Genomic DNA, 49,939 nt, shown 5'->3' on the forward strand with positions numbered 1-49,939 from the left:
TTTTCGAACGCCTTTTTTGAGCACGGCGGAGGTGCCGCCGTTGTAGTGGGCGTCCTCCGTGCCGGTGCCCGGTCCGGTGTGCACGCGCAGCCGCTCGCCCGGGGCCAGCTCGTAGCCCTCGCCCACGGTGAGGACGTTGTTCGCGGCGTCGCGCAGCACGTACCCGCTGACGTCCACGGCGGTCCGGCCCGTGTTGGTGAGCACCACGTGCTCGCCGGTCCCGGGCTGGAGGTCGTCGCCGGGGACGTCGTTGACGGAGTCCTCGATCCGGATCCCGTTGTTCGCGGGGAAGGGGTCGCGCCCGTCCAGGTGGCGGGCCGTGTGGAGGGGGAAGTCGCCGGTGATCATGTCGACGCCGAGGTCCACCACGTGCTGGACCGCTTCCGGGGAGTTGACGGTGTAGACGCCCAGGGCCAGGCCGGCGGCGTCGACGCGCGCGACGTCGCCGGCGTCGAGGGTGCGGTAGTTCGTGCCCACGGAGTCCACGACACCGGCCCACCGCTCGATCGTGGCGGCGTCCGGGACGCTGCCGGTGAGCTGCTGCAGGGGCACGTCGGGGGCCAGCCCGGCGAAGGTCCGGTTGGACGCCTCGTCGAAGCCGATGACGGTGACCTTGTCCGCCGCGAGCAGCTTCGCCCAGTCCCGGTCCTCGGCCAGGGCGTCGGCCACGACCTGCTCGATGCCGGGGGAGTTCTGCGGGGACTTGATCTCGATGTAGACGCCGGTGTTGACGGTGGCGATCCGCGCGGCGTCGTCGAGGTGGGGGATCCGCTCCCCGGCGAACTGCGCGTCGAAGGAGGAGCCGGCGTCGAGCTGCTGCAGCTCGTCCCACGTGAAGGACGTGATCGGGTCGTCCTCGCGGCCGGGGAAGACCTCCTCGACGTCCGTGGTGCGCGCGGGGGTGCTGTCGTGGAACAGGAACGGCACGCCGTCGGCGCTGAGCTGGACGTCGATCTCCAGGTAGTCGACGCCGGCGGCGCGGGCGTCCTTGAACGCGGGGACCGTGTTCTCGGGGGCGGTGCCGGCGGCGCCGCGGTGCCCGACGACGATCGGGTCCTCGGTGCCGGAGGGGGCGGCGGCGGCCGGCAGCGCCGAGCCGAGCACGGCCACGGCGGACAGGGCCGCGGCGGCGCCGCGCAGGGTGCGGGGGGAACGGGTGGTCATGACGGTGCTCCTCGTGCCTGGGGGGACAGTGCCCCTCCACCGAAGCGGAGCGCGGAGACGAACCGGTCAACGCGACGTGACGAGCAGGTGATCTCCTGGCGTCCCGGAGGCGGCCGGTACTGTGGTCGCCATGGACAACAGCACGATCGTGAACATCCTCCTGGTCCTGCTGTTCGTGGCCGTCGGGGGCGTCTTCGCGGGCACCGAGATGGCGATCGTGAGCCTGCGGGAGAGCCAGGTCAAGCGGATCGAGCGCTCGGGCCGCAAGGGCGCCCGGACCGCCGCCCTCGTCCGGGACCCCAACCTCTTCCTCTCGGCGGTGCAGATCGGCGTGACGGTGGCGGGGTTCTTCTCCTCGGCCTACGGCGCCTCGACGCTCGCCCCGGACGTGGCCCCCGTCTTCGAGCGGGCCGGTCTGTCCACCGCGGCCGCGGAGACCTCCGCGCTGATCGGCATGACCCTGGTGATCGCGTACCTCTCCCTCGTCCTCGGGGAGCTCGTGCCCAAGCGCCTGGCCATGCAGCGCTCCGTGGGCTTCACGAAGATCCTGGCCCCTCCGCTGAGCGTCTTCGCCACGCTCATGCGCCCCGTCATCTGGCTGCTGTCCGTGTCCACGAACCTCGTGGTCCGGCTGGTGGGCGGGGACCCGCACGCCGTCACCGAGGAGGTCTCGGCGGAGGAGATCCGGGAGATGGTCGTGGACACCCGGGGCATCGGGGCCGTCTCGCGCTCGATCCTCACGGACGTCTTCGAGGCGGGCGAGCGCCGCCTCGCCGAGGTCATGCGCCCGCGCCCCGACGTCCACTTCCTGGACGGCACCCTGCCCGTCACGGAGGCCTACCGCACGGCCCTGGCCCTGCCGCACTCCCGCTACCCCGTGCTCGGCACGAGCGTGGACGACGTCCTGGGCTTCGTGCACATCCGCGACCTCGTGGTCGCGGACCAGGACGGCGACGGGGTCATCGAGGCCCCTCCGCGGACCCTGCGGGACGTGGTGCGGCCCATCCCCTTCCTGCCGGAGACCAACCACGTGCTGCGCACCCTGCAGGCCATGCGCAAGGACGGGCACCACATCGCGCTGGTGGTCGACGAGTACGGCGGGACGGCGGGCATCGTGACCCTCGAGGACCTCGTGGAGGAGCTCGTGGGCGAGATCTACGACGAGTTCGACGCCGGGGTCCGGGAGCACGAGGACACGGTGCTGCGCGAGGGCGGGGCCGTGCTCGTGGACGGCGGGCTGATCATCCAGGAGGTCCCGGTGGAGGCGGGGCTCGTCATCCCCGAGGGCCACTACGAGACGGTCGGCGGGTTCGTGATGGACCGGCTGGGGCGGGTGGCGCGCCCGGCGGACGTCGTCGACGTGGACGGCTACCGGCTCGAGGTCCTGGCCGTGGACCGCAGCCGGGTGGAGCGGGTGCGGATCACCCGGCTGCGGCGGGACGCGGCGGAGGACGGCCGGTCCGGGGCCTGATCCGTCCCGGCGGGGCCCGTCCCGCCGGCGGTGACCTCGTGGCGCGGGAGCCGGGTCAGTGGCCCCGGAAGGCCTCGGCCAGCCACCACGCCCCGCCGTCGGAGGCGATCTTGGCGTCGATCACCAGGGGCCGGTCCCGGGGCCCGTCGAGCCAGGTGCGCACGGCGGCCAGGTCCTCGGCGGAGCGCACGACCACGCCGTCGGCGCCGAAGCCCCGGCCGATCGCGGCGATGTCGGCGTCCGGGAAGACCACCGTGTCCAGGGGCGCGTCCCCGTCACCGGCGAAGTGGTGCACCTCCGCGCCGTACGCGGCGTCGTCGTAGACCACGCACACCAGCGGCAGGCCCAGCCGGACGGCGGTCTCGAGCTCGGCGATCCCCATGAGGAAACCGCCGTCCCCCGTACCGAGCACCGGCAGCCGGTGCGGCTGCGCCAGCGCGGCGCCGATGGCCGTGGCCAGGCCCAGGCCCACGGACTGGAAGGCCTGGGTGAAGCAGAACCCGCGCTCGTCCGGCACGGAGAGGTACTGGCTGGGGTAGCCCATGAAGTTGCCGCTGTCGACGGCCACGACCCGCTCGGCCGGCAGCATCGCGTCCAGCTCGCGGGACAGCACCCGCGGGTCGATCCGCTCCGCCGTGGACAGGTCCTCGAACGCGACGTCCCGCCACCGGGCCTCCCGGGCGATCCGCGCGGCCAGCTCGGGCGTGCGCCAGGACGACGACGCCGGGGCGGCGGCTCCCGGCCCGGCCGCGCCCTCTCCTGCGGTGCCGCCCGTCCGCAGGACGTCGTGCTCCAGCGCGGCGAGGACGTCCCGGGCGGTGAGCGCGCAGTCGCCCACGACCCCGAGGTCCAGCGGCCGGTCCACCGGCCGGTGCGCGCCCAGGGCGGACTCCTCGAGGTCCACCTGCACCACCGCGGCCTCGGGGCCCAGGAGGCGCCCGTGCCGGGTGGTCCACATGGTCAGGGCGCAGCCCCACGCCACCACGAGGTCGGCCGCCCCGATCAGCTCCGCGGTCGCCGGGGAGGAGAAGCCCCCGGAGATGCCGAGGTCGAAGTCCTCGCCGGCGAACAGGCCCTTGGCCACCGCCGACGTCGCCAGCAGCGCCCCCGAGCGCTCGGCGAGGGTGGTCAGCTCGGCGCGGGCCCCCCGGGCGCCGCGTCCCGCCACGAACACCGGCCGGCGCGCGGCGGCCAGCATCCCCGCCAGGCGCTCGGCGGTGTCCTCGTCCGGGCGTACGCGCGGCGCGGGCGGGAGCGCGGGCACCACGGCGCCCTCGGGGGCGGGGGACGCCTGGACGTCGAGCGGGACGCTGAGCACCACGGTGCGGCGGTCGTTGCGGGCGCGCCGGACGGCCCGGGCGACGTCGGCCGCGGCGCTCGCGGGGGAGTGCACCCGCTCGGCCACCGCCCCCACCGCCCGGGCGAGGGCGTCCTGGTCGATCCGGAAGTTGGAGTGCACGGCCGCGGCCTGGGTGTCGGCGGTGAGCACGATCAGCGGGGTGCGGGACTTCGCGGCCTCGCCGATGCCGGTGGTCGCGTTGGTCAGCCCGCAGCCCTGGTGCGTGGTGACCACGGCGACGCGCCCGCTGGTGCGGGCCCAGGCGTCGGCCATGGTCGCGGCGCCGTTCTCGTGCCGGGCGGCCGTGAAGGGCACGCCCGCCGCGATGAGCGCGTTGGTGAGGTGGAAGTTCCCGCTGCCCACCACGCCGAACGCGTGCCCCACGCCCAGCTCCGCGAGCGCACGGCCCACGAGCTGGGCGACCGTGCCGGTCACGCCCCGGCCCGCTCGACGAGGGCGAGCACCCGGGCGGGGCTGCCCGTGCCGCCCACGACCGGCAGGGGCGCGACCACGAGCTGCGCCCCGAGGACCGGCAGCCGGTCGAGGCGGCGCAGGGAGGTCAGCCCGTACTTGTCGTGGCCCAGCAGGTGGTGGTGGGCGGGGAAGGGTGGGTCGAAGCCGCCGGCGATGCCCGCGTCGATGCCGACGGTCTCCACGCCGAAACCGCTCACGTGCGGGTGGGCGGCGAGCCACTCGGCGGCGGCCACCGACGGCCCCGGGGCGTGCAGGCCGTCCGCGTCGGCGTTGAGGAAGCGCTCGGGGTCGTCCGCGCGGGCGGACCAGCCGGTGCGCAGGAGCACCCAGCAGTTCTCGGGGAAGCGCCCGTGCTCGGCCTCCCACCGCTCGAGGTGCTCGGGCTCCAGCAGGGCGTCCGCGTCCGCCTCCGCCTCGGCGGTGAGGTCCAGGACGGCGGCCGGCCCGACGAGCCGCGCCGGTTCGATCCGGTCCACCGACCTCCCGTCCCGGCCGGTGATCCAGTGCACGGGCGCGTCCAGGTGCGTGCCGGCGTGCTCGCCCAGGGTCAGGTCGTTCCACGCCCAGCCGGGCCCGGCCTCGTCGTAGGCGCTCACCGGGGTCATGGACAGGCCCACCGTGTTGGCGAACGGTTCCGGCAGCCGCAGGATCGGGGTGTCCCGGTCCAGCGGGGTGGTCAGGTCCACGACCTCCACGGTCCCGGCGGCCAGCGCCGCCCCCAGTTCGCCCAGCACGCTCATGACGTCACCCTCCGCAGTTCGTGGGCCCCGTCGGCGGGGCCGTGGCACTTGCCTCGCCGCCCATTGTGCCCCGGCGCGGGCCCGGCGCCCCCGCGGTGGGAATCACTTCCACACTGTGGCATCCGTGTTCACACAGTGAGTGCAGAGCGGGTCCTGCACGTCCTCCCGGTGTACTGTGATGGGCGTCCCAACGGCTCGCGATGCCCTCCGCGCCACCGGCACCGGTGCTGCGCCGAGAGCGGTCTGCGCGGCCGCGTCCTGACCGCACCCCGCAAGGAGCCCACCATGAGCACCACCTCCGAGTCCTACCTCGTGGGCCTGATCGGCGACGGGATCACCCGCAGCCTCACCCCGCCGATGCACGAGACCGAGGCGCGGAACCACGGGCTGCACTACCTGTACCGTCCGGTGGACCTCGAGGTGATCGGCCGCCCGGGCGAGGACGTGGGGGAGCTGCTGCGGGCCGGGCGGGACCTCGGGTTCAACGCCTTCAACATCACGCACCCGTGCAAGCAGCTGGTCCTGGACCACCTCGACGAGGTCGCCCCGGAGGCGGCCGCGCTGAGGGCCGTCAACACGGTGGTGATCCGCGACGGCCGGTTCGTCGGCCACAACACCGACGTGTCCGGCTTCGCCGCGGGGTTCCGGGCCGTGCTCCCCGGCGCGGCCAAGGACCGCGTGGTCCAGGTCGGCACCGGCGGCGCCGGCTCCGCCGTGGCCTCCGCGCTGCTGAGCGCCGGCGTGCAGACCCTGCACCTGTTCGACGTGGACCCCGCCCGGGCGGGCGAGCGGGCCGCCGCCATGGCCGAGCTCTTCCCCGGGCAGCAGGTCGCGGCCGCCACCGCCGAGACGCTGCCGGAGCTGGTGCGCGCGGCCGACGGGCTGGTCAACGCCACCCCGGTGGGCATGCACCACCACCCCGGCACCCCCGTGGACCCCGGCCTGCTGGAGGCCCGGCAGTGGGTGGCCGACGTGGTCTACCTGCCGGTGGAGACCGAGCTCGTCGCCGCGGCCCGGGCCCGGGGGTGCCAGGTGCTCGACGGCGGCCACATGGCGGTCGGCCAGGCGGTGGACGCGTTCCGGCTCATCACCGGCGTGGAGCCCGACCGGGCCCGGATGCGCGCCCACTTCCTCGATCTCATCGCGGCCCAGCGGGGCTGAGCCCGGGCTCCCGTCCCGGCCGCCGCGGGCCGGCGCCCCCGGGCTCCGGCCCGGGTGACGGGCTCACTGCTGCTCGTGCCGCGGGACGGCGGCGAGGTGCTCGGGCCGCACGGCCACGGCGTGCTGCTGGTGGTCGGGGTGGCTGTGCAGCCACTTCTTGATGTAGGGGCACACCGGGACGACCGTCAGCCCGGCCCCGGCGGTGTCGTCCAGGGCTTCCCGGGCCAGTCTCGAGGCCAGGCCCTGCCCGCTGTAGGCGTCGTCCACGGTGGTGTGGTAGAAGATCCGCTGCGGCCCGCCGGGGCCCTCGAAGGGCACCCAGTGGGCCGAGCCGATGACGGTCTCCCCGTCGAGGAGCTCGTAGCGCTGCCGGCCGGGGTTGTTCCGCACCGTGACGGCGGAGGTGTCCATGGTGGTCTCCTGGGGGACGGGCTCAGCCGCGGGGCCGCAGCTGGACGGTGGGCAGCGGTGGGGCCGGCAGCGGGGCGGGCTGCTCCGCCGGGTAGGGGCCGAAGCGCGGGTACGGCGCCCCGTCCTCGTAGCTGCCGGAGGCCGGCGCGGGGGCCGGTTCGGCGTCGATCTCCGCCTGCCAGGCGGCGCGGTGGGCGACGACCTCCTCGTGGCTGCGGCCGACGAAGTTCCACCACATCACGATCTGCTCGCCCAGCGGCTCGCCGCCGATGAGCAGCAGCCGGACCGGGCTCAGGCCGGCCTCCAGCACCACGGGACCCTGCCCGACCGGGAGGCAGGCGAGGTGGTCCACCGGCACGGGGGCGCCGTTGAGCGCCAGGTCGCCGGTGTCGAGCAGCACGCCGTGCTCGAGGGCCGGGTCCAGCTCCAGCTCCAGCCGGGCGCCGGGCCGCAGGGTGGCCTCTGCGGCCAGCAGCGGCGGGGTGAAGGTGTCCACCGGGGAGGTGCTGCCGGCCAGGGAGCCGAGGAAGACGCGCAGCTCCGTGCCCTCCCCGACCACCGGCTCGGGGGCGTGGTGCTCGAAGGTGGGTGCCATGTGGCGGGTCGCCTCCGGCAGGGCGTACCAGAGCTGGACCCCGTGCAGCAGCGTGGTGCCGGGGGTGGAGAACTCCTGGTGGGAGATCCCCCGTCCGGCGACCATCAGGTTGACCTCGCCGGGCCGGACGATCGCGTCGTAGCCGGCCGAGTCCCGGTGGGCGATCCCGCCGGTGAACAGCAGGCTCACGGTGGCCAGGCCGGTGTGCGGGTGCCGTGCCACCCGCATGCCCCCGGACTCCGAGACCAGGTCGGGGCCGTAGTGGTCGACGAAGCACCACGCCCCGATGAGGCTGCGCTGCCGCTGGGGCAGGGTGCGGCGCACGGTCATCGCGCGGGGCCCGCCCAGGGGCACCTCGCGCGGGGCCAGCAGCTGCGCGCCGGCCCCGACGGCCTCGGAGCACAGCAGCTCCTGCGGGTCCACGTCCAGGTTGGTCACGCCGTGCCCCCCGCGACGGTCGACGGGGTGCGCGGGGCGTCCGGTGCCGGCTCGTCCGCGGCCCGTTCTCCCGGGGGATGTCCCTCCGGCGCGGCCGCACGGGGGCGGACCCGGTGGCGGGAGAGGACGGAGACCCGGTTGAAGGCGTTGATCGCCACCGCCGTCCACTGCAGCGCCGAGTACTGCTCGTCGGTCAGCTCCGCCCGGGCCACCGCCAGCTCCGCCAGCCGGGTCTCCTCGTCGGGCAGCAGGGCCACGGACTCCCCGATGGCCAGCGCGGCCCGCTCCAGGTCGTCGAAGAGCTCCGTCTCGCGCCAGGCGGGGAGCACCGCCAGCTTCTGCGCGCTCACCCCGGCCTCCACGGCGTAGCCGGTGTGCAGGTCGAGGCAGTAGGCACACCCGTTGAGCTGGGAGACCCTGATGTTGAGCAGCTCCACGAGCGCCCGGGACAGCCCGGCGTCCTCGGCCGCGGCGGCGACCTTGCGCGCCAGGCCGTTGAGCGCCCGCCAGCTGCCCGGATCCGCCTTGTCGAGGTAGAAGTGGTCGCCGGCGCTCATGGGGTCTCCTCGGGGTCGTCGCGGCGCCGCCGGGCGGCACCGCCGTGCGTCCAGCGAATACCCCCCGGCGGTGCCCCGTCAAGGGCGGCGCCGCGGGGCCCTGTCGGCCGGCCCGCGGACATTGGGGCACGAAAAAATGCGCTATCCATCGTCCCTCGTGAGGCGCATCCTGGAAGAGCTTGTTCAGGCCGGGGCAGCAGGCTCCGGCCCGGAGATCCTCCCGGAGGAGAAGTCATGGCCACCACCGAGTTCGTTCCCGTCTCCGACTGCACCGTGGGGCAGTGCTCGTTCAACCACGACCACGAGTGCACGGCCCACGCGATCACCGTGACCGGGTCCTCCGGCCACGCGCACTGCGGCACGTTCATCTCGCTGGGCCCCGACGGCGGCCTGCCCACCGTCCACGCCGAGGTCGGTGCCTGCCAGCGCGGCGAGTGCGTGCACAACGAGCACCTGATGTGCACGGCCCACGACGTGAAGATCGGCGCCGGCGCCGACGAGGCCGACTGCCTGACCTACCAGGCCGCCTGAGGACCGTCGGCAGCCCCGGCCCCGGGCACCTGACCGGGGCCGGGGTTTCTGTCTGTCCCGGGGGCGGACGTGCCAGCGCGCCCGGGCCGCGGGACAATGGAGGGGCCCGCGCAGCAGCACGGGGCGACGAGAGGACGGTGCGCCATGGACGAGGAGATCCGGCTCAGCGGGGCCGACCACCCGCACGTGCAGATCCCCCGGCTCGGGGAGCTCGACGCGGTCTGGGCCCGCCGGATCGTGCTGGCCGTCGTGGCGAGCCTGGTGGTCGGGCTGCTGGGCGGCATCGCGGCCGCGCTCCTCCTGGGCGAGAGGGGGCTGCTCAGCCCGGTGCAGTGGGGACTCGTGGTGGGCGGGGCGGCCCTGCTGGTCAGCGGCATCATCCTCTCGCTCACCCGGGCGGACGACGCGCCCCGCAACGACCTCATGGACGCCCGCGCCCGGGCGAGCAAGGGGCTGCGGACCTCGGTGCGCCGCGGCGCCGTCCCGCGGGACCCGGTCCTGCGGGAGATGCAGGACTACATGGCGGTGGAGATGGTGCAGTACGCCTGGCCGATCCTGCTGACCGTCCCGGGCATGGCGCTGGTGGTGTGGGCGCTCTTCGTGCCCGTCCCGGCCGTGCTGGTGGCGCTGCTGCTCGTGCTGGTGTGGGCCGCCGTCCGGGTCAACGGGACCGTGGTGGGCCGGCGCTACTACCAGCTGCGGGGCCTGCTCTGAGCGCTCGGCCCGGCGGCGCCGGTGCCGCGGGGCGTCAGCGCGGCGGGAGGCGGACGAGCTCCACGTCGGTGAGCCGCCCGCCGTCGGCGACCGCCGTCAGATAGGTGCAGTGCGGCTGGCGCCGCCGGTCCGTGGGGGAGCCGGGGTTGAGCAGCCGCAGGCCCGCCGGGGTGGTGCTGTCCCACGGGATGTGGCTGTGGCCGAAGACCAGGACGTCGAGGCCGGGGAACGCCCGGTCCATCCGGGCCTCCCGCCCGGCGGCGGCACCGGTCTCGTGGACCATCCCGAAGCGCACGCCCCCGAGCGTCTCGCGGGCCACCTCGGGCAGCCGTTCGCGCAGCTCCGGGCCGTCGTTGTTCCCCCAGACCCCCACGAGGCGGGCGGCCCGCTCCTCGAGCCGGTCGAGGGTCGCGAGGTCGATCCAGTCGCCCGCGTGCAGCACCACCTCGGCGTCGTCGACGGCCCGCCACACCGCGGCGGGCAGGTCGCGGGCGCGCTTGGGGACGTGCGTGTCGGCGAGCAGGAGGAGTCGGACCATGACGATCAGCCTCGCACAGGGACCGGTCGTCCGTCGCGGCGGATCCGGTCCAGGCCCTTCGAGCCCAGCCAGACGACGCCGAAGAACACGATCACGGCCATGCCGAGGAAGTTGAGGTCGATCGCCGCGACGAGCGCGCCGCCGGTCGGCTGCAGGAGCTCGGCGAGCACGGACAGCAGACTCGTCCCGCCGATCACGAAGGCGATGACGACGGAGACGGTGGTCACCGTGACGTTGTAGTTCAGCCGGCGGCGGGCGTCCACCGAGGCCCAGCCGTAGACCCGGTTCATCAGGATGCCGTCGGCGCTGTCGAACATCGTCATGCCCGCGGTGAAGAGCACGGGCAGCACGAGCACCGCGTACCAGGGCAGCTCGGGGGCTAGCCCGCCGGCCATGACGAACAGCCCGATGGAGGCCGCCGTGTCGAGGCCGAGGCCGAAGAGGAAGCCGACGGGGTACATCCTGGCCGGGCGGTCCACCATGCGGGTCACGGGGTGCAGCACGCGGTGCAGCACGCCCCGGTCGGCGAGGTGGGCGTCCAGCTCGGCGGCGTCCAGGGCGCCGGTGCGCGCCGTGCGGCGGGCCCGGCGAAGCCGGAGCAGCACGGCGAGGTTGAGCACCCCGGCGGTGACGAGGAACAGCCCGGAGACGGTGCCGCCCCAGATCCCCGCGGCCTGCCGCAGCCCGGAGCCCTCGTCCGCGAGGCCGCCGGCGAAGGCCTCCAGGCCGAGGGCCAGCAGCAGCACGGAGACGAGGACCACCGAGGAGTGGCCCAGGGCGAACCAGAAGCCGGTGGCCGCGGACGCCCGGCCCCGCGCCATCAGCGAGCGCGTCGCGTTGTCGATCGCGGCGATGTGGTCGGCGTCGAAGGCGTGCCGGACGCCCAGGGCGTAGGCGCTGAGGGCGAGTCCCACGAACAGTCCCGTTCCCCCCTGGGGGGTGTCGGTGCCCAGGGCGAGGGCGAGCAGCGCGCCCCAGCCCGCGACGTGCAGGAGGACGACCGCGGCGCCGATGACGGTGACGCTGCGCCGTCCGGCGACGGACGGGGGGACGGTGCGGGAGGTGCTCACGGCGGGCCTTTCGCTGGGCTGGGGCGGGCTTCGGGGAGGGGCCGCGGGGGCCGGGGGCGCGCACCGGCCCCGCGGCGGCGTCAGTTCTCGAGCGGCACGCCGGCCTCCTCGGCCTCGGCGAACAGGGCGTCGATGTGCACCGGGTCCTTGCCCGCGCGCTCGAGCAGTGACGCAGCCACGCCCGAGCGGTAGCCGGAGCCGCAGTGCACCCACAGCCGGCCCGCGGGCACCTCGTCCATTTGGGGCAGCAGCTCGTGCAGCGGGATGTTGACCGCGCCCGGGAGGTGCGACTGCTCGTACTCGTCCACCCGGCGGACGTCCAGGACGGTCTCGTCCTCGGGTCGCCCCTCGAGCATGCCCTTCCAGTCGACGCGCGGGTAGGAGGAGCGGGCCGCCCCGGGGGCGAGCTTCTCCGGGTCCTCGCCCAGCGCCGCGTCGGGGGAGTCGATGCCGATCCGCGACAGGTCCCGGATCGCGTTCTCGACGTCCGCACGCGACCCCACGAGGGTCAGCTGCCGGTCGTAGGGGAAGATCCAGCCCAGGAACGCGGTGAAGCTGGAGCCGTCGCCGTACTCGAAGCTGATCGTGCCCTTCAGGTGCTCGGCGGAGTAGGCCACCCGGTGGCGCAGGTCCACCACCCACTCCCCGGCCTCCAGGCGGGACCGCAGCTCCTCGGGGTCCAGGGAGTCGGGCACGGACAGGTCCGGCTCGGTGGGGCCGGCGGCGTTGGCCGGGCCCATGTGCACGTAGTAGTTCGGGTACGCCGTGAGGTTGCTGATGAGCTCGGCGACGAAGTGCTCCTCGTCCGGATCGGTGTAGACGTGGTTCGTCCTGATCTGCTCGCCGAGGGTGGACTCGTCCGCGCCGGTGGCGGGGCCGGAGGAGCAGAAGGAGCCGAACCCGTGGGTCGGGTACAGGGCGGCCTTCTCCTGCGCCTCGGCCGCGAGGCGGCGGGCGGAGGCGTACTGGTCGTGGGTCAGGCCCACCATGTGCTCGCGGCCCAGCAGGTCGGTGCGGCCCACGGAGCCGTAGAGGACGCTGCCGCCGGAGAACACGGCCTGCTCCTCGCCGTGCTCCACCACGAAGGACAGGTGGTGGTGGGTGTGGCCGGGGGTGGCCACGGCCTTGACGGTGAGCTCGCCGACCCGGACGGTCTCCCCGTCGGCGATCGGGGTGCGCTCGAAGGAGACGTCGTCGGCGGCGTTGACGAGGTAGGCCGCGCCGTGCTTCCGGGCGTAGAGGCAGCCGCCGGTCAGGTAGTCGTTGTGGATGTGCGTCTCGGCCACGTGGGTGACCTTCACCCCGGCCTGCTCCACGGCGGCCTCGAGGCGGTCGATGTCGCGCTGGGCGTCGATGACCAGCGCCACCTGCCCGTCGTGCACGAGGTAGCTGCGGTCCCCGAGCTGGGGGGTGTCGATGAGGGTGACGTCCATGGTGCGTTCCTCCTTGGTGGTGCCCCGCGGCGCGCCGTGGGGCGTGGTGACGGTATCGGCGGGTTGTTACGGGAGTGTTCCAGGGGCGGGGCCACGGCGGAAGCGACGTGCCGGGGACCCGCGCCGCGGCTCAGGCCTGCTGCCCGGCCTCCTGCCCGGCCCGCTGCCGGGCGAGCTCGGCGTGGACCTCGGCCATGTCGAGGCCCTTGACCGCGGTGATGACCTGCTCGAGCCCGGCGGCGGGCAGGGCGCCGGGCTGGGAGAACACGAGCACGCCCTCGCGGAAGGCCATCAGGGTGGGGATGGAGCTGATGCCGGCGGCGGCGGAGAGCCGCTGCTCGGCCTCGGTGTCGACCTTGGCGAAGACGACGTCCGGGTGCTTGGCGGAGGCGGCCTCGTAGGTCGGGGCGAACATGCGGCAGGGGCCGCACCAGCTCGCCCAGAAGTCCACGAGGACGATGTCGTTGGACTCGATGGTGGGGGCGAAGTCGGCTTCGGTGATGTCGATGGTGGCCATGGGGACCTCCTTGGTCGGGGTTCTCGGTCGGTGATCTCGGAATCGGTCGTAGCGGACGGTGTGCGGAAACGGTGGGAAGAAGAGGGCGAGGGTCAGGCCGTGAGGGGCGTGCGCAGCGGGCACCTCGGGACCACGAACCAGCAGACGGCGGCGGCCGCGCCCGCAGCCGCGGCAGTAATCCCGACGGCGAGGCCGGCCGCGTCGGGCAGCTCCTGGACCAGGACGAAGACGCCCATGACCAGGACGAAGATGCCGAAGCCCTTGCGCAGTGCGGCCTCGGGGATGCGCCCGGCCAGCCGCGCCCCGGCGAACGAGCCGGCGACCGCGGCGACGGTCACCGCACCCACCAGGGCCCAGTCCAGGGAGACCGTGGTGAGGTAGCCGGCGAGGCCGGCGAAGGACTTCATCGCGATGACCACCAGGGAGGTGCCCACGGCCACGGGCATGGACAGCCCGCCCAGCAGGGCCAGGGCCGGGACGACGAGGAACCCGCCGCCGGCCCCCACCAGGCCGGTGACGAGACCCACGACCAGGCCCTCGGCGACGACCTTGCCGACGGGCAGCTCGCCGTCGTGAGTTGTCGCGGTGCTGTTCCTGCGGCCGCGGATCATGGCCAGGGAGGTCGCGACCATCATCAGGGCGAAGGCGACCATCAGCACGGTGCCGGGGATGTAGCCGCCGGCCAGGCCGCCGAGGAAGGCCCCGGCCATGCCGGCCGCGCCGAAGACGAGTCCGGTGCGCCACTTCACGCGCCGGTTGCGGGCGTGGTTGACGGCGCTGACGGCGGAGGTCACCCCGACGACGAACAGGGAGGCCGCGATGGCCTCCTTGGGGTCCAGCCCGGCGACGTAGGTGAGGATCGGGACGGTGAGGATGGATCCGCCGCCGCCGAGCAGACCGAGCGAGAGCCCGATCAGCACCGACAGCAGGAGGGTCAGTACGAGGGTGACGGTCATGGTGCGTGTCCTTTGCTTCCCGCCGGCCGGGGCGGGTGGTCAGGCCGTGGAGGGGTGCCGGGTGCTCCGCCCGGCGTTCGTTCCGAGTATGGCAGATACCCCCCGGGGTATTCAACTACCCCCGGGGGTATCGAGGCCGGGCGCCGGTATCGCCCAGCGAGAACCCGGCCGTCCCGCACTTCCCTTTCCGCGCCCCGCGTGCCAACAGTGGAGTCCTGACCGCCAGATCCCCCGACCGAGGAGACACGTCATGACCACCGACATCACCGGCAAGAAGATCGCGTTCATCGCCACGAACGGCGTCGAGGAGCCCGAGCTCACCGAGCCGTGGAAGGCCGTCCAGGAGGCCGGCGGCACCCCCGTGCTCCTGTCCCCGGAGGAGGGCACCATCACGGCGATGCAGGGGGACTGGGACCGCGCCGGCAGCTACGACGTCGACGGCACCCTCGCCGCGGCGAAGGCCGAGGACTTCGACGCGCTGGTCCTGCCCGGGGGCACCCTCAACGCGGACACCGTGCGCACGGACCAGGACGCCCTGCGCCTGGTCAAGGAGTTCGACGCCGCGGGCAAGCCGATCGCGGCCATCTGCCACGCCCCGTGGATCCTCATCGAGGCCGGGCTCGCGCAGGGCAAGCGGCTCACGTCCTACACCTCCCTGGCCACGGACCTGAAGAACGCCGGGGCGGACTGGGTGGACGAGGAGGTCGTCGTCGACGGACGCCTCGTCACCTCCCGCAACCCCGGTGACCTCGAGGCCTTCAACCGGGAGGCTCTCACGCTCTTCGCCGGTTGATCAGCGCCGCCGGGCGACCGGTCCGCCGCGGAACCGCCCGGTTCCGCGGGTACCGCGGGGGCGCTCCCGGACGGCCGTCGGAGGCGACGGCCGTCCGGGAGCGCCCCCGCGTCGGTGCCGGCCCCGCGGCTCAGGCCACGAGGCCCCGGCGGCGGAACCCGGCGGCGGCCGCGGCCAGGAGGGCGAGCGCCAGTGCGGCGAGACCCAGCAGCGGAGCGGCCTCCCAGTCCTCGGAGGGCACGAGCGGCGTCAGCTGCACGGGGGAGAGGTTCATCGCCGCCTCCGGCAGGTCGAGCAGCAGGCCGAACCACGAGACGAAGACCACGTACGCGACCACGGCCCAGCTCAGCGCGGCGAACCGCGGGACGAGTCCCACCAGGGCGGCGGCGACCCCCGCCACCACGAGCACGGCCGGGGCGTAGGCCAGGGCCGCCAGGGCGAGCTCGCCGGTCCAGCGCAGGTCCCCGGTGGTGGCGGTGACCCCGGCGCCCAGCGCGGCCCCGGCCAGCAGCAGGGCCAGGAGGGCCTCCACCACGACCACGGCGAGCCAGCCGAGCACCCAGCGCACCCGGTCGAGGCCCGTCGAGAGGAGCAGGGCCGTGCGGCCGGACTCCTCCTCGGAGCGCAGGCGCAGCACGCCCGAGACGGCGAACGCGACCACCCCGAGCGCGAGGTAGGACAGCGTCGCGGCGGCGAAGGACTCGGTGAGGGCGTCGAGGTCCATCACGAGCCAGTCGGTGATCGACGGGATGTCCGCGATGCTGTCCTCCAGCGAGTCGGCCAGCGAGCCGAAGGCCAGGCCGAAGAGGACGAGCCCGGCGGTCCACCCCAGGAACGTGCCGCGCAGCAGCCGCCGCGCCAGCCCGGTCGCGGAGAGCAGGCCCGCCCCGGCCGCCGCGGGTCCGGGGCGTGCCTGCCGCAGCCCGGCGCCCAGGTCCCGCCGCTGGGCCAGCAGCACGGCCGCCACCAGCAGCGCCGCCGTGAGTGCCGCCGAGAGCGCCAGCGGCCACCAGCGCAGGTCCACGTAGAGCCGGGTCTGCTGGGCCCAGGCGATCGGCGAGAACCAGGACAGCCACGAGCCGGTGGGCTCGACGACGTCCCCGATCCCGCGCACCAGGAAGGCCGCGCCGAGCACGGCCATCGCCGTGCCGGAGGCGGCCCGTGCGTGCTCGGTGAGCTGGGCGGTCAGGGCCGCCACGGCTCCGAAGACCAGGCCGGTGAGCGCCGTGGCCACGCCCCACGCCACGGCGTCGACCCCGCCCAGGCCCGCCGCGAAGAGCCCGGCGGTGATCCCGGCGCCGACCGCCGCGTCCGCCACGGCGACCGCACCCAGGGCGGCCGCCGCCGGGGCGAAGCGGCCCACCGGCAGCGCACGGACGACCTCGAGCCGCCCGGACTCCTCCTCGGCCCGCACGTGCCGGCTCGCGAGCAGGATGCTCATGATCGCCGTCGCCACGAGCACCGACAGGCTCAGCTCGTTGACCGTCATGGCGCCCAGCGTGTAGTCGTCCGCGCCGAAGGCCGGGCCGGTCATCATCACGGCGGACGGGTTGTCCAGCAGGGCCGCCCGGGCCTGGCGGGCCTCGCCGTCCGGGAACGTCTCCTCGAGGGCGAGCACCGTCGCGGACACGGTGCCGGTGAGCGCGAGCACCCACACGAGGATCCGGACCCGGTCCAGGCGCAGGTTGAGCCGGAACAGCCGGCCGGTCGCGGCCCACGGCTCGGCGGTCCTCATCGGGGCGCCCGCACGTCCCGGCCGGCGCCGCGCCCGGTCCCGCCCGGGGCGGCGGGCTCGGCCGGGCGGTCGCCGTAGTGGCGCAGGAAGAGCTCCTCGAGCGAGGGCGGGGTGACGGTCAGGTTCTGCACGCCCAGGTCCGCGAGCGCCCGGAGCACCTCGGGGACCCGGGCGTCGTCGACGTCGAAGCCCAGCCTCCCGTCCTCGTGCACGAGGTGGTGCACGCCCGGCAGCCCACCCAGGCGGCCGGGTCCGGCGGAGGTCGTGGCCGTGACGGCGGAGCGGGTCAGGTGGCGCAGCTGGGCGAGGGTGCCGCTCTCCACGTCCCGTCCGGCGCGGATGATGGTCACGGTGTCGCACAGCTTCTCGACCTCCGCCAGGATGTGGCTCGAGAGCAGGACCGTGCTGCCCTGCCCGCTCAGCCGGCGCACCTCGTCCGTGAACACGGCCTCCATGAGGGGGTCCAGCCCGGAGGTCGGCTCGTCCAGGACGTACAGCTCCGCCTCGGCGCTCAGGGCGGCGACCAGGGCCACCTTCTGCCGGTTGCCCTTGGAGTAGCTGCGGGCCTTCTTCGTGGGGTCGAGCTCGAAGCGCTCGACGAGCTCGTCGCGGCGGCGGCGCCGCCGCCGTCCGCCGCGGATGCCGGTGAGCAGGTCCACGATCTCGCCCCCGGTCAGGTTGGGCCACAGGTTCGTGTCCCCGGGGACGTAGGCGGTGCGGCGGTGGATCTGCACGGCGTCCCGCCAGGCGTCCAGGCCGAGGACGGTGGCCGTGCCCGCGTCCGCCCGGAGCAGGCCCAGCAGCACCCGGATCGCCGTGGACTTCCCCGAGCCGTTGGGACCGAGGAAGCCCGCGACCTGCCCCGGCGCCACGGTGAGGTCGAAGCCGTCCAGGGCCGCGGTGGGGCCGAAGGTCTTGACGAGCCCGCGGGCCTCGATCACCGGGGTGTCCATGGGTGCTCCTGACGGGTCGGGGCCGGCGGCGTCGCGCCCGCCTGCTCCTCACGGTAGGCACCGCCCCGGTGCCGGACAAGGAGGCCCGGGGGTCCCGGGCGCGCCGGCCGGGCGGCGGGGGCGGGAGCCGGCGCGGTCACTCCGGACGGCGTCCCTCCACGGCCGCGGGCGAGGGGTTCTGCGCGCCGGCGGAGGGGACCCGCCGGTCGGGCCGGTCGCGGGGGTCGAGCCACGCCTTGGCCCGCAGGGCGGGCTTCTCGACAAGCGTCCACGACAGCAGCGCCAGGGGCAGCGTCAGCAGGACGACGAGCAGGGAGTTGACGGCGACGCCCCACGACGCCGTGCCGAGCAGCACGAGGAGCTGCTGCACCGGGTACGCGTAGATGTAGACGCCGTAGGAGAGGTCGGTGCGGGTGGTCCAGTTCCGGGACGGGGCGGCGCCGAGGCCGAGGAGCAGCACGGCGAGCGGCAGCTGCCCGTACAGGTCCGCCCAGCCCTGGTCCGTGAGCACGGCGTAGACGACGCCCGCCCCCGCGACGTGCACCCAGGTGGGCCGCCACGTCCCCGCCCAGGCCCAGACCGCCGCGCCCGCCAGGAAGTAGCCCACCAGCCGGGCGCCGTTGAGCCAGAGGTGGCTCGTGACCTCCAGCGGGCCCTCGACCAGGGGGCGCAGGACGAGCACGACGAGGAACAGCCCCGGCAGCACCCACCGGGCATGCCGCGCCGCGACGGCGAGGCTGAGGACGAGCCCGATCAGCAGGTAGGCGAGGGCCTCGTGGAACAGCGTCCAGAGCGAGCCGTTCCAGGAGTCCGGGGCCGGGACCCGGACCAGGGTCCCGTCGATGCCCCACTGCGAGATCCTCAGGTCGGCGTTGTTCAGCACGAAGCCGGCGGCGGAGGCCACGTCGAGCGACGTGCCCTCGAGCGCGGCCGCGAGCGGCGCGAAGACGGCGGCCACCACGAGCAGGCTCACCAGGAAGGCCGGGTAGATGCGCAGGAACCGCCGCCAGAGGTAGGGCACCAGTGTGGTCCGCACCCTGCTCTCCGCGATGAGGTAGCCGCTGAGCACGAAGAAGCCGTTGACGGCCACGTCGGACAGGACCTCGAGGCTCGGGCCGTCCGCGCCGGTCAGCGGCCAGGTGTGCCCGACGATCACCAGGGACGCCAGACCCAGGCGGAGGGCGTTGAGGCGGTTGTGACGGTCGCCGAGGCGGTCCCGGAGTGTCGTGGCCAAGAGAGGTGCCTTCCGCAGGAGGGGGCAGCGCGGCCGGTGCGGTCAGCTGCTGGGCGTGGGGGCGGTCCCCGGGGCGGGGAAGCGGTCGTGACGCCGGGCCCCCACCCGCCCTACTCCGAGTTTAGGTATGCAAACGCATGGTGGGGTGCGGTGCCGCAGAAGTGGGGACGGAGCGCCGGACGGGCGCGGCGCAGCGGCTGTCACAAAAAGCCCCGGTGCCCGGGGTGCTAACGCCCAGGTCAGGAGCCGTGCCAGGGTGGGAGCAGAGCCGCTCGAGGAGGGGGAGTCCCGTGCTGGAGATCCGCAGTGCCACCCAGGACCGGGCCGGGGGCGACGGGTGGCGCGCCGCCGCGCGCACCGTGCCGGAGCGGCGCCCGGTCACGGCGCCGGTCGTGCTGGTCGGCCTCGGCGCGGCGCTCGTCGTCGTCGCCCTGGTGGCCGGGCGGGCGTGGTCGGAGGTGCTCCTCGACGCCGGGGCCGTCCTGCTCACCGTGGGCGGTGTGGGGCTGCTCCTGGACGCCGGGCTGGCGCGCTGGCACGGCTCCGGGCCCGTCGAGGCGCAGCGTCCCCCGGTCCCCGCGCCGACGGCGGCCCGCGACGACCGGCTCGGCCTCGTGGGGGTCCGCGAGGAGCTCGACGCGGTCGACGTGCTCCGGGGCGTGCGCCCCGGCCAGGAGCTGTGGTGGATGGACACCTTCCCGCTGACCCTGGCCGGCGACCTGGACGCGATCCACAAGGCGCTCGACGCCGGGGTCCGCGTCCGGCTGCTGGTCCTCGACCCGAAGTCGCCCGCGCTCGCGTCCCGGCTCCGCGAGATCCGCCACCACTACGGTCTCTCGCCCATGGACCTGCGGCGCAGCTTCGACACGCTGGTCCACCAGCTCCGGGCCCTCGGCGAGCTCGACCCCGTGGTGGCCGAACGCCTGGAGGTGCGGGTCTACGACGGCCTGCCCGGAGCCCCGATCTTCCTGGTGCTCGGGGAGCCCGCCGCGGCGGAGGAGCCTGCGGCGGGCCCGGGCGCGCCGCAGGTGATCCGGGCGTTCAGCAGCTACTTCCTGCTCGACGCGAGCCAGGACATGCCCTACCTGGAGTGGCGGGACGGGCCGTTCGCGGACCGGCTGCACTCCTACGCGCGGCACAAGTGGGCGGAGGGGCACACGGTGTTCCCGACCGAGCCCGCCGACCGCTCCGCCTCGGCGTTCAACGTCCGGCCCGAGGCGGCGGCGCGCCCGGCCCGGGGGAGCTCCGAGGGCTCCTGAGCGCCCGCACCGGCGTCACTGTGGCGGTGAGCGCACAAGTCTGCTGAGATGACGGCATGGACGTTTCGGACTTCAAGACCCTGTTCGGCGACGACATCCGGGCCTGGCTCGACTGGGGTGCGGTGGACGACGAGAACTCCCGGATCGAGGACCTCGTGATCTCGTCCCGGGAGGAGCTCGCCGACCTCTACACGGTGTGGCACGTGGACCCCGAGGGCAACCCGGGCGAGTGGTCGCACCCGCAGCACCGGCCGCTGACCCTCGCCGAGGCGGCCGCGAAGCAGTGGCCGGAGGACCGGCAGGGCAAGATCGACCACATGCGCCAGGAGTTCGCGGAGGAGTCGGGGCCGGTCCAGCTCACCGTCCCGGCGTACCGGACCGAGGGCTTCCTCGTGGTCCTCGACTCCAACCACCGCCTGGTGGGCGCCTACCTCTCCGGGGCCGACCTGCGCGTGCTGCTGGTCGTGCTGGACGGGCCCTCGTCCTCCCAGGTGCTGCCCGCCACGGCGCAGATCGAGAACGACCAGGCGGAGCGGAACTGAGACGGTCCACGCCGGACCGGTCCGACCCCGGGACTAGCATGAGCCCATGAGCGACGACGCCCGCCCCGAGACCCGCTGCCCCGTCCCGCACGGCGACCGGCGCCGGACCGCCCCGCCCGGCGAGCGCAGCGTGCCGCGGGTGGAGGTGCTCGACGGCGTCTGGCACGTCCGCTCCCTGCCGATGGTCCGCCAGGTGCTGCGGGAGGCCGACGGCACGGTCCAGGCCGGCTTCAGCGCGGAGACCGCCCGGCAGGGCCTGACGGGCGACCACCCGCCCGTGCTCTACGCGGACGGTCCGGAGCACCGGCGCCAGCGCACCGCCACCGCGAGGTTCTTCACCCCGGCCGCGGTGAGCCGCCGCTACCGGGCCCTGATGGAGGAGCGCGCCGACGAGCTGGTCGAGCGGATCCGGCAGGACGGCGGGGCCGAGCTGTCCGCGATCACCCTGCGCTACTCCGTGGAGGTCGCCGCCCAGGTGGTGGGGCTGACGAACTCGGACATCGACGGGATGTCCCGGCGCCTGGAGCGCTTCTTCAGCGGCCCCGTGACCGGCTCCGCCGGTTCCCCGCGGCGCCGGCTCCCCGCTCGGCTGGGCGCCGTCGCCGGGGCCCTGCGGCCGATGTGGGCGATGACCGCCTTCCAGCTCCGGGACGTGCGCCCGGCCATCCGGGCCCGGCGCCGGGAGCCGCAGGAGGACGTCGTGTCCCACCTGCTCGCGGAGGACTACACGGACCGGGAGATCCTCGTGGAGTGCCTCACCTACGCGGCCGCCGGCATGGCCACCACCCGCGAGTTCATCGCGGTGGCCGCCTGGCACCTGCTGGAGGACGACCGGCTGCGGGAGGAGTACCTCGCGGCCGACGAGCCGGCCCGGCACGGGATCCTGCACGAGATCCTGCGCCTGGAACCGGTGGTGGGCCACCTCTACCGCCGGACCACGCGGGAGCTGGTCCTGGAGGACGGGGACGAGCGCCACGAGGTGCCCGCCGGGGCGCTGCTCGACCTCTACGTCCGCCAGGCGAACACCGACGAGCAGGCCCTGGGGGAGGGCGCCCGGCAGCTGTGCCCGGAACGGTCCCGGCCGCGCGGGATCCGGCCCGAGGCGATGTCCTTCGGGGACGGCGCCCACCGGTGCCCGGGCGGGTTCCTCGCGATCCAGGAGACCGACGTCTTCCTGCAGCGCCTGCTGCGGCTGCCCCTGGAGTTCGCGCACCCGCCGCGGGTCTCGTGGGTCGAGCTGATCGCCGCCTACGAGGTCCGCGACGTCGTCCTGCGGGTGGGCGCCGGTCAGGGGTGGCGCACGCCCTCCCCGGCGAGCACCGCCCGGTAGCCCTCCCGGTACGTGGGGTGGCGCAGCTCGACGCCGGACTCCCGCAGCCGCCGGTTGGACAGCCGCTTCGAGCCCCGGCGCGGCGCGTCCGCCTCCGGGACGTCCTCGGGCCGGGGGACGCCGAGCTCCTGCGCCAGGAACTCGAGGACCTCGAGCTCGGGCACGGGCTCGTCGTCCGTGCCCAGGTACAGCGTGAGCGGCTGCGCGTCCATGGTCAGCAGGTGCACGGCGGCCGCCGCCGCGTCGTCGCGGTGGATGCGGTTGGTCCAGGCGGCCCCGGCGGCACCGTCCCCGGAGCGCACCTTGTCGATCAGCCGCGTCCGGCCCGGCCCGTAGATCCCGGACAGCCGCAGGACCGTGCCGTGCGGGAACTGCTCGTGGAACAGCTCCTCGGCCTCCAGCAGGATCCGCGCGGTCGGGGTCGAGGGGTCCGGCGGGGTGTCCTCGGTGACCTCCCCGCCGTCGGCGTCCCCGCACACGGCGGTCGAGGAGACCAGCAGGGCGCGCCGGGGCAGGGCCCCGGCGGCGCGCAGCCCGTCGAACAGGTGGCGCAGGCCGTCGACGTAGGCCGCCCGGTAGGCCTCCGGCGTCCGCCCGTCCGCGGCGGTGGCCACGACCAGCAGCTCGACGTCGCCCGGCAGCTCGGGCACCTCGGTGCTCAGGTCCACCGCGATCCCGGTCAGGGGCGGCGGCAGCAGCTCCGCACGGCGGCGCAGGCCCAGCACCTCGTGCCCCTGCCCGGCCAGCCGCAGCCCGATCTCCGTGCCCAGGTCTCCGCATCCCGCGATCACCACGCTCATGGCCCCGATTCTCCCACGTCCCGGACCGGGCGCCGCAGCGCGGGCCGGTCCTGTTCCCCCGGCGGCGGCGGCACCGTAGGTTGGAGGTGGCGGCCGGGCTCCCCCGGGCGGCCGAGGAGCACGGAAGGGGCCGACGGTGGAGTGGTACCGCAAGGACGTGGAGGAGCTCGCCCCCGAGGACTGCTGGGACCGGCTGCGGGCGGACGGCGTCGCCCGGCTGGCCGTCGTGGTGGACGGGGCGCCGGAGATCTTCCCGATCAACTACGTGGTCGACCGCGGGACGATCGTGTTCCGCTCGGGCCTGGGCACGAAGGTGAGCGGCGCGCTCGGGGGCCTGGCGGTGGCCCTCGAGATCGACGGGCACGACCCGGCGACCGCCACGGCGTGGAGCGTGATCGTCAAGGGCGGCGCCGAGAGCGTCCGGCCGGGCCACGCCCTGATGGAGGCCCTGCAGCTGCCCCTGTTCCCGTGGCAGGAGGGGATGAAGGACCAGTTCGTCCGCATCGTCCCGACCGCCGTGACAGGCCGGCGCTTCACCATGGCCGACCACGAGGCGTGGAACTCCCGGGCGGCCGTCGGCCGCCGGACCCCGGGCGGGTCCGCCCGCTGGACCGAGGCCGGCTCCGGCGGGTCGTGACGGCCCGGGCCGGCTCCCGCGGAGCGGGCCGTGTCGGGACGGGGAGGCCTCCGTGCCCGGTCAGTAGGGTGGGGACATGACCGCGCACACCGTCTACACCGTGGGCCACTCCACCCGCTCCGCCGAGGAGTTCGTGGCGCTGCTGCGGGAGTCCGGGGTGCAGCAGCTCGTCGACATCCGCACGGTGCCGCGCTCGCGGAAGAACCCGCAGTTCGACCTCGACGCGCTGCCGGGCACGCTCGCGGAGGCCGGCATCGGGCACAGCTACTGCAAGGGCCTTGGCGGGCTGCGCCCCACCTCGAAGGACTCGGTCAACACCGCCTGGCGCAACGAGTCCTTCCGCGGCTACGCCGACCACATGCTGACCGACGAGTTCCGGGCCGCGCTGGCCGGGCTCGAGCGCCTGGCCGAGGACCGCGTGGTCGCGATCATGTGCGCGGAGGCCGTCTGGTGGCGCTGCCACCGCTCGCTCGTGGCCGAGGCCCTGCTGGTGCGCGGGCACGACGTGCAGCACATCATGGGCCCCGGCAAGCTGACCCCCGCGACGCTGCGGGACTTCGCCGTGGTCGACGGAGACCGGATCACCTACCCAGGAGGAGAACCATGCAGCACCTGAACGAGATCGCCCTGCAGCACCTGAACGAGGCACGCCACGCCCCGCACGGGCGCAGCGCCGAGCAGCTCCTGCACCAGAAGGTGCTGCGCCAGACCCTCCTGGCCCTCAAGGAGGGGGCGGTGCTCGCGGAGCACAACGCCCCCTACGCCGGGAGCCTGCAGGTGCTGCACGGGCGGATCCGGGTCTCCTCGAGCGAGGACCTGGTGCTCGGGGCCGGACACCTGCACGTGATCCCCGCGGAGCGGCACTCCGTGGTGGCCCTGGAGGACTCGGTGTTCATCCTCACCGCCGTGACCGGCATCGAGGACGCCGCCGAGTAGCCCCGCAGCGGCCCGGGGGAGGAGCGGGGGCGCTCAGCGCCGGCCCAGGTGCTTCTCCCGGCGGTAGGCGATGAACACGCCGGACACCGCGATCATCAGCATCATGGCGGCGATGAGCGCGAGCGTCCATGCGCCGTCGATCAGGGCGACGACCAGCAGGACGAGGGCGATCGCGGTCAGCAGGAGCTGGAAGATCAGCACGGGGCAGCCTCCGGTCGGGAACAGGGGTCCCGTCGAGGCTACCCGAGGCGTCCGCGGCGCCGGACGCCGGCGCCGGACGCCGGGGCCGGGCGCATTCCCGGTTTCGCCCTCCGCGTGAGCCGTGTACCTGCGGCCGGGAGGGGGCTAGCGTCGGGGGAGAACACCACGTCCCCTCACCACCCCAAGGAGCACATCCATGTCCCGCACAGCCATCATCGGCGGCCACGGCAAGGTCGCCCTCGTTCTCGCCCAGCTGCTCAAGACCGGCGGCAACGACGTCACGAGCATCTTCCGCAACCCCGACCACACGGACGACGTCGAGAACACCGGCGCGTCCCCCGTGGTGGCCGACGTGGAGCAGCTGTCGGTCGCCCAGCTCGCGGACCTGCTCGAGGGCCAGGACGCCGTCGTGTGGAGCGCCGGCGCCGGCGGCGGCAGCCCCGAGCGCACCTACGCCGTGGACCGGGACGCGGCGATCCGCGCGATGGACGCGGCCGTGATGGCCGGCGCCAAGCGCTTCGTCATGGTCTCCTACTTCGGCGCCGGCCAGGACCACGGCGTCCCCGAGGACGACCCCTTCCACGCCTACGCCCAGGCCAAGGCCGACGCCGACGACCACCTGCGCGCCTCCTCGCTCGACTGGACGATCGTGGGCCCCGGCGCCCTCACCGAGGACGAGGCGACCGGCAGGATCGACGTGTCCGCGGGCGAGCGGGACGGCGAGCACCGGACCTCGCGGGCCAACGTGGCGCTCGTGGTCGCGGCCGTGCTGGACGACCCCTCGACCATCGGGAAGACCATCGAGTTCTCCGACGGCCACACGCTCATCACCGAGGCGCTCGAGGTGCAGCCGTGACCGCCTGAGCGCACCGCACGAGGGGCGGCCGCCGCGCACCGGGACCCCGGGCGCGGCGGCCGCCCCTCGCCGCAGGGCCCCTGACCAGGAACGGCGCAGGGTTCCTAGGCCAGGAAGTCGGCCGTCCCCAGGACGCGTGCGGTCGCGCCGGGCGCGGTCGTGCCGGGTCCGGGCGCGTCCAGGGCGGCGATGCGGCGCTCGGCGATCCGCCAGCCGTCCGGGGTGCGCACGAACAGGTCCAGCTGGTCCCCGCCCAGCGCGGTCCCGTCGGCGCACACCACCAGCCACTTGCTCCAGGCCCGCACCCGGTCCGGGGTGAACCGGCGCAGCACCGTGTCGGTGACCAGGTGGGGGTCCCGGGTCTCGGCCAGGGTCCGCTCGACGATCTCCGCGGGCCCGCGCGCGGTCCCGCCCGGGGAGACGACGACGGCGTCCCCGGTGAACACCCGGTCCAGGTCCGGCCAGGCGCGGGCGTCCACCACCCGGGCGCACCGGCTCAGGACGGTGCCGATCTCGAGCGCGTCGGCGGCGGGCACCCGGTCCCACCCCGCGCCCGGTGCGGGGCTCACCGGCGGGCCCGGTCGGCGGCCGCGAGCACGGCGTCGTCGAACATCGCGTAGGCGTACGGGGCCGGCGCGTAGCCGCCCTCGGCGAGCGCCGCGGAGGCGGAGTCGTTGCGGGGCGCCACGGTGCGCCGCTCGATCCGCCACCCGTCGGCGGTGCGGCGGAACGTGTCGATGTAGTCGCCGCAGGCCACCCTCCGGTCCCACGTCAGCAGCAGCATCCTGGACCAGCACACGGCGGTGTCCTCGTCCACGGCCTCCACGATCGAGTTCAGCGTGTGCGTGGCGGGGAAGCGGGCGAGATCGACGGACTCGACGAAGCGCCGCACGCCCGCCGGACCGTCGAACTCCCCCTGCGGTGCGCTGAGGCGGACTCCCGGCACGAACACCTCCCCGAACATGTCCCACTGGCGGTTGTCCAGCAGGTGCGAGGAGAAGCTCAGGATCTCGGCGATCTCGATCCGGTCCTGGGCGCTGATCGCCCCGGTGGTGCTCGCCGTCGTGCTCTCCGCGGTCTGCTCCGAGACCTGTGTGTCGTCCATGGTCCTGCTCTCGTCCTCTCGTCCTTCTCGTGGGGCCGGCCGGCCCGTTCCGGCGCGCCGGCGCACGACAAGCGGTTCCGCCCATGATGAATTCCCGGGCCCGGCCGTGCCACGAGGCCCGGTCGTTCCCTAATCTGACCACATGAGCACCCACCAGGATGACATCCAGCACATCGTCGAGTTCGTGAACCGCACCCGCGTCGGCATGCTCAGCACCCGCGAGGCCACCGGCAAGCTCGTCAGCCGCCCGATGACCGTGGTCGACGTGGCCCCGGGGGAGGACCTCAACTTCTTCACCAGCCGGGACACCTCCTCGGTCCGGGACGTGGCGGCCAACGACGCCGTCAACGTCGCGTTCGTGGGGGACCACGAATGGGTCTCGATCTCCGGCGCCGCCGAGGTGGTCGAGGACCGGCAGGTGCTCGAGGGGCTGTGGTCCGACGCGCTGAAGGCGTACTACCCGGACGGGCCCGCCACCCCCGGGCTCGTGGTGCTGCGCGTGCGCACGGAGACCGCCGAGCACTGGCGCAGCCCCGGGACGGTCGCCACCGCGCTGCGCTGGGCCAGGGCCCGCGCCACCGGGGAGCAGATCGACCCCGGCCAGTCCACGGTGGTGGACCTGTGAGCCTGCCCCCGATCCACCAGGGAGCCACCGCCGGGCGGGACCCCGAACGGCTGGACCTCGAGGAGGTCCTGCGCCTGACCGCCGTGGTGCACGGCTCCGTGCAGGGCGTCGGGTTCCGCTGGTGGACCGCGCGCCACGCGGAGCGGCTGGGCCTGCACGGCTCGGCGGTGAACAACGCGGACGGCACCGTGGGGGTGATCGCCGAGGGCCCCCGGCACGCCGTGCGGGACCTGCTCAAGGCCCTCAACGGCGGCGGCACCCCCGGCGCCGTGATGAAGGTGGACTCCCACTACGGCCCCGCCACCGGGGAGTTCCGCGGGTTCGTCACCGGCTGAGCCGCGACGCCGCGCCCCCGCCCGCGTTCTACGATGGGGGCATGGCTCACGACCACGCCGGGGACCGCGGACGCGCGGAGCACGACCACGGGCCCGGGCACTCGCACGCCGGCCCCGGGACCGACCGGTGGCGGATCGCCACCGCCCTCGGGATCACCGCGGCGCTGTTCGTCGTCCAGCTGGTCGGCGCCCTGTGGACGGGCTCCCTGGCGCTCCTCATCGACACCGCCCACGTGCTCACGGACGCGGGCGGGCTGCTGCTCGCGCTGATCGCCGCGCAGCTGACCCTGCGCCCGCCCAGCGCCCGGCGCACGTGGGGCTGGCGGCGCGCGGAGATCGTGGCCGCGGCCCTGCAGGCCGGGGTGCTGCTGGCCGTGGGGCTGTTCGTGCTCGTGGAGGGCGTGCGCCGGTTCCTCGAGCCGCACCCGGTGGCCTCGGCCGAGATGCTGGTCTTCGGCGCCCTGGGCCTGGCCGGCAACCTCGTGGCGATGGCCGTGCTCTTCGGGGGCCGGCGCTCGAACCTGAACCTGCGCGCGGCGATGCTCGAGGTGCTCAACGACGCACTGGGCTCGGTCGCCGTGATCGTCGCGGCAGTGGTCATCACCCTCACCGGCTGGGTGCAGGCGGACGCCGTGGTGGCGCTGCTCATCGGGGCGCTCATCGTGCCCCGCACCGTCCGGCTGCTCGTGGAGTCCCTGTCCGTGCTCATGGAGAGCGTGCCCCCCGGGCTCGACATGGACGAGGTCCGCGGGCACATCCTCGAGCTCCCGCACGTGGTGGAGGTCCACGACCTGCACGCGACCCGGATCTCCTCGGACCTGCCCGTGCTCACCGCCCACGTGGTGCTCGAGGAGGAGTACTTCTACTCCGGCGGCTCCGCGGAGGCGCTGGGCCGGATCCAGCAGTGCGTGGCCGAGCACTTCCCCGTGTCCGTCCAGCACTCCACGATCCAGCTGGAGCCCGCCGACCACGACGAACCGGAGGTCTGCGCCCCCCATGAGCACTGAGCCCCCGAGCGGCGAGCAGCACTGCCTGGTCGTCTTCGTCCCCGCCACCCACGCCGAGCAGGTCCTGCAGGCCCTGGGCGAGGCCGGGGCGGGACGGGCCGGGAACTACTCCCACACCGCGTTCGTGAGCCGCGGCACCGGGCGGTTCACGCCGCTGCCGGGGGCGCACCCCGTGATCGGGGAGGTCGGCCGGCCCCAGGAGGTCGACGAGGTCCGCATCGAGACGCTGTATCCGGCCGCCGAGCGCGAGCGCGTGCTGCGGGCGATGGCCGGGGCCCACCCCTACGAGGTCCCGGCCTTCACCACCTTCCCGGTCCACGACCGGGGCCCGTCCTTCGACGAGCAGGGCCGGCTCAGGAGCCGGCCGGATCCTGCATGAGCACCGAGCGGATCAGGAAGCGCTTGCCCTCCGGCGCCTCCACCGAGAACCCGGAGCCGCGGCCCTCCACCACGTCCACCGTGAGGAGGGTGTGCTTCCAGTACTCGAACTGCTCGCGGGACATCCAGAACTCGAGCTCGGCCGTGGCCGGGTCACCGGGCAGCGTGAACACGCCCAGCAGCACGTCCGCCGGGCCGGTGAGGAAGTCCCCGGCCGGGTAGCACATGGGCGCGGAGCCGTCGCAGCACCCGCCGGACTGGTGGAACATCAGCCGCCCGTGGATCCCCCGCAGCGTCCCGAGCAGCTCCACGGCGGCCGGCGTCAGGGCCACCCGGGAGAACGTCTCGCCCTCGACGGCGGGGACGGACTCCAGGACGGCGGTGTCCCCGGCGGTGTCCCCGGCGGTGTTCCCGGGGATGTTCGCGGTGGCATTCGCGGTGGCATTCGTGGCGGTGCTCTCTGCGGTGTTCTCGGCGGTGCTCACAGCACGCTCCTCGGCTCGGCGGTGTGATCCACGCTACAGGCGGTGGAGCAGTTCCTCCAGGCCGAGGCCGTCCAGCACACCCGCCGGGTGCGGTCCGGCGGCGGCGAAGGCGTCCGCCCACTCCCGGGGCAAGGCTCGGCGCCCGCCCACGAGGACCAGGTTGCCCGGGTAGCGCCCCGTGAGCAGCCGCTCCTCGGCCAGGCACCACACGTCGGCCAGCGCCTCCCGCATCGCCCGCGCCTGCCCGGCGAAGAACGCCAGCCCGGGGTCGTCGCCCACGTTGACGACCAGCACCCCGCCGGGCGCCAGCAGCCCGGCGGCCTCGGCGTAGAAGGACGGCTCCGTGAGGTGGGCGGGGGCGTCCCGGCCCGAGAAGACGTCGAGGACCACGAGGTCCGCGGTCCCGGGGGCGACGACGTCCGGCAAGGCCGCCCGGGCGTCGTCGATCACGACGCGCACGTCCGCCCCCACGGGCAGGGGCAGCGCCTCGAGCACGAACGCGGGCAGCTCCCGCTCCAGCTCCACGGCCACCTGCGCGGAGCCGGGCCGGGTCGCGGCCACGTACCGGGCGAGCGTCAGGGCCCCGGCGCCCAGGTGGACCGCGGTGACCGGCGCACCCGGCGCCGCCACCACGTCGACGACGCCGCCGATCCGCCGCAGGTACTCGTAGAAGATCTCCCCGGGGCGGGCGAGGTCCACGTGGGACTGCTCGGCCCCGCCGATGGAGAGCACGAACCCGCCCTCGGTGAAGCCGTCCGGGGTGATCTCGGCGTGCACGCCGGCGTCCTTGAGGTATCTGCGCATGAGCCCATTGTCACTTCCCGGACGGGAATGAAGCGGGGGCCGGGACGGCTCTACCGGTGAATCACTGCTGCGTCCCGAAGGATCCCCCGCCCATGGCACCCGACGTCCCCGTGTCCGAGACCCCTCCCGTCCCCGCCCCCGCGCCCGCCACCGGGCTCCCGGACACCGGCCCCCCGGCCGTCGTCGCGGACACCGACCACTCCGCCCGCAACCGCCTGGTCATCGGGCTGCTGCTGGTCTCCACGTTCGTGGTGATCCTCAACGAGACGATCATGGGCGTGGCGCTGCCCCGCCTCATGGCCGACCTCTCGGTCACGGCGGTCGCCGGCCAGTGGCTCACCACCGCCTACATGCTGACCATGGCCGTGGTCATCCCGGTGACGGGGTTCCTGCTCCAGCGCCTGCACACCCGGCCCGTGTTCCTGACCGCCATGACGCTGTTCAGCCTCGGCACCCTCGTCTGCGCGGCCGCGCCCGGGTTCGGGACGCTGCTCGCGGGGCGGGTGGTGCAGGCCGGCGGCACGGCCATCATGATGCCGCTGCTGATGACCACGGTGCTGACCCTGGTGCCCCCGGCCGGGCGCGGGCGGGTCATGGGCAACATCTCGATCGTCATCTCGGTGGCCCCGGCCGTGGGGCCCACCATCTCGGGCGTCATCCTCAGCGTGCTCGAGTGGCGGTGGATGTTCATCCTGGTGCTGCCGATCGCGGTGGGCTCCCTGCTGCTCGGCGCGTGGCGGATGCAGAACGTCACCGAGCCCCGTCCGGCGCCGCTGGACGTGGTCTCGGTGGTGCTCTCGGCCCTGGGCTTCGGCGGCCTCGTCTACGGCTTGAGCACGCTCGGCGAGGGCGGGGACGCCGCGCTCCCGGCGTGGGTGCCGCTCGTGCTGGGCGTGGCAGCGCTGGCCGTGTTCGTGCGGCGCCAGACGCGGCTGCAGCGCGCGGACCGCGCCCTGCTGGACCTGCGCACCTTCCGGTCCCGGGTGTTCACGATGTCCACGGCGGTGCTCGCCGTCAGCATGATGGCCCTCTTCGGCACGCTGATCGTCCTGCCCATCTACCTGCAGACCGTGCACGGCCTCGACCCCCTGGGCACGGGCCTGCTGCTGCTGCCCGGCGGGCTCGTCATGGGACTGCTGGCACCCTTCGTGGGGCGGGTCTACGACCGATCGGGCCCCACCGTGCTGCTCGTGCCGGGCTCGATCCTGCTGAGCGCGTCCCTGTGGTACCTCGCCTCCACCACGGGGGCCACGCCCGTCCCGATGGTGCTGCTCGCCCACGTGGTGCTCAGCACGGGTCTGGCCCTGATGTTCACCCCGCTGTTCACCGCGGGCCTGGGCGCCCTGCCGACACGGCTGTACTCGCACGGCTCCGCCATGGTCGGCACCCTGCAGCAGGTGGCGGGCGCGGCGGGCACGGCCCTGTTCGTCACCGTGCTGACCCTCTCCGCCGCCGGCGCGGCGGCCGCCGGGGCCTCGGCTCCGGAGGCCACCGAGGCGGGCGTGCGGAGCGCCTTCCTGTGCGGCGGGATCATCTCGCTGCTCGCCGTCGTCGGCTCCTTCGGGGTGCGCCGCCCCGCGGGCACGGCGGGCACGGAGAGCGCCGCGGGCGCGGAGGACTGAGGCCCCGCGGGCCCGGTCCTCAGCCCCGGACGCGCTCGCGGATCAGCCGCGTGAGCTCCGCGGCGTCCTCGACGGCCCACTCGCCCTCGGCCAGCCCCGCACGCAGCTCCTCCCGGGTCGCGGCGTCCTTGAGGGCGCGGACGTTGATCTCGAGCGTCACCATGGCCGTGGCCACCGCGGCCCGGGCCGCCTCGGAGGCCGCCGCCACGTCGCTGAGGACGTTGGGGTTGCACCAGCCGGTCAGCTCGCGCGCGAGCCCGACCACCTCGGTGCCCACGCCGATCAGCTCCCGCGGGGGACGCGCGGCGCCGGCCGTGGCCTCCTGGACCGCCCGCGAGCGCTCCGCCTTCTCCTCGGCGGTGTCCTTCGGCAGGGTGTAGGCGGCCGAGAGCGCGCCGAAGGCCTCGGCGTCGGCGTCCGCCAGGCCCAGCGCGCGCGGGATCAGCTCCTCGGCCCGGTCGGCCGCGCGCCGGGCACGGTCCGTGTGCTCGGACGCCGTGGAGTAGCGTGCGGACATCGCGATCAGGGCCGCGCCCAGCGCCGCCTGCAGGGCGCCCGCGGCGCCGCCGCCGGGGGCGGGCTCGTCCGAGGCCATGCGCTCCACGTAGGCCCTGACGTTCTCCGAGCTGATCACAGCGGCTCCTTCCGGTGGCGGGACCTGCCGCCCGCCGCGGGGCGCGCGCAGGCGGTGGCGTCCGCACGAGCCTAGCCCTCCGCCGGTCCCCGTGGTGAGTCTCACAGCCACCGCGGGACGAATGCACGGCCCGTCCATCGCACGGAAACGTGCCGGCCACATCCGCGGACGATCCTGGAGGTGTCCGAGGGCCCCCACCCCGGACCCCGACCCCCGAGAGGACGTGCCGCCATGACGACCCTCCGAGCGACGACCGTCGACGCGACCACCGATGACACCTGGGTCCAGGACCCCGCGCGGATCCGCCCCGGCGACCGGATCGAGGTGTGGGAGCAGGACCACCTCCGCCACGTCGGCACGGTGGGCCAGTGCGCGCCCCACCTGCGGCTGCTCTGGATCCTGGAGGCCGGCACCGGCTCCCGCCGGCTGATCCCCGTCCACGGCTACCGCCTGCGCCGCTCCCCGTTCGCCCGCCCCGCCTGAGGCCCCGTCGCCTCGTGTTCAGCCGCTGTTCGCCCGGGGCGGGTACGGTCGGCGCTGACAGCCGGGCGGACGAGGAGGATCATGGGGAGTCAGCAGGTCGACGGCGGTCGCGGCGGGGCAGCTCCCGGCCGGGACCGCGGGAGGGAGCACGGCATGGCGGCGACCGCCCGGCAGGAGTGCGCCGCGCGGCTGCACGACCGGGTCGCGGCGCTCGTCGACGTGGTGCTCCGGGCCCGCCGGGCGGCCGTGCCGCAGCTCGAGCGCGTGAACCCCCGCCACCGCGGGTCCGCGCTCAACCTCGTGGACTACGTGGCCGTGCGCAGCCAGGACGTGCGGGACCTGCAGCGGGACCTCAGCGGCCTGGGCGTGTCCTCCCTGGGGCGGATGGAGGCCGGGGTCATGAGCCACCTCGGCGCCGTGCTGGAGACCCTCCGCGTGCTCGCCGGCCGACCGGAGGAGGACGTCGGGGCGCCCGGCCCCGACGAGCCCGGCGAGCCCGGTGCGGAGGTGCTGCGCCGCAACACCGCGGCCCTGCTCGGCCCGGGCCGGGAGGGGCGCAGCACCCGGATCATGGTCACCTTCCCCTCGGAGGCCGCCGCGGACCCCCGGCTCGTCCAGGACATGGTCCGCGCCGGGATGGACGTGGCCCGGATCAACTGCGCGCACGACGGCCCCGAGCAGTGGGCGGCCATGATCGGGCACGTCCGGGCGGCCGGGCAGGCGCTCGGCCGCGAGGTCCGCGTGGCCATGGACCTCGCGGGGCCCAAGCTGCGCACCGGGCCGATCGAGCCCGGTCCGCAGGTCGAGAAGATCAAGCCCACCCGGGACAGCGGCGGCCGGGTGACCGCCCCGGCCCGCCTCTGGCTGGGCGAGGCGGACCCGGCGGTCGACGACGACGCCCCGGCCGTCCCCGTGGCCGGCGCAGCCTGGACCGCGGCCCGCACCCCGGGGGAGCGGCTGCGGCTCAAGGACGCGCGCGGCTCCGGACGGACCCTGCGGGTGATCGAGGCCACCGGGCCCGGCGTGCTCGTCGAGTGCGCCAAGACCGTGTACTTCGCCACGGGCCTGGCCGTGCGGGCCGAGGACGGCACGGAGGGCGTGCTCGGCGAGCTGCCCGCCGTCGAGCAGTCCCTGCGCGTGCGCGCGGGGGACACCGTGGTGCTGACCCGGGACCTCGCACCCGCCCCGGTCCGGTCCGAGAGCCCGTTCCGGATCGGCTGCTCCCTGCCCGAGGTGTTCACGGACGCCCGGGAGGGGCAGCCGGCCTGGATCGACGACGGGAGGATCCGCTGCCGGATCACCTCCGTGGGGCCCGACGAGATCGTGCTGGAGGTGCTGCAGGCGGGCCCCGACGGCACCAAGCTCAAAGCGGGGAAGGGCATCAACCTGCCCGAGACGGACCTGCGCATCTCCTCGCTCACCGACGAGGACCGCACGCACCTGCCGTTCGTGGCCGAGCACGCCGACATCGTCAACATGTCCTTCGTGCGCTCGCGGGAGGACGTGACCGACCTGCTGCGGGAGCTCGAGCGGATCGGCAACACCGCCCTGGACGTCACCCTCAAGATCGAGACCGTGGGCGGCTTCGAGTCCCTGCCCGCGATGCTGCTGGAGGCCATGCGGTGGCAGGACGTGGGCGTCATGATCGCGCGCGGGGACCTCGCGGTCGAGGCCGGGTTCGAGCGGATGGCCGAGGTGCAGGAGGAGATCCTGTGGCTGTGCGAGGCCGGGCACGTGCCCGTGGTCTGGGCCACCCAGGTCCTGGAGTCCCTCGCCAAGAAGGGCCTGCCCTCCCGGGCCGAGGTCACGGACGCGGCGATGGGCCAGCGCGCCGAGTGCGTGATGCTCAACAAGGGACCGTTCGTGGTGGACGCGATCGAGGCCCTCGACGACATCCTCGTGCGGATGGAGGGGCACACCCGCAAGAAGTCGGACATGCTCCGCCGGCTCAACGCGTGGGCGCCCGTCGTCGAGTGAGCGGGCGAGCGGTCGGGTGAGCCGCGGGGCGGACCGCGCGGTGACCCGTGCCACACTGGGGGCATGGCCGCACGCGACACCGCCGTTCTCCGCTTCCTCGCCGCCCCGACCGACGCCGGGCGCACCGGCACCGTGGACGGCGGGCGCGTCCTCGAGTGGATCGACAAGGCCGCCTACGCGTGCGCCGTGGGCTGGTCCCGGGCCTACTGCGTGACGGCGTACGTGGGCAACATCCACTTCGACCGCCCGGTGTGCGTGGGGGACATGGTGGAGGTCTCCGCGAAGATCGTGCACACCGGACGGTCCTCGATGCACATCCGGGTGGAGGTCGCCTCCGCGGACCCCCGCGAGCACGGGGTGACCCTCAAGGACACGTGCCTGATCATCATGGTGGCCGTGGACGGGGACGGCCGCCCCACCCCCGTCCCGCAGTGGGCGCCCGAGACGGAGCACGAGCGCCAGCAGTCGGCCGTCACGCAGCGGCGGATCGAGCTGCGCAACAGCATCGAGGAGCTGATGGCGGAGCAGCGGTACACGGACGAGGGCACCGCCGAGGAGACCGTGCTGCGCTTCCTCGCCGCGCCCACGGACATCAATTGGGGCGGGAAGGTGCACGGGGGCACGGCCATGCGCTGGATCGACGAGGCCGCGTACGTGTGCGGGGCCCGGTGGGCGGGCCGGCCGGTCATCGCCGTCTACGCCGGGGGCGTCCGGTTCTACCGGCCCATGCACATCGGCCACCTCGTGGAGGTCCGGGCGCGGCTCATCCACACCGCGGCCCGCGGCCTGCACATCTCCGTGAACTGCTGGTCGGGGGACCCTGCGACCGGCGAGCTCGCCCTGACCACCAACTGCCTCATGGTCATGGTCGCCCTCGACGACCAGGGCCACGCCCTGCCGGCCCGGCAGTGGCAGCCGGTCAGCCAGGAGGACCGGGACCTGGACGCCTTCGCCCGGGAGCTGGTCCGGCTGCGCGCCGAGTTCCCGGACTCCTTCCAGCAGGTCGACCCGTCCGTCTCCCGGCTGCCCGGGAGCTGACCGCACCCCCTCCTCAGCCGTCGGCGAATCCCGGGACCCGATCAGCCTGCTGTGCATATAGTGGGCCGAGACCCACCGTCCCGGCACCCCACAAGGAGAGCACGCCATGGACCTGAATCCCCTGAACAACGCGTTCGACGACGAGGGCAAGCCCAAGCCCGCCATGAACAAGCTCCTCGACACCGTGCTGCGCGTGCAGCGGCCCGTGGTCCTGGGCTTCGTGAAGAAGGAGCGCGCCGACCACCCCGACGAGACGCCCGAGCAGATCGCCAGGCGGCTCGAGAAGATCTACGTCCGGTCCGTGACCATGGGCGGCGGGGCCGTCGGCGCCACCGCGGTGGTCCCCGGCATCGGCACCGTCGCGTCGCTCGGCCTGTCCTCCTTCGCGGTGGTCGGCTACCTCGAGGCCACCGCCCTGTACGCCCAGGCGATCGCCGAGCTGCACGGGGTGCACACGGAGGACCCGGAGAAGACCCGCACCATGGTCATGGCCCTGATGCTCGGCGAGGACGGCCGCCAGGTCATGAACCAGATCCTGGCCAGCGGCACCAAGGGCCGCGGCATGATGTCCTCCTGGGGCCTGATGATGGGCAAGGACGACTCGAAGACCTTCGACGTCAGCAGGATCATCCGCAACATGTTCGTCAAGCGCTTCCTGCTCAAGCAGACCGGCGCCGTGTTCGGCCGCGCCCTGCCGTTCGGCGTGGGCGCGATCGTCGGCGGGGGAGCGAACCTGGCCATGTCCAAGCAGGTCATCGCCGCGACGCACGAGGCGTTCGGGCCGCTGCCCACCACGTTCCCGGCCGAGCTCGGGCCCGAGGAGCGGGCCCCCCGGTTCGACGACGGCACGTCCCGGAAGGGCAGGCGGGGCCGGAAGGCCGACACGGCCGCCGCGGCCCGCGGCGAGATCACCGGCGAGCACTAGACCCTGCGCCGCGCTCCCGCGCTGCCGCTCGACGACGCCCCGCGCCCGGCGGGGCGTCGTCGTCGTTCACGACAGGTCCGCCGGGGCGTGGCCCCGCGTTCACCGCGTCTGCCTAGCCTGGTGCACGAGCGGGGCGCACCGCGCCCCGACCGACAGCCGAGGGAGCGCCGTGCGGCCGATCGTCTACGCGCACCGGGGGTCCAGCGCGGACCTCCCCGAGCACACCCGGGCCGCCTACGTGCAGGCGCTGCTGGACGGCGCCGACGGGGTGGAGTGCGACGTCCACCTCAGCCGCGACGGCCACCTCGTCCTGCACCACGACGCCCAGCTGGGCCGCACGAGCGACGGCCGGGGCCCCGTCTCCGCCCGCACGCTCGCCGAGCTGCGCCGCCTCGACTGGACCTCCTGGAAGGGCGTGCGCATCCCGCCGGGCCACGGGGCGCCGGGCCGTCAGCTGCTCACCCTGCCCGAGCTGCTGGACCTGCTGCGGGGCGCGGGCCGGCCCGTGGGCCTGGCCGTGGAGACGAAGCACCCCAGCCCGTTCGGCCACCGGCTCGAGGAGGAGGTCCTCGGTCTGCTGATGCGGGAGGGCTGGGACCCCGAGACCGGGCGGCTGGACGACGTCACGGTCTCGCTGATGAGCTTCCACCCCGACGCCGTCCGGCACTTCCTGGAGACGGTGCCCGCCCGGCACGTGTGCCAGCTGGTCGGGACGACCACCCGCCGCACGGTCGGGGACAGCCTGCGCGTCGGCCGCACGGCCGCGGCGGTGCTCCACGCCGGGATGCGGTTCGTGGTGCCGCCGGCGCTGCCCGTGATCTCGGCGGGCCTCGTGGACCTGGTGGGCCCGGGGCTGGACCTCGTCCGGGCCCGCCCCGACCTCGTGCGGCAGTGGCGGGCGGAGGGGCGCGTGCTGCGGGTCTGGACGGTCGACACCGCACGGGACGTGGACCTGTGCTGCGCGCTCGGCGTCCAGCAGCTCACCACGAACCGCCCGGCCGACGTGCTGCGCTGGGTGCGGGCGCCCTCCGGGGCCCCGCTCGGCGTCCCGGCCGGCGGCCCGGCGGCCGTCACGGGCCGGTCCCGGTGCGCGAGCACGGCGGTCGGGTAACGGGGGGTCACGTCACCGCCGGCCGGGCCCGGCGCGCGTATGCTCGACAGCAGCTGTCCGTGTCCCCCCGCACGCCGTCGTCGCCCGCCTCTCCCCCCACCACCAGGAGACGGTCATGCCCACCCCGATCCCGCCCCGCGCCCCGGACGCCGGCGCCGTGCGCGCCCCCGCCCCGGACCTCCAGGCCGAGGCCGTCCGGCTCGCCGAGCACGTGCGCCGCGAGACCGCCCGCGCCGTCGCGCCCGAGCGCATCGACTCGGAGTTGTCCCTGCTGAACCGGTTCGCCGAGCACGAGGACGTCGACGTCGTCCTCGGGCCCGTGCTCGCCGGGATCGTCGCGGCCGCCCTGCTCTCCGCCCGCCTCACGAGCGGGCTCACCGATCCCACCACCGGCGGGGCGGCCTTTTCGAACGACTTTTCCCGGCGGAACCNCCGCGGACTGCAAAAACAGTTCGAAAACCTGGACGGGCTCGAGCCGCACCCGGCGCCCGGGATCGGACGCCTCGACCTGGACGTGGCCACCCGACGGCTGCGCATGGGCCGCGGCACGGTCCTGGACCTCGCGCCGGTCGCGGACGCGTGGGCGGCGGACCGCATCGTCCGGGTCTTCACGGAGACGCACCCCGGCGTTGCGCTGGTCGCCGAGGTCGGCACGGCGTGCGCCGTGGGCGGGCCGACCGCCGCGGCCGCCGCCCTCGTGGGCGCCGCCCCGGCGGCACGGAGCGCCGACCCCCGGACCGCCGACCCCCGGGCCGGTGTGGAGCCCGGGGTGCGGGCGGCCCTCGTCGAGCGCGGCCGGCGGGGCCTCGCGGTGGTGGAGAGCCCCGGGAGCGTCCTGGTCAACCCGGTGACCGGCGCAGTCGCGGCGAGCCCGTGGGACCGGGTCGTGGTCGCCGCGCAGAGCGCGGTGGAGGCCCAGGCCTACGCCCGCGCGGCGCACGTGCTGGGACGGGACGCGCCCGGCTGGGTCGCGGCGTGCGCGGCCGACGGCGAGTTCACCGGTTCCCGGCCCGGCAGCACCCTCCGGCGCCGCCTCAGGACACCGGGCTGGCCGGAGCGGGCGGGCCGCGCGGCGGCCTGAGCGGCGCCGGTAGCATGACCGCATGAGAATCGTCATCGTGGGCGGCGTCGCCGGCGGAATGTCCGCGGCCACCCGTCTGCGCCGCCTGCTGGAGGACGCCGAGATCACGGTGTACGAGCGCAGCGGCCACGTGTCCTTCGCCAACTGCGGCCTGCCCTACCACGTGGGCGGCGTCATCGAGGAGCGCTCCGCGCTGCTGCTGCAGACCCCGCAGTCCCTGGGCGCCCGGTTCGGCCTCGACGTCCGGGTGGGGCACGAGGTCGTCGGCGTCGACCGGGACCGGCACGTGCTGCGCGTCCGGGACCTCGCCTCCGGCCGGGAGGAGGAGCGGGGCTACGACGTCCTCGTCCTCTCCCCGGGGGCCGTCCCCGTCCGCCCGCCCGTGCCCGGCATCGAGCGCGCCCTGGTCCTGCGCGACATCGAGGACACCGACGCGGTCGTGGCCGCGGTCGAGGGCGCCCGCTCCGCCGTGGTCGTCGGCGGCGGCTACGTCGGCCTCGAGGTCGCCGAGCAGCTCGTCCACCGCGGCCTGCAGGTCTCCCTCGTCGAGGCCGCCCCCCAGGTCATGGCCCCGCTCGACCCGGAGATGGTCGAGCCCGTGCACACCCTGATGCGCGAGCGCGGGCTCGACCTGCGGCTGGGGACCACGGTCACCGAGGTGGGGGAGCGCACCGTGACGCTCGACGACGGCACCGAGCTGCCGGCCGACGTGGTCCTCGCCGCGGTCGGCGTCCGCCCCGACAGCACGCTGGCCCGGGCCGCGGGGCTGGAGGTCGGGGCGCGCGGCGGCATCGTCGTCGACGAGCACCTCCGCACCTCCGACCCGGACGTCTACGCCGTGGGGGACGCCGTGGAGAAGCGCGACGCCCTCGACGGGTCCGCCACGCTCGTCGCGCTGGCCAACACGGCCAATCTCCAGGGCCGGCTCGTCGCCGACGTGATCGCCGGCATGGACGTCTCCGACCGGCCGGTGCTGGGCACCTCCGTGGTCGGCGTCTTCGGCCTCACGGCCGCGGCCACGGGCTGGAACGAGAAGCGGCTGCGCGCCGCGGGCCGGTCCTACCGGGCGATCCACACGCACCCCGCGAACCACGCCGGCTACTACCCCGGGGCGGAGGGGATGACCCTCAAGCTGCTCGTGGACCCGGAGGACGACGCGATCCTCGGCGCCCAGGGCGTGGGCGGGGCGGGCGTGGACAAGCGCATCGACGTCCTCGCCACGGCCATCACCGGCGGCATCGCGGCCGCCGACCTCGCCGAGCTCGAGCTGGCCTACTCCCCGCTCTACGGCTCCGCCAAGGACCCCGTGAACATGCTCGGCTACATCGACCGCAACCACCGGGACGGGCTCGTCGAGACCGTCCAGTGGCACGAGCTCGACGACCGCCTCGCCTCCGGCGCCACCCTGCTGGACGTCCGCACCCCGGGTGAGCACACGGCGATGCCGATCCCCGGCGGGATCAACATCGAGCTGGACCAGCTGCGGGACCGCCTCGACGAGCTGCCGGAGGGCGAGCTCGTGGTGCACTGCCAGGCCGGCCTGCGCGGCTACCTCGCGGCCCGGGTCCTGGCGCAGCACGGACGGGACGTCGTCAACCTCGACGGCGGCTACCTCACCTGGGCGGCCCGGCCCGACGGCGCCGCGGCGACGCCCTCCGGCGACGACGAGGACCGGGGCTCCCCGGCCGGCTGAGCGGCACCCGGGGCGCGGCGCAGCACGAGGCCCCCGCACGGGAACAGGGACGAGACGGTCCTGTTCCCGTGCGGGGGCCTCGTGCGTGCCAGGACGGCCCGACGCTCGTTCACGAAAGGTAACAGGGGGAATTCTCCTGTCCCCGGAGCTGTGGCCGGGACGGGCGACCGGCCACCCACCTCCCGGCCCGCGGCGCGCGCCGGGGGAGCGTCCCCGACCGTCGATCCCCGGCCCGGGAACCGCACGATTGCAGTCGAAAACGTCTCGCAGAGCGAGATGCGGGCTGTGATCTTTACCACTGGAAACCGATCGCGCGGTCGGCATCGCCCCTGGCAGCTCCACCGACGAACGCATCGATAACGGAGGAATAACGCTGCCGTGACGGATCCGTGAGGAGGCCATAACACCCCGCTCCGTAGAACGGACGTGCCGGTAACACCGGTGTTACGTGCATCGAAAGGAGTTGGACATGACCTCAGTGCCACATCGCTCTCACCGCCGCGAGGAGGCTGCGGCGGCAGAGCGAGTGCTGTGGGACGAGGCCGCCGCGAAGGGAGGCCCCGCCGGAGCAGCTCCGTGGACGGAGCCCTCGACCCGGGGCGTCCGGAGCACGGAGACCAAGCCCACCCGGCTGCACCACTTCTTCGAGCGCAGCTGCGACCTGACCCCCGACGCCCAGGCGCTGCACGCCGACGGCCGGGCCTACACCTACGCGGAGCTCGACGAGCTCGCCAACCGCCTGGCCCACCTGATCACCGGCTACGGCCTGAGCGCGGGCGACCGCGTCGGGATCCTGCTCCAGCGCTCCACGATGCTCTACGCGTCCCTCCTGGCGATCCTCAAGACGGGCGCCACCTTCGTCCCGATCGACCCGAACCTGCCCGCGGACCGCGTGCAGTTCATCGCCGAGGACTCCGACCTGTCCCTCATGCTGACCTCCGCCGAGTTCGTGGCCCTGGTCGAGGACGCGCCCGCCGACGTCGTCGACGTCGGCCGGATCGGCGAGCGGCTCGGGGAGGCGCCCGCGCACCGCCCGGTCGTCCGCCACGAGGGCGACCCCACGTGCTACATCATCTACACCTCGGGCTCGACCGGCCGCCCCAAGGGCGTCGAGGTCGCGCACTCGAGCATCTGCAACTTCATCGAGATCGTGCCCGAGGTCTACGACGTCCGCTCCGAGGACCGCGTCTACCAGGGCATGACCATCGCGTTCGACTTCTCCATCGAGGAGATCTGGCCGACCTGGGCCGTGGGCGCCTCCCTGGTGGCCGGCCCCACCGACGACGCCCGCCTGGGACAGGGGCTCGCCGAGTTCCTGCAGCGCATGGAGATCTCCGTGCTCTACTGCGTGCCGACCGTCCTGGCCACCCTCGAGCACGACCTGCCCCGCATCCGCAGCATCCTGGTGGGCGGCGAGGCCTGCCCCGCCGACCTCGTGGAGCGGTGGTCCACCCCCGAGCGCCGGATGCTCAACACCTACGGCCCCACCGAGGGCACCGTGACCGCCACGTGGGGCGAGCTCGCCCCCGGGCGGCCCGTGACCATCGGCAAGCCCCTGCCCACCTACGAGGTGCGGATCCTCGACGAGGAGATGAACGAGGTCGCCGACGGCGAGCCCGGCGAGATCTGCATCGCCGGCCCCGGCGTGGCCCGCGGCTACGTCAACCTGCCGCACGTCACAGAGGAGCGCTTCCGCCCCCACCCGGACGGACCCCGGGCCGGACGGATCTACCGCACCGGCGACCTGGGCCGGTTCATGCCCGACGGCGAGATCGAGTACCTCGGCCGCGCCGACAGCGAGGTGAAGATCCGCGGTCACCGCGCGGACCTGCAGGAGATCGAGAACGTGCTGCGCCGGGAGGACGCGGTGGCGGACGCCGCCGTGAGGCTCACCTCCGGCGGCGACGACGTCGCGGCGTTCCTCACCCTGCGCGCTCCGGTGCGCGACGAGCGCGCCCTCTTCGAGCTGCTCCACGACTCCGTGGTCGCGGCGCTGCCGCCGTACATGGTGCCGTCCTTCTACGAGATCCTGCCCGCGATGCCGATGATGGTCAGCGGCAAGGTGGACCGGAAGAACCTGCCGGACCCCAGCACGCCCCGCTTCGTCACCACGATGGGGCTGGTCCCGCCGGCGACGGACGCCGAGTGGGGGATCACGGAGGTGTGGTCCAAGGTCTTCCGCATCCCCGAGGACCAGCTCTCCGTGGAGGCGGACTTCTTCATGGAGCTCGGCGGGCACTCGCTGCTCGCCGCGACGGCCACGTCCGAGCTGCGCCGCGCGCACCCGGACCAGGACATCTCCATCGCGGACATCTACACCTACCCGACCGTCCGGGACCTGGCGCGCCACCTGGACGCCGCCCCGGCGTACGTCCCCGCCGCGGCCGCCCCGGACGACCGCCCCGCGCCGCTGCACCACACCAGCGGCCGCGTGGCGCTGTGCGGCCTCGCGCAGGTGACGACGATGGTCCTGGCGGCCATGCTCGTCGGCTCCCCGCTCGCCGCGGTCCTGTACTCCTACGGCGGGCAGTTCAGCTACGCCCTGATGTGGGACATGCTCCTGGTGGGCGTCCTGGTCTCCGTGCTCGCCCGCGTCCTCCTGCCGTTCCTCGGCTCCCGCGTGCTGGGACGCTTCGTCAGACCGGGGCACCACGCCCTGTGGGGCCGGCAGTACTACCTGCTCTGGTGCATCGACGGACTGACCCGGCTCTCGCCGCTCAATCTCCTCACCGGCACCCCGATGGCCGCCGTCTACCTGCGCCTGCTGGGCGCCAGGATCGGTCCGGACGCCCACGTGGGCACCGCCGCCATCGGCCTGCCCTCGCTCGTCACCGTCGGCGCCCGCGCCAGCATCGGCTACAACTCCTCCGTGCAGACCGCCCAGGTCGAGGAGGGGTGGGTGACCATCGCGCCGGTGCACATCGGCGACGACGCGTTCGTGGGGGCCAACGCCCTCCTGCAGCCGGGCACCCGGATCGAGGACGGTGCCCGCCTGGCCGAGCAGTCCCTGGCCTCCCGCAACCAGACGATCCCCGCCGGCGAGCACTGGCTGGGCTCCCCGGCCCGGCCCGGTGACGGGGACGACGAGCTGCTCGAGCGGATGGAGCGGCGCCCGCTGCCCAGCGGCCGCTGGCCCGCCCCGCTGGCGGCCGGCCTGCTCCTGGGCTGGCTGGTCCTCGAGCTGATGCCCTTCGTCCTGGTGCTCCCGTCCTTCCTGATGATCTGGGCCGCGGCCCTGGAGTTCGGCCTCCCCGTGGGGCTCGCCCTCACCCCGGCGGTCGGCGTCGTCTACGTGCTCACGGTCTGCGCCGTGGTCGCGGGCGGCCGGAAGATCGTCCTGCGCCGCACGCCCACCGGCATCCACCCCGTGCGCAGCGGGCTCGGCGTGCGCAAGTGGATGGCGGACCAGCTGCTCTCCACCAGCCTGGAGAGCACCAACGCCCTGTACGCCACGATGTACACGGTCCCCTGGCTGCGCGCCCTGGGCGCCAAGGTCGGCCCCCGCTCCGAGGTCTCCACGGTCGGCCACATCGACCCGGACCTCCTCACCCTCGGCGAGGGAAGCTTCGTCGCGGACATGGCCAGCGTGGGCAGCGCCGTCTACCACCACGGTCACCTGTACATGGAGCGCACCGTGGTGGGCGACCGCTCGTTCGTGGGCAACGCCGCGTTCGTGCCCTCGGGCACCCGGATGGGCGAGGGCTCCCTGGTGGGCGTCGCCTCGGTGCCCCCGGCCGACGTGCCGGACGGCACGTCCTGGCTGGGCTCGCCCGCCATGTTCCTGCCCCGCCGGCAGGACAGCGGCAACTACGACGAGAGCCTCACCTTCCGGCCCTCGCGCGGCAAGGTGGCGGCCCGCCTCGTCATCGAGGCGCTGCGCATCACGGTCCCGCCGGCGCTGATCGGGCTGATCGGCTACCTGGGCCTGCTCGCCTCGGTCGCCCTGGTGCCCGAGCTGACGCTGCTCGGCTTCGTGGCCGTGCTGCCCCTCGTCGCGCTGGCCACCGGCCTGACCGTGGTCCTCGCCGTCGTCGTCCTGAAGTGGGCGATCGTGGGCCGGTACCGCCAGCGCGTCGAGCCGCTGTGGGACAACTTCGTCCGGCGCAGCGAGTTCGTCACCGGCGTGTACGAGTCCGCGGCGGTCCCCGCCCTCATCGGCGGTCTCGTGGGCACGCCCCTGATCGGCCCGGTCCTGCGCCTGTTCGGCGCGCAGATCGGCCGGCGGACGTACATCGGCACCACCTACCTGACCGAGTTCGACCTCGTCCACATCGGCGACGACGCCGCCGTCTCGACGGACGTGTCGCTGCAGACGCACCTCTTCGAGGACCGCGTGATGAAGATGTCCCACGTGGAGATCCTGCCCGGGGCCTCCGTCGGTGCGCGCTCGATCGTGCTCTACGACACGACGGTCGGCGCGGGTGCCTCGGTGGACGCCCTGTCGCTGGTGATGAAGGGCGAGCAGCTGCTGCCCCACACCGCCTGGCGCGGCATCCCGGTGCGGTCGGCCACGGCCGCCCTGACCTCGGGACGATGACCCGGCCATGACCGCCCAGTGGACGTCCCCGCGACCCGGCAGCGGGTCGCGGGGACGCCGTTGCCCCGCCGCCGGGCACGCACCGGCCGGGACGGCCCCGGGCGGGAGCGCGTCAGGCGCTGCGCATGTGGCCCATCAGCTGGGTGATCTGGGGGGAGGGCGGCGCTCCGAGCTCGTCGGCCATCGTGCTGCAGAAGCTGCGGAACGTCTGCAGGGCCGGGGCGTTGTTGCCGAGACCCAGGTCCGCCTCGATCGACACGCGGACCGCGCTCTCCCGCAGCGGGTCCAGGGCCCGGACGTTGTCGGCGAGCACGTGGGCCCGGTAGAAGTCGCGGTGCTCCAGGGAGAGCCGGGCGAGGTGCTCCACGGCGTTGACGTACAGGGTCCGCAGCCGGTCCTGCTCGGCCATCACCCAGCCGTCGTACCAGCCGGGCAGCAGCTGGGCGCCGTCGGGGGACAGGAACCAGGGGTCCTCCGTCACGGGCGCCGTGGCGGTGGCCGCCCGGTCCAGGGACGCGCGCAGCTCGTGCAGGTCCACGGTGACCGTTTCGGCCAGGGCGATGTTGTTGCCGCGGGCCCCGACGGCTCCGGGCACCTGGCGCGAGATGTTGAAGACGGTGGTGCGCAGGCTGCCCATCGCGCGCTCCGCGGTCCGGTCGGGCCACAGCAGCTCGCCGAGGAACCGGCGCGGCTTGGGACCGAGGACGGCGAGCGCGGCCAGCAGGCGCTGCTGCCGGTGGCCCAGGGCCAGCACGGTGCCGTCGAGCTCGACCTCGACGTTGCCGAGAAGCCGCAGCCTGATCGAGTGTTTCCCATCCATTGTCATGATCCCCCACTGTCATGATCACTGTCCCCGGTGCGCCCGGAGCCTGCCTTCCCCCGAAGGCCGTGGTCCGAGCACCGTCCTCTCCGGTCCCGCGGACCAGGATCCAGGTCCGCCGCGAGAGAGGGTTCAGGCACCGATGATCCCGGGCAACGCCCCGTGAGTCAAAAGCGAACGCCCGGAGTGCGTCAAAAGCAAACGAAAACCCAGGCGGCCGGCACGCGACCCCGGTGGAGGGTGGTGCGCAGGACCGCACCGTGGTATACGACTGATCCCCGGACCGGCGGTGCCGGCCGGGGCACGAGCTCAGGAGTTCTACCGATGACCGACCAGCGACCCGTCACGGGCGTCCGCACGGACCCCCTCGGGAACATCGTCGCCCTGTGCAATCCCGCGGAGGTGTGGTCCCCGCGGTCGACCACCCGGATCATCCGGGACATCGAGAGCGAGGTCCACCTCTACTACGTCCCGGGGTCGTCGGGGCAGCTGCGGGTCCGCGTGGTGTCCGCCGGGTGCGAGAAGCGGCTGTGGGCCGCCCCGGAGGACACCGTGTGCAACAACCTGCACGACCTCCCGTCCGTCTGATCCGCACGGACTGATCCGTACGGGCCGATCCGCGCGGCACGGGGTGCCCGGGCGCGTCCCGGCGCCCCGTGCCCGGGCACCCCGTCGTCACGCGGGGCGCGGGCTCACAGGAAGCGCACGAGGTCCGCCGCGATGCCCGTGTAGGTGGCCGGGGTCAGCCCGGACAGCCGCTGCTCCGCGGCCGGGGACAGGCCCAGGCCCGCCACGAACTCCTGGAGCCGGGCGGCGTCCACCCGGCGGCCGCGGGTCAGGTCCTTGAGGCGCTCGTAGGGGTTGTCCATGCCCTCGACGCCGGCGATCGCCTCGGCGCGCATGACCATCTGGACCGCCTCCGCGAGGACCTCCCAGTTCGCGTCGAGATCGGCGGCCAGGACCGCCTCCGCCACGTCGAGGCGGGCCAGGCCCTTGCTCACGTTGGAGACCGCGAGCAGGGAGTGCCCGAAGGCCACGCCGATGTTGCGCTGGGACGAGGAGTCGGTGAGGTCGCGCTGCCACCGGGACGTCACGAGCGTGGCGCCGAGGGCGTCCAGCAGGGCGTTGGAGAGCTCGAGGTTCGCCTCGGCGTTCTCGAAGCGGATGGGGTTGACCTTGTGCGGCATGGTGGAGGAGCCGGTGGCGCCCTCCACCGGGATCTGCTGGAAGTAGCCGATCGAGATGTAGGACCACACGTCGGTGCAGAAGTTGTGCAGGATCCGGTTGAACCGGGCGAGGTCGGCGTAGAGCTCGGCCTGCCAGTCGTGGGACTCGATCTGGGTGGTCAGCGGGTTCCAGGACAGGCCCAGGCCCTCCACGAACTCGCGCGAGACCTCCGTCCAGTCCGCGTCCGGGACGGACGCGTAGTGGGCGGCGTAGGTGCCCGTGGCGCCGTTGATCTTCCCCAGGTACTCGGTGCGCTCGATCCGGGACAGCTGGCGGCCCAGGCGGTGGGCGACCACCGCCATCTCCTTGCCCAGCGTGGTGGGCGTGGCGGGCTGGCCGTGGGTGCGGGAGAGCATGGGGGTCTCCGCCGCGGACCCGGCCAGCGCCGCGACGTCGGCCACGAGCGCCCGGGCCGCGGGCAGCCACACGTCGGTCGTGGCGTCCTTGACCCCCAGGGCCCACGCCAGGTTGTTGATGTCCTCGGAGGTGCAGCCGAAGTGCACGAGGGGGACCAGGTGCTCCAGTCCCAGGGCGGGCAGCCGGCGGCCGATGTAGTACTCCACGGCCTTGACGTCGTGGACCGTCACGGCCTCGATCTCCGCGAGCTCCGCGACCGAGTCCGTGTCGAAGTCCGTGACGACCCGGCGCAGCCCGGCGATCTGCTCCTCGGTCAGGGGCGCCAGCCCCGGCAGCACCGACCGCTCGGCGAGGTGCAGGAACCACTCGACCTCCACATGCACGCGGTTGCGGTTGAGGGCGGCCTCGGAGAGGTGGTCGACCAGGGGCGCGACCACGGGCTGGTAGCGGCCGTCGAGGGGCCCCAGCGCGACGGGCGGGACGGCGGCGGCGAGCGCCGCGCGCCCTGAGGACAGGATGCGATCGGTGTTGGGCATGGGCACATTCTTCCACGGCCCCCGCGCGCTCCCGGGCGGACGAATTGTCGTCCGCCGCCAACTTTCGCGGAACCCGGTTGTAGCTTTCGCCCCGAAAAGCAGCGGGTCGTCCGGAGGGGCGTCATCGACCGGGGGAACCCCGGGGGTGCGGGGATAGCATGACCTCCATGAGTACCAGCGACGCTACCCGCACCCTGGCCGGCACCGCCCCGGCCTCGGGCCCGGCCACCGCCACCACCCCGGCGGTCCGGCCGCGCCCGGCTCTGTCCCGACTTCCCCGCTACGCGGCCGGCAAGCCCCCGGTCGTGGTGGACGGGCTCGTGTCCTACAAGCTGTCCTCCAACGAGAACCCGTTCGGGCCCGTGCCCGCCGTCAAGGAGGTCCTCGCCGGCTGGGACGCGGTGCACCGCTACCCCGAGACGACCTCCGCGGAGCTGCGGGAGGTGCTCGGCGAGTTCCTCGGCGTTCCCGCCGAGGACATCGTCACCGGCGCCGGCAGCCTCGGCGCGCTCAACCAGCTGCTCGGCGCCTTCGTGGGCGCCGGCGAGGACGGCACCCCGGACGAGGTGGTGCACGCCTGGCGCTCCTTCGAGGCCTACCCGATCAGCATCGGGCTCTCCGGCGGGCTGGGCGTCCCGGTCCCGAACCGCCGCGACGGCTCCCACGACCTCGAGGCCATGGCCGCCGCGGTCACCGCCCGGACGAAGGTCGTGCTGCTGTGCACGCCGAACAATCCGACGGGCCCCAGCCTCACCACCGCGCAGGTCGAGGAGTTCCTCGCCGCCGTGCCGCGCGACGTGATCGTGGTGATCGACGAGGCGTACCAGGAGTTCCAGCGCCGCGACGACCTCGTCGACGGCGTCGACCTGTACCGCCGGCACCCCAACGTCGTCGTGCTGCGGACGTTCTCCAAGGCCCACGGTCTGGCCGGGCTCCGGATCGGCTACTCCGTGGCCCGCCAGGAGATCACCCAGTACCTGCGCCAGGCGTCCCCCGCGTTCTCCGTGACCGACCTCGCCCAGCGCGCGGCGATCGCGTCCGTGCGCCACTACGACCAGGTGGCCGAGCGCGTCCAGCGGGTCGTCGACGAGCGGGAGCGGGTCCTCGCCGGGCTCGACGGGCTCGGCTGGCCGTACCCGCAGACGCAGGCGAACTTCGTGTGGCTGAACCTGGGCGAGCACAGCGGGGGCTTCGCCGAGCTGTGCGACGCCCACGCCCTGTCCGTGCGCCGCTTCGGCGACGAGGGCGTGCGCGTGACCATCGGGGAGCCGGAGGCCAACACCCGGTTCCTGGAGCTGTGCGCGCAGTTCCCCCACCCGCCCGTGCTCTGATCCTCGGCCGCGCCGGCCCGGCTCCCTCCCGAGCAACCCGAAAGGACGTCCTGCCCATGGATGCCGCCCCATCGTCCCCGGCCGCCCCCGTGCCGGCCCGCACCGTGCCGACGCCGGAGGTGCGCACGCGCCTGGTGCGGCTCCTCGACCGGGACGGCCGGCTGAGCGAGGACCCGGTCCTGTCCCCGTACGTGCGCGACGTCGACGCCGAGCAGCTGCGCGGGCTGTACCGCTCGATGGCGCTGGCCCGCCGCTTCGACGAGGAGGCGACCAACCTCCAGCGGCAGGGGCAGCTGGTGCTGTGGGCGCCGATGCGCGGGCAGGAAGCAGCCCAGGTGGGCTCCGCCCGTGCGCTGCGCCCGGCCGACCACGTGTTCCCGACCTACCGGGAGCACGATCGTGGTGCTGGCCATCGCCTGCTACGTGCTGGCGCTGCTCCTCCG

At 74.4% G+C, this 49,939-nt stretch carries 51 protein-coding genes; 28 read left to right on the forward strand and 23 right to left on the reverse strand.

Annotated elements, in window-relative coordinates; translation table 11 throughout:
- The coding region (locus tag H488_RS27820; protein ID WP_017833449.1) for a glycerophosphodiester phosphodiesterase family protein at window positions 1–1,164 on the reverse strand (1,164 nt) is incomplete at its 3' end.
- Window positions 1,165–1,294: 130 nt separating this feature from the next.
- On the opposite strand from H488_RS27820, the gene H488_RS27825 reads away from it, so the two are divergent.
- Entirely contained in the window at window positions 1,295–2,635 is a 1,341-nt protein-coding gene (locus H488_RS27825) for a hemolysin family protein (protein ID WP_031283023.1), read from the forward strand.
- A 55-nt stretch (window positions 2,636–2,690) separates the two neighbouring features.
- On the opposite strand, the gene H488_RS27830 is transcribed toward H488_RS27825, so the two are convergent.
- Both H488_RS27830 and H488_RS27835 read right to left on the reverse strand, forming a co-directional pair.
- Complete coding sequence (locus tag H488_RS27830) at window positions 2,691–4,409, reverse strand: thiamine pyrophosphate-binding protein (RefSeq protein WP_017833451.1); 1,719 nt, start codon at window positions 4,407–4,409, stop codon at window positions 2,691–2,693.
- Window positions 4,406–5,188, reverse strand: coding sequence for a cyclase family protein (locus H488_RS27835; protein WP_017833452.1), 783 nt, complete (start codon window positions 5,186–5,188; stop codon window positions 4,406–4,408). Before H488_RS27835 ends, H488_RS27830 begins: the two co-directional genes overlap by 4 nt.
- A gap of 285 nt (window positions 5,189–5,473) precedes the next feature.
- Between H488_RS27835 and H488_RS27840 the strand changes: the two genes are divergently transcribed.
- The gene (locus H488_RS27840; RefSeq protein WP_017833453.1) at window positions 5,474–6,349 is read left to right on the forward strand and encodes a shikimate dehydrogenase; all 876 of its coding nucleotides are present in this window, start codon (window positions 5,474–5,476) and stop codon (window positions 6,347–6,349) included.
- Window positions 6,350–6,412: 63 nt separating this feature from the next.
- Here H488_RS27840 and H488_RS27845 read toward each other — a convergent pair whose 3' ends face one another.
- From H488_RS27845 to H488_RS27855, 3 genes are read right to left on the reverse strand one after another with little or no spacing between them, the layout of a single operon-like run.
- The gene (locus H488_RS27845) at window positions 6,413–6,760 is read right to left on the reverse strand and encodes a GNAT family N-acetyltransferase (RefSeq protein ID WP_017833454.1); all 348 of its coding nucleotides are present in this window, start codon (window positions 6,758–6,760) and stop codon (window positions 6,413–6,415) included.
- Between the two features lie 22 nt (window positions 6,761–6,782).
- Window positions 6,783–7,793, reverse strand: a complete 1,011-nt coding sequence (locus H488_RS27850) for a pirin family protein (protein ID WP_017833455.1) — start codon at window positions 7,791–7,793, stop codon at window positions 6,783–6,785.
- Window positions 7,790–8,350, reverse strand: a complete 561-nt coding sequence (locus tag H488_RS27855; RefSeq protein ID WP_017833456.1) for a carboxymuconolactone decarboxylase family protein — start codon at window positions 8,348–8,350, stop codon at window positions 7,790–7,792. The genes H488_RS27850 and H488_RS27855 overlap by 4 nt, the downstream gene beginning before the upstream one ends.
- Before the next feature lie 234 nt (window positions 8,351–8,584).
- On the opposite strand from H488_RS27855, the gene H488_RS27860 reads away from it, so the two are divergent.
- Entirely contained in the window at window positions 8,585–8,881 is a 297-nt protein-coding gene (locus H488_RS27860; protein WP_017833457.1) for a DUF1540 domain-containing protein, read from the forward strand.
- Window positions 8,882–9,025: 144 nt separating this feature from the next.
- Window positions 9,026–9,595: a hypothetical protein gene (locus tag H488_RS27865; protein WP_017833458.1), complete on the forward strand. Its 570-nt coding sequence runs from the start codon at window positions 9,026–9,028 to the stop codon at window positions 9,593–9,595.
- Between the two features lie 34 nt (window positions 9,596–9,629).
- Here H488_RS27865 and H488_RS27870 read toward each other — a convergent pair whose 3' ends face one another.
- From H488_RS27870 to H488_RS27890, 5 genes are all read right to left on the reverse strand, one after another.
- Complete coding sequence (locus tag H488_RS27870; RefSeq protein ID WP_017833459.1) at window positions 9,630–10,133, reverse strand: metallophosphoesterase family protein; 504 nt, start codon at window positions 10,131–10,133, stop codon at window positions 9,630–9,632.
- Between the two features lie 5 nt (window positions 10,134–10,138).
- On the reverse strand, window positions 10,139–11,203 hold the full coding sequence (locus H488_RS27875; RefSeq protein WP_017833460.1) for a HoxN/HupN/NixA family nickel/cobalt transporter: 1,065 nt from the start codon (window positions 11,201–11,203) through the stop codon (window positions 10,139–10,141).
- An 80-nt stretch (window positions 11,204–11,283) separates the two neighbouring features.
- The gene (locus H488_RS27880) at window positions 11,284–12,636 is read right to left on the reverse strand and encodes an MBL fold metallo-hydrolase (RefSeq protein WP_017833461.1); all 1,353 of its coding nucleotides are present in this window, start codon (window positions 12,634–12,636) and stop codon (window positions 11,284–11,286) included.
- 130 nt (window positions 12,637–12,766) lie between these two features.
- Complete coding sequence (gene trxA / locus H488_RS27885) at window positions 12,767–13,153, reverse strand: thioredoxin (RefSeq protein WP_017833462.1); 387 nt, start codon at window positions 13,151–13,153, stop codon at window positions 12,767–12,769.
- A 92-nt stretch (window positions 13,154–13,245) separates the two neighbouring features.
- On the reverse strand, window positions 13,246–14,109 hold the full coding sequence (locus H488_RS27890; RefSeq protein ID WP_017833463.1) for a sulfite exporter TauE/SafE family protein: 864 nt from the start codon (window positions 14,107–14,109) through the stop codon (window positions 13,246–13,248).
- Window positions 14,110–14,359: 250 nt separating this feature from the next.
- Between H488_RS27890 and H488_RS27895 the strand changes: the two genes are divergently transcribed.
- Entirely contained in the window at window positions 14,360–14,902 is a 543-nt protein-coding gene (locus H488_RS27895) for a type 1 glutamine amidotransferase domain-containing protein (protein ID WP_017833464.1), read from the forward strand.
- Window positions 14,903–15,032: 130 nt separating this feature from the next.
- Here the strand turns inward: H488_RS27895 and H488_RS27900 are convergent, their stop codons facing one another.
- The 3 genes from H488_RS27900 to H488_RS27910 form a co-directional block, all read right to left on the reverse strand.
- Window positions 15,033–16,637: an ABC transporter permease gene (locus H488_RS27900; RefSeq protein WP_017833465.1), complete on the reverse strand. Its 1,605-nt coding sequence runs from the start codon at window positions 16,635–16,637 to the stop codon at window positions 15,033–15,035.
- On the reverse strand, window positions 16,634–17,590 hold the full coding sequence (locus tag H488_RS27905) for an ABC transporter ATP-binding protein (RefSeq protein WP_017833466.1): 957 nt from the start codon (window positions 17,588–17,590) through the stop codon (window positions 16,634–16,636). Before H488_RS27905 ends, H488_RS27900 begins: the two co-directional genes overlap by 4 nt.
- A gap of 136 nt (window positions 17,591–17,726) precedes the next feature.
- Entirely contained in the window at window positions 17,727–18,824 is a 1,098-nt protein-coding gene (locus H488_RS27910) for an acyltransferase family protein (protein ID WP_017833467.1), read from the reverse strand.
- Between the two features lie 290 nt (window positions 18,825–19,114).
- Between H488_RS27910 and H488_RS27915 the strand changes: the two genes are divergently transcribed.
- From H488_RS27915 to H488_RS27925, 3 genes are read left to right on the forward strand one after another with little or no spacing between them, the layout of a single operon-like run.
- Window positions 19,115–20,083 (forward strand): DUF5919 domain-containing protein, encoded by a 969-nt coding sequence (locus tag H488_RS27915; protein WP_017833468.1) that lies wholly within the window; start codon window positions 19,115–19,117, stop codon window positions 20,081–20,083.
- 56 nt (window positions 20,084–20,139) lie between these two features.
- Entirely contained in the window at window positions 20,140–20,625 is a 486-nt protein-coding gene (locus H488_RS27920; RefSeq protein ID WP_017833469.1) for a hypothetical protein, read from the forward strand.
- 46 nt (window positions 20,626–20,671) lie between these two features.
- Window positions 20,672–21,955 (forward strand): cytochrome P450, encoded by a 1,284-nt coding sequence (locus H488_RS27925; protein ID WP_017833470.1) that lies wholly within the window; start codon window positions 20,672–20,674, stop codon window positions 21,953–21,955.
- Here the strand turns inward: H488_RS27925 and H488_RS27930 are convergent.
- Window positions 21,913–22,755 (reverse strand): SDR family oxidoreductase, encoded by an 843-nt coding sequence (locus H488_RS27930; protein ID WP_017833471.1) that lies wholly within the window; start codon window positions 22,753–22,755, stop codon window positions 21,913–21,915. The genes H488_RS27925 and H488_RS27930 overlap by 43 nt on opposite strands.
- A gap of 136 nt (window positions 22,756–22,891) precedes the next feature.
- Between H488_RS27930 and H488_RS27935 the strand changes: the two genes are divergently transcribed.
- The 3 genes from H488_RS27935 (at window position 22,892) to H488_RS27945 (ending at window position 24,328) form a co-directional block, all read left to right on the forward strand.
- The gene (locus H488_RS27935; protein ID WP_017833472.1) at window positions 22,892–23,392 is read left to right on the forward strand and encodes a pyridoxamine 5'-phosphate oxidase family protein; all 501 of its coding nucleotides are present in this window, start codon (window positions 22,892–22,894) and stop codon (window positions 23,390–23,392) included.
- 76 nt (window positions 23,393–23,468) lie between these two features.
- Window positions 23,469–24,008, forward strand: coding sequence for a DUF488 domain-containing protein (locus H488_RS27940; protein ID WP_017833473.1), 540 nt, complete (start codon window positions 23,469–23,471; stop codon window positions 24,006–24,008).
- Window positions 23,996–24,328, forward strand: a complete 333-nt coding sequence (locus H488_RS27945) for a hypothetical protein (RefSeq protein ID WP_017833474.1) — start codon at window positions 23,996–23,998, stop codon at window positions 24,326–24,328. The genes H488_RS27940 and H488_RS27945 overlap by 13 nt, the downstream gene beginning before the upstream one ends.
- A gap of 33 nt (window positions 24,329–24,361) precedes the next feature.
- Here H488_RS27945 and H488_RS37450 read toward each other — a convergent pair whose 3' ends face one another.
- Window positions 24,362–24,529 carry a hypothetical protein gene (locus H488_RS37450; RefSeq protein ID WP_017833475.1) on the reverse strand — a complete coding sequence of 56 codons (168 nt, stop codon included), beginning with the start codon at window positions 24,527–24,529 and terminating at the stop codon, window positions 24,362–24,364.
- Window positions 24,530–24,725: 196 nt separating this feature from the next.
- Here H488_RS37450 and H488_RS27950 point away from each other — a divergent pair, with 196 nt between their 5' ends.
- Window positions 24,726–25,385, forward strand: a complete 660-nt coding sequence (locus H488_RS27950) for an SDR family oxidoreductase (protein WP_017833476.1) — start codon at window positions 24,726–24,728, stop codon at window positions 25,383–25,385.
- Between the two features lie 104 nt (window positions 25,386–25,489).
- Here the strand turns inward: H488_RS27950 and H488_RS27955 are convergent, their stop codons facing one another.
- Together H488_RS27955 and H488_RS36085 are read right to left on the reverse strand one after the other, a co-directional pair.
- Window positions 25,490–25,954 (reverse strand): nuclear transport factor 2 family protein, encoded by a 465-nt coding sequence (locus tag H488_RS27955; RefSeq protein WP_017833477.1) that lies wholly within the window; start codon window positions 25,952–25,954, stop codon window positions 25,490–25,492.
- Window positions 25,951–26,490, reverse strand: coding sequence for a nuclear transport factor 2 family protein (locus H488_RS36085; protein WP_017833478.1), 540 nt, complete (start codon window positions 26,488–26,490; stop codon window positions 25,951–25,953). The genes H488_RS27955 and H488_RS36085 overlap by 4 nt, the downstream gene beginning before the upstream one ends.
- Window positions 26,491–26,632: 142 nt before the next feature.
- Here H488_RS36085 and H488_RS27965 point away from each other — a divergent pair, with 142 nt between their 5' ends.
- The 4 genes from H488_RS27965 to H488_RS27980 are packed head-to-tail and all read left to right on the forward strand — an operon-like array spanning window position 26,633 to window position 28,836.
- A complete protein-coding gene (locus tag H488_RS27965) occupies window positions 26,633–27,115 on the forward strand; it encodes a pyridoxamine 5'-phosphate oxidase family protein (protein ID WP_017833479.1) in 483 nt (160 codons plus the stop codon).
- The gene (locus tag H488_RS27970; protein ID WP_017833480.1) at window positions 27,112–27,450 is read left to right on the forward strand and encodes an acylphosphatase; all 339 of its coding nucleotides are present in this window, start codon (window positions 27,112–27,114) and stop codon (window positions 27,448–27,450) included. Before H488_RS27965 ends, H488_RS27970 begins: the two co-directional genes overlap by 4 nt.
- A 41-nt stretch (window positions 27,451–27,491) precedes the next feature.
- On the forward strand, window positions 27,492–28,457 hold the full coding sequence (locus tag H488_RS27975) for a cation diffusion facilitator family transporter (protein ID WP_017833481.1): 966 nt from the start codon (window positions 27,492–27,494) through the stop codon (window positions 28,455–28,457).
- Window positions 28,447–28,836, forward strand: coding sequence for a hypothetical protein (locus H488_RS27980; RefSeq protein WP_017833482.1), 390 nt, complete (start codon window positions 28,447–28,449; stop codon window positions 28,834–28,836). Before H488_RS27975 ends, H488_RS27980 begins: the two co-directional genes overlap by 11 nt.
- Here H488_RS27980 and H488_RS27985 read toward each other — a convergent pair.
- Both H488_RS27985 and H488_RS27990 read right to left on the reverse strand, forming a co-directional pair.
- Window positions 28,811–29,254 (reverse strand): DUF779 domain-containing protein, encoded by a 444-nt coding sequence (locus tag H488_RS27985; RefSeq protein WP_031283030.1) that lies wholly within the window; start codon window positions 29,252–29,254, stop codon window positions 28,811–28,813. The genes H488_RS27980 and H488_RS27985 overlap by 26 nt on opposite strands.
- Window positions 29,255–29,353: 99 nt before the next feature.
- Window positions 29,354–30,124, reverse strand: a complete 771-nt coding sequence (locus H488_RS27990; RefSeq protein ID WP_031283031.1) for a spermidine synthase — start codon at window positions 30,122–30,124, stop codon at window positions 29,354–29,356.
- A gap of 92 nt (window positions 30,125–30,216) precedes the next feature.
- Here H488_RS27990 and H488_RS27995 point away from each other — a divergent pair, with 92 nt between their 5' ends.
- Entirely contained in the window at window positions 30,217–31,746 is a 1,530-nt protein-coding gene (locus H488_RS27995) for a DHA2 family efflux MFS transporter permease subunit (protein ID WP_017833485.1), read from the forward strand.
- Window positions 31,747–31,765: 19 nt separating this feature from the next.
- On the opposite strand, the gene H488_RS28000 is transcribed toward H488_RS27995, so the two are convergent.
- Window positions 31,766–32,380, reverse strand: coding sequence for a cyclodeaminase/cyclohydrolase family protein (locus H488_RS28000; RefSeq protein ID WP_017833486.1), 615 nt, complete (start codon window positions 32,378–32,380; stop codon window positions 31,766–31,768).
- Window positions 32,381–32,611: 231 nt separating this feature from the next.
- Here H488_RS28000 and H488_RS28005 point away from each other — a divergent pair, with 231 nt between their 5' ends.
- From H488_RS28005 to H488_RS28035, 8 genes are all read left to right on the forward strand, one after another.
- Window positions 32,612–32,863 carry a hypothetical protein gene (locus tag H488_RS28005; RefSeq protein ID WP_017833487.1) on the forward strand — a complete coding sequence of 84 codons (252 nt, stop codon included), beginning with the start codon at window positions 32,612–32,614 and terminating at the stop codon, window positions 32,861–32,863.
- A gap of 153 nt (window positions 32,864–33,016) precedes the next feature.
- Window positions 33,017–34,840 (forward strand): pyruvate kinase, encoded by a 1,824-nt coding sequence (locus tag H488_RS28010; RefSeq protein ID WP_017833488.1) that lies wholly within the window; start codon window positions 33,017–33,019, stop codon window positions 34,838–34,840.
- A gap of 63 nt (window positions 34,841–34,903) precedes the next feature.
- On the forward strand, window positions 34,904–35,878 hold the full coding sequence (locus H488_RS28015) for an acyl-CoA thioesterase (RefSeq protein WP_017833489.1): 975 nt from the start codon (window positions 34,904–34,906) through the stop codon (window positions 35,876–35,878).
- Window positions 35,879–35,984: 106 nt separating this feature from the next.
- Window positions 35,985–36,803 carry a hypothetical protein gene (locus H488_RS28020; RefSeq protein WP_017833490.1) on the forward strand — a complete coding sequence of 273 codons (819 nt, stop codon included), beginning with the start codon at window positions 35,985–35,987 and terminating at the stop codon, window positions 36,801–36,803.
- A gap of 169 nt (window positions 36,804–36,972) precedes the next feature.
- Window positions 36,973–37,914, forward strand: coding sequence for a glycerophosphodiester phosphodiesterase (locus H488_RS28025; RefSeq protein ID WP_017833491.1), 942 nt, complete (start codon window positions 36,973–36,975; stop codon window positions 37,912–37,914).
- 115 nt (window positions 37,915–38,029) lie between these two features.
- On the forward strand, window positions 38,030–38,995 hold the full coding sequence (locus H488_RS36090) for an FAD:protein FMN transferase (RefSeq protein WP_017833492.1): 966 nt from the start codon (window positions 38,030–38,032) through the stop codon (window positions 38,993–38,995).
- Between the two features lie 22 nt (window positions 38,996–39,017).
- A complete protein-coding gene (locus H488_RS28030) occupies window positions 39,018–40,688 on the forward strand; it encodes an FAD-dependent oxidoreductase (protein ID WP_017833493.1) in 1,671 nt (556 codons plus the stop codon).
- Between the two features lie 469 nt (window positions 40,689–41,157).
- Complete coding sequence (locus tag H488_RS28035) at window positions 41,158–45,225, forward strand: Pls/PosA family non-ribosomal peptide synthetase (RefSeq protein WP_150110340.1); 4,068 nt, start codon at window positions 41,158–41,160, stop codon at window positions 45,223–45,225.
- Between the two features lie 112 nt (window positions 45,226–45,337).
- Here H488_RS28035 and H488_RS28040 read toward each other — a convergent pair whose 3' ends face one another.
- Window positions 45,338–46,045 carry an AfsR/SARP family transcriptional regulator gene (locus H488_RS28040; RefSeq protein ID WP_017833495.1) on the reverse strand — a complete coding sequence of 236 codons (708 nt, stop codon included), beginning with the start codon at window positions 46,043–46,045 and terminating at the stop codon, window positions 45,338–45,340.
- Window positions 46,046–46,369: 324 nt separating this feature from the next.
- Between H488_RS28040 and H488_RS28045 the strand changes: the two genes are divergently transcribed.
- Complete coding sequence (locus H488_RS28045; RefSeq protein WP_017833496.1) at window positions 46,370–46,633, forward strand: hypothetical protein; 264 nt, start codon at window positions 46,370–46,372, stop codon at window positions 46,631–46,633.
- 104 nt (window positions 46,634–46,737) lie between these two features.
- Here the strand turns inward: H488_RS28045 and purB are convergent, their stop codons facing one another.
- Window positions 46,738–48,165 carry an adenylosuccinate lyase gene (gene purB, locus H488_RS28050; protein ID WP_017833497.1) on the reverse strand — a complete coding sequence of 476 codons (1,428 nt, stop codon included), beginning with the start codon at window positions 48,163–48,165 and terminating at the stop codon, window positions 46,738–46,740.
- 167 nt (window positions 48,166–48,332) lie between these two features.
- Here purB and H488_RS28055 point away from each other — a divergent pair, with 167 nt between their 5' ends.
- Together H488_RS28055 and H488_RS0118420 are read left to right on the forward strand one after the other, a co-directional pair.
- Window positions 48,333–49,496, forward strand: coding sequence for a histidinol-phosphate transaminase (locus H488_RS28055; protein WP_017833498.1), 1,164 nt, complete (start codon window positions 48,333–48,335; stop codon window positions 49,494–49,496).
- A 56-nt stretch (window positions 49,497–49,552) separates the two neighbouring features.
- A partial coding sequence (locus tag H488_RS0118420) for a thiamine pyrophosphate-dependent enzyme (protein WP_031283037.1) occupies window positions 49,553–49,939 on the forward strand: 387 nt, incomplete at its 3' end.

The organism is Kocuria sp. UCD-OTCP, assembly GCF_000349605.1.
Lineage (GTDB): Bacteria > Actinomycetota > Actinomycetes > Actinomycetales > Micrococcaceae > Kocuria > Kocuria rosea.

Bases quoted from the DNA above. Each gene is read 5' to 3' on its own strand.
- H488_RS27965 (WP_017833479.1), top strand. From the start codon at position 26,633: ATGAGCACCCACCAGGATGACATCCAGCACATCGTCGAGTTCGTGAAC.
- H488_RS27950 (WP_017833476.1), top strand. From the start codon at position 24,726: ATGTCCCGCACAGCCATCATCGGCGGCCACGGCAAGGTCGCCCTCGTT.
- H488_RS27900 (WP_017833465.1), bottom strand. From the start codon at position 16,637: ATGAGGACCGCCGAGCCGTGGGCCGCGACCGGCCGGCTGTTCCGGCTC.
- H488_RS28055 (WP_017833498.1), top strand. From the start codon at position 48,333: ATGAGTACCAGCGACGCTACCCGCACCCTGGCCGGCACCGCCCCGGCC.
- H488_RS27835 (WP_017833452.1), bottom strand. From the start codon at position 5,188: ATGAGCGTGCTGGGCGAACTGGGGGCGGCGCTGGCCGCCGGGACCGTG.
- H488_RS27865 (WP_017833458.1), top strand. From the start codon at position 9,026: ATGGACGAGGAGATCCGGCTCAGCGGGGCCGACCACCCGCACGTGCAG.
- H488_RS28005 (WP_017833487.1), top strand. From the start codon at position 32,612: ATGACGACCCTCCGAGCGACGACCGTCGACGCGACCACCGATGACACC.
- H488_RS27945 (WP_017833474.1), top strand. From the start codon at position 23,996: ATGCAGCACCTGAACGAGATCGCCCTGCAGCACCTGAACGAGGCACGC.
- H488_RS28040 (WP_017833495.1), bottom strand. From the start codon at position 46,045: ATGGATGGGAAACACTCGATCAGGCTGCGGCTTCTCGGCAACGTCGAG.
- H488_RS27860 (WP_017833457.1), top strand. From the start codon at position 8,585: ATGGCCACCACCGAGTTCGTTCCCGTCTCCGACTGCACCGTGGGGCAG.
- H488_RS27980 (WP_017833482.1), top strand. From the start codon at position 28,447: ATGAGCACTGAGCCCCCGAGCGGCGAGCAGCACTGCCTGGTCGTCTTC.
- H488_RS28015 (WP_017833489.1), top strand. From the start codon at position 34,904: ATGGCCGCACGCGACACCGCCGTTCTCCGCTTCCTCGCCGCCCCGACC.
- H488_RS27990 (WP_031283031.1), bottom strand. From the start codon at position 30,124: ATGCGCAGATACCTCAAGGACGCCGGCGTGCACGCCGAGATCACCCCG.
- H488_RS27930 (WP_017833471.1), bottom strand. From the start codon at position 22,755: ATGAGCGTGGTGATCGCGGGATGCGGAGACCTGGGCACGGAGATCGGG.
- H488_RS27840 (WP_017833453.1), top strand. From the start codon at position 5,474: ATGAGCACCACCTCCGAGTCCTACCTCGTGGGCCTGATCGGCGACGGG.
- H488_RS28010 (WP_017833488.1), top strand. From the start codon at position 33,017: ATGGCGGCGACCGCCCGGCAGGAGTGCGCCGCGCGGCTGCACGACCGG.
- H488_RS27890 (WP_017833463.1), bottom strand. From the start codon at position 14,109: ATGACCGTCACCCTCGTACTGACCCTCCTGCTGTCGGTGCTGATCGGG.
- H488_RS27870 (WP_017833459.1), bottom strand. From the start codon at position 10,133: ATGGTCCGACTCCTCCTGCTCGCCGACACGCACGTCCCCAAGCGCGCC.
- H488_RS27855 (WP_017833456.1), bottom strand. From the start codon at position 8,350: ATGAGCGCCGGCGACCACTTCTACCTCGACAAGGCGGATCCGGGCAGC.
- H488_RS28035 (WP_150110340.1), top strand. From the start codon at position 41,158: ATGACCTCAGTGCCACATCGCTCTCACCGCCGCGAGGAGGCTGCGGCG.
- H488_RS27845 (WP_017833454.1), bottom strand. From the start codon at position 6,760: ATGGACACCTCCGCCGTCACGGTGCGGAACAACCCCGGCCGGCAGCGC.
- H488_RS28020 (WP_017833490.1), top strand. From the start codon at position 35,985: ATGGACCTGAATCCCCTGAACAACGCGTTCGACGACGAGGGCAAGCCC.
- H488_RS27905 (WP_017833466.1), bottom strand. From the start codon at position 17,590: ATGGACACCCCGGTGATCGAGGCCCGCGGGCTCGTCAAGACCTTCGGC.
- H488_RS28045 (WP_017833496.1), top strand. From the start codon at position 46,370: ATGACCGACCAGCGACCCGTCACGGGCGTCCGCACGGACCCCCTCGGG.
- H488_RS27940 (WP_017833473.1), top strand. From the start codon at position 23,469: ATGACCGCGCACACCGTCTACACCGTGGGCCACTCCACCCGCTCCGCC.
- H488_RS27925 (WP_017833470.1), top strand. From the start codon at position 20,672: ATGAGCGACGACGCCCGCCCCGAGACCCGCTGCCCCGTCCCGCACGGC.
- H488_RS27920 (WP_017833469.1), top strand. From the start codon at position 20,140: ATGGACGTTTCGGACTTCAAGACCCTGTTCGGCGACGACATCCGGGCC.
- H488_RS27975 (WP_017833481.1), top strand. From the start codon at position 27,492: ATGGCTCACGACCACGCCGGGGACCGCGGACGCGCGGAGCACGACCAC.
- trxA (WP_017833462.1), bottom strand. From the start codon at position 13,153: ATGGCCACCATCGACATCACCGAAGCCGACTTCGCCCCCACCATCGAG.
- purB (WP_017833497.1), bottom strand. From the start codon at position 48,165: ATGCCCAACACCGATCGCATCCTGTCCTCAGGGCGCGCGGCGCTCGCC.
- H488_RS27895 (WP_017833464.1), top strand. From the start codon at position 14,360: ATGACCACCGACATCACCGGCAAGAAGATCGCGTTCATCGCCACGAAC.
- H488_RS27825 (WP_031283023.1), top strand. From the start codon at position 1,295: ATGGACAACAGCACGATCGTGAACATCCTCCTGGTCCTGCTGTTCGTG.
- H488_RS28030 (WP_017833493.1), top strand. From the start codon at position 39,018: ATGAGAATCGTCATCGTGGGCGGCGTCGCCGGCGGAATGTCCGCGGCC.
- H488_RS27880 (WP_017833461.1), bottom strand. From the start codon at position 12,636: ATGGACGTCACCCTCATCGACACCCCCCAGCTCGGGGACCGCAGCTAC.
- H488_RS27995 (WP_017833485.1), top strand. From the start codon at position 30,217: ATGGCACCCGACGTCCCCGTGTCCGAGACCCCTCCCGTCCCCGCCCCC.
- H488_RS36085 (WP_017833478.1), bottom strand. From the start codon at position 26,490: ATGGACGACACACAGGTCTCGGAGCAGACCGCGGAGAGCACGACGGCG.